This window comes from Shinella sp. M27, from assembly GCF_049199905.1.
Classification (GTDB): domain Bacteria; phylum Pseudomonadota; class Alphaproteobacteria; order Rhizobiales; family Rhizobiaceae; genus Shinella.
Genome location: NZ_JBLZPK010000040.1, coordinates 83,648 through 132,147, shown reverse-complemented (window position 1 = coordinate 132,147; position 48,500 = coordinate 83,648). Strand labels below are relative to the sequence as shown.

The 48,500-nt window shown below is 60.4% G+C and carries 46 protein-coding genes, 1 tRNA gene and 1 pseudogene; 36 read left to right on the top strand and 12 right to left on the bottom strand.

What is annotated here, in order from left to right:
• The first annotated feature begins 72 nt into the window (after positions 1–72).
• From ACOZK4_RS17085 to ACOZK4_RS17065, 5 genes are all read left to right on the top strand, one after another.
• A tRNA-Met gene (locus ACOZK4_RS17085) sits at positions 73–149 on the top strand.
• Between the two features lie 174 nt (positions 150–323).
• Positions 324–638 carry a hypothetical protein gene (locus ACOZK4_RS17080; protein ID WP_421592918.1) on the top strand — a complete coding sequence of 105 codons (315 nt, stop codon included), beginning with the start codon at positions 324–326 and terminating at the stop codon, positions 636–638.
• Positions 639–765: 127 nt separating this feature from the next.
• Positions 766–1,041 (top strand): type II toxin-antitoxin system ParD family antitoxin, encoded by a 276-nt coding sequence (locus tag ACOZK4_RS17075; RefSeq protein ID WP_421592917.1) that lies wholly within the window; start codon positions 766–768, stop codon positions 1,039–1,041.
• Entirely contained in the window at positions 1,038–1,340 is a 303-nt protein-coding gene (locus ACOZK4_RS17070; protein WP_421592916.1) for a type II toxin-antitoxin system RelE/ParE family toxin, read from the top strand. Before ACOZK4_RS17075 ends, ACOZK4_RS17070 begins: the two co-directional genes overlap by 4 nt.
• A 249-nt stretch (positions 1,341–1,589) precedes the next feature.
• Positions 1,590–3,554, top strand: coding sequence for a restriction endonuclease (locus tag ACOZK4_RS17065; protein ID WP_421592915.1), 1,965 nt, complete (start codon positions 1,590–1,592; stop codon positions 3,552–3,554).
• A gap of 242 nt (positions 3,555–3,796) precedes the next feature.
• On the opposite strand, the gene ACOZK4_RS17060 is transcribed toward ACOZK4_RS17065, so the two are convergent.
• From ACOZK4_RS17060 to ACOZK4_RS17045, 4 genes are all read right to left on the bottom strand, one after another.
• Positions 3,797–4,732: an aldose 1-epimerase gene (locus tag ACOZK4_RS17060; protein ID WP_421592914.1), complete on the bottom strand. Its 936-nt coding sequence runs from the start codon at positions 4,730–4,732 to the stop codon at positions 3,797–3,799.
• A 4-nt stretch (positions 4,733–4,736) separates the two neighbouring features.
• Positions 4,737–5,687 (bottom strand): L-arabinose ABC transporter permease AraH, encoded by a 951-nt coding sequence (araH, locus tag ACOZK4_RS17055; protein WP_313523336.1) that lies wholly within the window; start codon positions 5,685–5,687, stop codon positions 4,737–4,739.
• Positions 5,684–7,216 carry an L-arabinose ABC transporter ATP-binding protein AraG gene (araG, locus tag ACOZK4_RS17050; RefSeq protein WP_421592913.1) on the bottom strand — a complete coding sequence of 511 codons (1,533 nt, stop codon included), beginning with the start codon at positions 7,214–7,216 and terminating at the stop codon, positions 5,684–5,686. The genes araH and araG overlap by 4 nt, the downstream gene beginning before the upstream one ends.
• A gap of 66 nt (positions 7,217–7,282) precedes the next feature.
• Positions 7,283–8,266, bottom strand: a complete 984-nt coding sequence (locus ACOZK4_RS17045) for an arabinose ABC transporter substrate-binding protein (RefSeq protein ID WP_313523340.1) — start codon at positions 8,264–8,266, stop codon at positions 7,283–7,285.
• A 185-nt stretch (positions 8,267–8,451) separates the two neighbouring features.
• On the opposite strand from ACOZK4_RS17045, the gene ACOZK4_RS17040 reads away from it, so the two are divergent.
• From ACOZK4_RS17040 to ACOZK4_RS17015, 6 genes are all read left to right on the top strand, one after another.
• A complete protein-coding gene (locus tag ACOZK4_RS17040) occupies positions 8,452–9,207 on the top strand; it encodes a FadR/GntR family transcriptional regulator (RefSeq protein WP_421592912.1) in 756 nt (251 codons plus the stop codon).
• 34 nt (positions 9,208–9,241) lie between these two features.
• The gene (gene dgoD / locus ACOZK4_RS17035) at positions 9,242–10,390 is read left to right on the top strand and encodes a galactonate dehydratase (protein WP_421592911.1); all 1,149 of its coding nucleotides are present in this window, start codon (positions 9,242–9,244) and stop codon (positions 10,388–10,390) included.
• Between the two features lie 11 nt (positions 10,391–10,401).
• Complete coding sequence (locus ACOZK4_RS17030; RefSeq protein ID WP_421592910.1) at positions 10,402–11,178, top strand: SDR family oxidoreductase; 777 nt, start codon at positions 10,402–10,404, stop codon at positions 11,176–11,178.
• A 149-nt stretch (positions 11,179–11,327) separates the two neighbouring features.
• Positions 11,328–13,043 (top strand): IlvD/Edd family dehydratase, encoded by a 1,716-nt coding sequence (locus ACOZK4_RS17025; protein ID WP_421592909.1) that lies wholly within the window; start codon positions 11,328–11,330, stop codon positions 13,041–13,043.
• Positions 13,044–13,053: 10 nt separating this feature from the next.
• Positions 13,054–13,959 carry a dihydrodipicolinate synthase family protein gene (locus ACOZK4_RS17020; RefSeq protein ID WP_421592908.1) on the top strand — a complete coding sequence of 302 codons (906 nt, stop codon included), beginning with the start codon at positions 13,054–13,056 and terminating at the stop codon, positions 13,957–13,959.
• Positions 13,960–14,000: 41 nt separating this feature from the next.
• Positions 14,001–14,705 (top strand): FadR/GntR family transcriptional regulator, encoded by a 705-nt coding sequence (locus ACOZK4_RS17015; protein WP_313523352.1) that lies wholly within the window; start codon positions 14,001–14,003, stop codon positions 14,703–14,705.
• A gap of 37 nt (positions 14,706–14,742) precedes the next feature.
• Here the strand turns inward: ACOZK4_RS17015 and ACOZK4_RS17010 are convergent, their stop codons facing one another.
• Both ACOZK4_RS17010 and ACOZK4_RS17005 read right to left on the bottom strand, forming a co-directional pair.
• Positions 14,743–14,922 carry an AraC family transcriptional regulator gene (locus ACOZK4_RS17010; protein WP_421592907.1) on the bottom strand — a complete coding sequence of 60 codons (180 nt, stop codon included), beginning with the start codon at positions 14,920–14,922 and terminating at the stop codon, positions 14,743–14,745.
• 49 nt (positions 14,923–14,971) lie between these two features.
• Positions 14,972–16,012 carry a phosphatidylglycerol lysyltransferase domain-containing protein gene (locus ACOZK4_RS17005; RefSeq protein WP_421592906.1) on the bottom strand — a complete coding sequence of 347 codons (1,041 nt, stop codon included), beginning with the start codon at positions 16,010–16,012 and terminating at the stop codon, positions 14,972–14,974.
• A gap of 134 nt (positions 16,013–16,146) precedes the next feature.
• Between ACOZK4_RS17005 and ACOZK4_RS17000 the strand changes: the two genes are divergently transcribed.
• Entirely contained in the window at positions 16,147–17,304 is a 1,158-nt protein-coding gene (locus ACOZK4_RS17000) for a flavin-containing monooxygenase (protein ID WP_421592905.1), read from the top strand.
• 41 nt (positions 17,305–17,345) lie between these two features.
• Here the strand turns inward: ACOZK4_RS17000 and ACOZK4_RS16995 are convergent, their stop codons facing one another.
• The gene (locus ACOZK4_RS16995; RefSeq protein WP_421592904.1) at positions 17,346–18,362 is read right to left on the bottom strand and encodes an AraC family transcriptional regulator; all 1,017 of its coding nucleotides are present in this window, start codon (positions 18,360–18,362) and stop codon (positions 17,346–17,348) included.
• Positions 18,363–18,503: 141 nt separating this feature from the next.
• Between ACOZK4_RS16995 and ACOZK4_RS16990 the strand changes: the two genes are divergently transcribed.
• From ACOZK4_RS16990 to ACOZK4_RS16970, 5 genes are read left to right on the top strand one after another with little or no spacing between them, the layout of a single operon-like run.
• The gene (locus ACOZK4_RS16990; protein ID WP_313523360.1) at positions 18,504–19,364 is read left to right on the top strand and encodes a sugar phosphate isomerase/epimerase family protein; all 861 of its coding nucleotides are present in this window, start codon (positions 18,504–18,506) and stop codon (positions 19,362–19,364) included.
• Entirely contained in the window at positions 19,361–20,878 is a 1,518-nt protein-coding gene (locus ACOZK4_RS16985) for a sugar ABC transporter ATP-binding protein (protein ID WP_421592903.1), read from the top strand. The genes ACOZK4_RS16990 and ACOZK4_RS16985 overlap by 4 nt, the downstream gene beginning before the upstream one ends.
• The gene (locus ACOZK4_RS16980; RefSeq protein WP_421592902.1) at positions 20,875–21,843 is read left to right on the top strand and encodes an ABC transporter permease; all 969 of its coding nucleotides are present in this window, start codon (positions 20,875–20,877) and stop codon (positions 21,841–21,843) included. Before ACOZK4_RS16985 ends, ACOZK4_RS16980 begins: the two co-directional genes overlap by 4 nt.
• Positions 21,840–22,823, top strand: a complete 984-nt coding sequence (locus ACOZK4_RS16975) for an ABC transporter permease (protein WP_421592901.1) — start codon at positions 21,840–21,842, stop codon at positions 22,821–22,823. The genes ACOZK4_RS16980 and ACOZK4_RS16975 overlap by 4 nt, the downstream gene beginning before the upstream one ends.
• Before the next feature lie 54 nt (positions 22,824–22,877).
• Positions 22,878–24,005, top strand: a complete 1,128-nt coding sequence (locus tag ACOZK4_RS16970; RefSeq protein WP_313523368.1) for an ABC transporter substrate-binding protein — start codon at positions 22,878–22,880, stop codon at positions 24,003–24,005.
• Positions 24,006–24,195: 190 nt separating this feature from the next.
• Here ACOZK4_RS16970 and ACOZK4_RS16965 read toward each other — a convergent pair whose 3' ends face one another.
• Together ACOZK4_RS16965 and ACOZK4_RS16960 are read right to left on the bottom strand one after the other, a co-directional pair.
• Entirely contained in the window at positions 24,196–24,777 is a 582-nt protein-coding gene (locus ACOZK4_RS16965; protein WP_421592900.1) for a HutD family protein, read from the bottom strand.
• A gap of 125 nt (positions 24,778–24,902) precedes the next feature.
• A complete protein-coding gene (locus ACOZK4_RS16960; RefSeq protein WP_421592899.1) occupies positions 24,903–26,111 on the bottom strand; it encodes a hydantoinase/carbamoylase family amidase in 1,209 nt (402 codons plus the stop codon).
• A 144-nt stretch (positions 26,112–26,255) separates the two neighbouring features.
• On the opposite strand from ACOZK4_RS16960, the gene ACOZK4_RS16955 reads away from it, so the two are divergent.
• The 6 genes from ACOZK4_RS16955 (at position 26,256) to ACOZK4_RS16930 (ending at position 31,890) form a co-directional block, all read left to right on the top strand.
• Positions 26,256–27,164: a LysR family transcriptional regulator gene (locus ACOZK4_RS16955; protein WP_313523373.1), complete on the top strand. Its 909-nt coding sequence runs from the start codon at positions 26,256–26,258 to the stop codon at positions 27,162–27,164.
• Between the two features lie 129 nt (positions 27,165–27,293).
• Entirely contained in the window at positions 27,294–28,304 is a 1,011-nt protein-coding gene (locus ACOZK4_RS16950) for a hypothetical protein (RefSeq protein ID WP_421592898.1), read from the top strand.
• A gap of 64 nt (positions 28,305–28,368) precedes the next feature.
• Entirely contained in the window at positions 28,369–29,268 is a 900-nt protein-coding gene (locus tag ACOZK4_RS16945) for an ABC transporter substrate-binding protein (protein WP_421592897.1), read from the top strand.
• A complete protein-coding gene (locus ACOZK4_RS16940) occupies positions 29,268–30,152 on the top strand; it encodes an amino acid ABC transporter permease (RefSeq protein ID WP_421592896.1) in 885 nt (294 codons plus the stop codon). The genes ACOZK4_RS16945 and ACOZK4_RS16940 overlap by 1 nt, the downstream gene beginning before the upstream one ends.
• Positions 30,149–30,928 (top strand): amino acid ABC transporter ATP-binding protein, encoded by a 780-nt coding sequence (locus ACOZK4_RS16935; RefSeq protein ID WP_421592895.1) that lies wholly within the window; start codon positions 30,149–30,151, stop codon positions 30,926–30,928. Before ACOZK4_RS16940 ends, ACOZK4_RS16935 begins: the two co-directional genes overlap by 4 nt.
• A gap of 17 nt (positions 30,929–30,945) precedes the next feature.
• Positions 30,946–31,890, top strand: coding sequence for an arginase family protein (locus ACOZK4_RS16930; RefSeq protein WP_313523382.1), 945 nt, complete (start codon positions 30,946–30,948; stop codon positions 31,888–31,890).
• On the opposite strand, the pseudogene ACOZK4_RS16925 reads toward ACOZK4_RS16930, so the two are convergent.
• From ACOZK4_RS16925 to ACOZK4_RS16915, 3 genes and pseudogenes are all read right to left on the bottom strand, one after another.
• Positions 31,782–32,357: pseudogene (locus ACOZK4_RS16925) on the bottom strand (GlpM family protein); the annotation flags it as partial. The gene ACOZK4_RS16930 and the pseudogene ACOZK4_RS16925 overlap by 109 nt on opposite strands.
• A 28-nt stretch (positions 32,358–32,385) precedes the next feature.
• A complete protein-coding gene (locus ACOZK4_RS16920; RefSeq protein ID WP_421592894.1) occupies positions 32,386–34,095 on the bottom strand; it encodes an IlvD/Edd family dehydratase in 1,710 nt (569 codons plus the stop codon).
• A 41-nt stretch (positions 34,096–34,136) separates the two neighbouring features.
• Positions 34,137–34,754 carry a GntR family transcriptional regulator gene (locus ACOZK4_RS16915; protein WP_421592921.1) on the bottom strand — a complete coding sequence of 206 codons (618 nt, stop codon included), beginning with the start codon at positions 34,752–34,754 and terminating at the stop codon, positions 34,137–34,139.
• Between ACOZK4_RS16915 and ACOZK4_RS16910 the strand changes: the two genes are divergently transcribed.
• The 13 genes from ACOZK4_RS16910 to ACOZK4_RS16850 all read left to right on the top strand — a co-directional run bounded on the left by ACOZK4_RS16910 (position 34,659) and on the right by ACOZK4_RS16850 (position 48,492).
• Positions 34,659–34,976, top strand: coding sequence for a hypothetical protein (locus ACOZK4_RS16910; RefSeq protein ID WP_421592922.1), 318 nt, complete (start codon positions 34,659–34,661; stop codon positions 34,974–34,976). The genes ACOZK4_RS16915 and ACOZK4_RS16910 overlap by 96 nt on opposite strands.
• 65 nt (positions 34,977–35,041) lie before the next feature.
• Positions 35,042–36,016, top strand: coding sequence for a cyclase family protein (locus tag ACOZK4_RS16905; protein WP_421592893.1), 975 nt, complete (start codon positions 35,042–35,044; stop codon positions 36,014–36,016).
• A 65-nt stretch (positions 36,017–36,081) separates the two neighbouring features.
• On the top strand, positions 36,082–37,011 hold the full coding sequence (locus ACOZK4_RS16900) for an NAD-dependent epimerase/dehydratase family protein (RefSeq protein WP_421592892.1): 930 nt from the start codon (positions 36,082–36,084) through the stop codon (positions 37,009–37,011).
• Between the two features lie 3 nt (positions 37,012–37,014).
• On the top strand, positions 37,015–37,773 hold the full coding sequence (locus ACOZK4_RS16895; RefSeq protein ID WP_421592891.1) for an SDR family NAD(P)-dependent oxidoreductase: 759 nt from the start codon (positions 37,015–37,017) through the stop codon (positions 37,771–37,773).
• 27 nt (positions 37,774–37,800) lie between these two features.
• Positions 37,801–39,270: a TCP-1/cpn60 chaperonin family protein gene (locus tag ACOZK4_RS16890; protein WP_421592890.1), complete on the top strand. Its 1,470-nt coding sequence runs from the start codon at positions 37,801–37,803 to the stop codon at positions 39,268–39,270.
• A gap of 47 nt (positions 39,271–39,317) precedes the next feature.
• Positions 39,318–40,406, top strand: coding sequence for an ABC transporter ATP-binding protein (locus ACOZK4_RS16885; protein ID WP_421592889.1), 1,089 nt, complete (start codon positions 39,318–39,320; stop codon positions 40,404–40,406).
• A 53-nt stretch (positions 40,407–40,459) separates the two neighbouring features.
• Positions 40,460–41,662: a twin-arginine translocation signal domain-containing protein gene (locus ACOZK4_RS16880; RefSeq protein WP_313523396.1), complete on the top strand. Its 1,203-nt coding sequence runs from the start codon at positions 40,460–40,462 to the stop codon at positions 41,660–41,662.
• Between the two features lie 61 nt (positions 41,663–41,723).
• Positions 41,724–42,626 carry an ABC transporter permease gene (locus tag ACOZK4_RS16875; RefSeq protein ID WP_421592888.1) on the top strand — a complete coding sequence of 301 codons (903 nt, stop codon included), beginning with the start codon at positions 41,724–41,726 and terminating at the stop codon, positions 42,624–42,626.
• A gap of 158 nt (positions 42,627–42,784) precedes the next feature.
• Positions 42,785–43,480: an ABC transporter permease gene (locus ACOZK4_RS16870; protein ID WP_421592887.1), complete on the top strand. Its 696-nt coding sequence runs from the start codon at positions 42,785–42,787 to the stop codon at positions 43,478–43,480.
• A gap of 30 nt (positions 43,481–43,510) precedes the next feature.
• Positions 43,511–44,335 carry a carbon-nitrogen hydrolase family protein gene (locus ACOZK4_RS16865; RefSeq protein ID WP_421592886.1) on the top strand — a complete coding sequence of 275 codons (825 nt, stop codon included), beginning with the start codon at positions 43,511–43,513 and terminating at the stop codon, positions 44,333–44,335.
• A gap of 53 nt (positions 44,336–44,388) precedes the next feature.
• The gene (locus tag ACOZK4_RS16860) at positions 44,389–45,540 is read left to right on the top strand and encodes a mandelate racemase/muconate lactonizing enzyme family protein (protein WP_421592885.1); all 1,152 of its coding nucleotides are present in this window, start codon (positions 44,389–44,391) and stop codon (positions 45,538–45,540) included.
• A gap of 47 nt (positions 45,541–45,587) precedes the next feature.
• Complete coding sequence (locus tag ACOZK4_RS16855; RefSeq protein WP_421592884.1) at positions 45,588–46,016, top strand: hypothetical protein; 429 nt, start codon at positions 45,588–45,590, stop codon at positions 46,014–46,016.
• Between the two features lie 55 nt (positions 46,017–46,071).
• Positions 46,072–48,492 (top strand): TonB-dependent receptor domain-containing protein, encoded by a 2,421-nt coding sequence (locus tag ACOZK4_RS16850; RefSeq protein WP_421592883.1) that lies wholly within the window; start codon positions 46,072–46,074, stop codon positions 48,490–48,492.
• Positions 48,493–48,500 lie beyond the last annotated feature (8 nt).

Here is a 48,500-nt window from a genome sequence, read left to right as displayed (position 1 = left end):
CGGACCGGAAATACGATCTTTGCCGTCGGCAAAAATCGGTCGGTATTTTGCCTTACGGCAAAAACCGGATGGCGCGGGGTGGAGCAGCCCGGTAGCTCGTCAGGCTCATAACCTGAAGGCCGCAGGTTCAAATCCTGCCCCCGCAACCAGCGCTTCTTGGCAACTTTGGCTAGAAGCGAAGCCCGGCGAACTCGCCCTCCCGCAACCAGCGCCTCAGAGATTTTCCCTGAAGTGTAGTCGCGCTTGGTGCGGTTTCCCGCAACCATCGCCATAGATGACAGAAACGCGCCATTCGTGGCGCTTTTTGCGTTTCCGGCGGACGCGTGGAAATCATCCGTCTGCTGCACAGGTTGATGTTTAGACAAGTCACCCGCAATGGACTTCCGGTCCCGTTTGGTGGCGATCGACAGGATACCTGCCAGATCGCCTATGAGGTCAACCGTCAGGCGGTCGCCTGTTTCGGTCGGCGTCAATACAATCCGATCGATCAACGATCGCAAAATGGTAGCCGCTTCCGTGCGGCTTTCGTTCGAATGCAACGAGGCAAGAAGATTTCGAATCTCAAGCTGATAGCGGTTGGCCATATTCGGATGGAACGAACCGTTTCCTCCTTCACGTCCACCAGAAGGCGCTGGTGACCTTAGGGGCCGCCTACGCGCAATCACCCCGGAACATTGGCCGGAGGGGCGGAATTCCAGGCCTCGATAAAACTTGAACCTAGTGAGTAGGAAATGGTAGTATTGAGTAGTAGGAGAGGAAACTGCCATGCAAACCGAAAAACTCAGTATCAGCCTTCCGACCGACATGGCACGCATGGTGCGCCGTCAAGTCGAAGAGGGCGGCTACGCGTCTAATAGCGAGGTGATCCGCGATGCCTTGCGCATGTGGCAGCAGCGCGAACAAGAGCGCGGTCATCGTCTTAACGCCATTCGCGCAAGCCTTGATGCTGCCGCCGCCGATCCGGTGCGTCACAGCGCTGATAAGGTCAGCGGGCATTTTGACCGCCTTCTCAGCGAGGCGGAGAAGACAGCCAAATCGTGAGCCGCGAACTCGTCTTTACCCCGGCGGCGCTCGCCGATCTTGAAGAGATATTCTGGTTTATCGCTGCCGATAATCCGCGCCGAGCGCGCAGCTACGTGGCCGAGATCGAACAGGCCTGCCGCAATGTTTGCGAAACACCCTACATGGGCGTGAAGCGCCCAGACCTTCGACCCGAGCTATATATCTTTCCGCTCTGGCGACGGATCGTGATTGCTTATGAGCTGCCCGACGACCGTGTCGATGTCTTGCGCATTTTCTCGGGCGGACAGGATTATGAAACGATTATGGCACGGGATTAGCTGGGCTAATTTTATATGCTTTAAACGGGTCAAACTCTTCGAGCGATATAGGTAGAAGAAACCATTCACGCAGACAACGAGTTAGAGGAGGCGATATCCGCTATTCAGAAATCCATCGTCAGTTGGGCCATAAAACATGATTTGTGGCATGACTGCGGATTTCAGACTTACGCCGATCGTGTAAATAGCGAACCGGGTGAACCACCTGTTGTTACTATCCTGTATTTCGATGGTGATCTTGGCAGAGCGTTGGACGGGGATTTCGAGAATCTTGACACGGAGTTTTTCGAGCTACTTGAACAGCAAGGATATTGGTATGAACGCAACGACGGTGTCAGCGCATATATATATCCTATTGACGACAGTCCGTTATTTAAGCCGTTTCTAGATTACGCGCATTGGCAGTGGGTGTGCAGTTTGGTCCAGCCCGATATTACCGACGTGCACAAGGAATTATATTCATACTTCGCCAGACGTCCCGATGACTTGCGTAACCTGAAATGGCGCGAGTTTGAGACGCTCATCTTCAGGATTTTCGAGAGCCAGGGATTTACATGCGAACTCGGACCCGGTTCCAACGATGGGGGTATTGATGTCCGCATGCTCCAGCGCGATCCTCTTGACGACATTCTCACGCTTGTTCAGGTAAAGAAATACGCGGCAGGGCGAAAAATTGACCAGTCAGCCGTCGCCGCTCTTCATGGTGTCGCGGACGTTGAGAATGCACAGCGGAGCATCTTTGTAACTACCTCGGAATATCTTCCCTCTGCGCGAAAGTTTGCCGGACGCACATCGATACCGATGACACTCGCTACCTCGCAAGACGTTCGAGATTGGTGCAAAACCGCGACAGATGGAATCGTGCGAGATAAGTCAAAGCTGGTAACGCCGTCCGCGTTGTCGAGCTGTCTTCAATCCCTCCTGCCCAAAGACCCACGAATCATCCATGCTCACACGGGCTATTCGATGATATTGAACCAATTCGCCCTGATATTGAAGGAGACCAAGTACGCTGCGTTGATTATGGCGCTTCCATCGCGAACGATTTCAGATGATGGTTACGGACAAACGGGATTTGAAATACCCGATATAGGACCTGAGTGCCTGACGAGGCTCAACGCCGAAACTGTCTTTCGCGCCAAACGGCAAGTTCATGATGGTCGAGTGTCTTATTGGAACGGCCGAGAGCTTTATAGCGCTTGGAATGGTGAAGCAGCCCACTTCTCCTTCATGTCTAACATCCTTGGCATTGATCCCCGTCCACCGGGAAATAGGATAGACCTCGCCTTTGATATCGACCGCGACGTGGCCCCGGCGATCACCCTGCGCCAGGTAAAAGCCACGCATTTCCAGAGAATGCTGAAATGCCTTGAGAGAATCCGAGGTGCCCCAGCAATCTTGAAAAGTCTTCTTAACGGCAGTCGGGTCACGCTGAGCGCGAAGATCCGGAAGAACATCGCCGTGGACGCCCATGTGACGCTCACCGATGTCACCTCCGCCTATGCGGTGCTGGCGCTGATGGGACCGAAGTCGCGCGATATTCTCGCTCGCCTCACCTCCACCGACCTGTCCAATGAAGGTTTCCCCTTCGCTACGATCCGCGAGATCGATGTCGGTTATGCCACGGCCTATGCGAACCGCATGACCTATGTCGGCGAACTCGGCTGGGAACTGATCATGCCGACGGAATTCGCCGTCGGCGTCTATGAGGCACTGCACGAGGCCGGTCGCGATTTCGGGCTTCTGGATTGCGGCTACTACGCGCTGGAGGCGCTGCGGCTGGAAGAGGGTTATCGCGCCTGGAGCCGCGAATTGACGCCGGATGTAACCCCCTACGAGGCGGGGCTTGGCTTTGCGGTGTCACTCGACAAGCCGGGCGGCTTCATCGGTCGGGAGGCCCTTGCTGCCGCGAAGGCGAAGGGCGCGCTGTCCAGGCGGGTCGTTCAGTTTACCGTGGAGGATTCCGAGCCCATGCTCGGGGGCGGTGAACTGATCCTTTGCGATGGAACGCCCGTCGGCGAAGTCCGTTCGGCCGCCTATGGCCACACGCTTGGCTGTTCCGTCGCAATGGCGCTGATCGACAATCCCGCTGGTGTGGATAGGGCATTCCTAGAGACGGGCCGCTTCGAGGTCGAGCTGGCGGGCGATCGCTTCGCCGTGATGGCGCATCTCGCGCCTGCGTACGACCCCAAGGGCCTAGGGGTAAAGGCATAACCGAACATCACCGCGCCGCGCCTAGCCAACCTTCTGCGCGGCGGCGCCTAAATTGCAGAGCTGAAGCGATTGGCTTGTCAGGACGTGCGCCGGATACTTCTCAGCGCTCGTGCCACGCATTTGCGCCGGCATGGTCGAGGGACAGAGTTCCGGCGCAATAGGTCGGCGTGCGTTTGCAATTGTCCACCAGGTCAGCGGCCGTTTCGTATCTACAAATGACCCTAGGGGACTAGGGTTGAAGTCTAGCAGCGATGCCCATCCCCCGGCGTTCTTTTATCAGCGCTGGAATGAGTCTGGTATGTCCCATTGCGCTTTGGTCTCAGGGTCATTGTCCCGCGAAGTTGCGCATGAGAAGGCAGAGCAACAAGACCGCCGCCATCTTGATCGCGATGCGCATTCGGCCGGTGGCTCATCGGTTCGAAACAGAAGAAATTATCTGAAGCGGACGGCGAGTAGAGGACGAAATGGCGAAAGGCTTCGTCCGCGGTCACGGAGAGGGCAATGCCCGTTTCCGGCCATTCGATCCGCGCCTGCCCGTTCCAGCCGTCGAACGCGTTGTTCAGCCAGCGATCCGGCAAAGCCGCACCGGTCGAAAAGTCGAGATCATCGGGTATCGGGCCGGCCGTTCCCGGCAAGTGGTTTTCCCGCTCCGGCCAATAGCGCAGCGCCTGCGTGAAGAGGCGTGTTGCCGGCGTTCTCGGAAAATAAGGGTGAAAGCCGAGGCCATAGGGCAACGTCTCCGCTGCCCTGTTGATGACGCTGAGCGAGAGGGTCAGCCTGTCGTCATCGAGACTGATGGTTTCGGTTGCTTCATAGGCGAAAGGGGAGGCGCCGCTTGCCTCGTGCCGGCAGTTGAAAACGATACCGTCCGGCTCGTGCCGCGCGATCGTCCAGCGCTGAAGCCAGCCGTCACCGTGCAAAATGAGCGGGTCGGCGGTGTTTGATGTCAGCGTGTAGTCCATTTCCCCGAAGCGGAAACTATTGCCTTCGATGCGGTTGCCGAAGGGAACGAGGGGAAAACAGGCTTCCGCACCCAGCACCTGCGATGCCAGTCCCGGAGAGCGTGTCGGCGCTAGAATGGAAATGCCGTGCCAATGCGCCGAGAGGATGGCGCCGCCGAGCGGGCTCACATCGACCGCGAGCGCGTTCCTTTCGAGGCGGATGACATTCCCGGCCATGGCGTCAGCTGCGCCGGCCGGCGGCGGCCGAACGCAGGTTGTCGAGCAGCACGGCGAGCAGCAGGATCAGACCGCGCACGACATATTGGTAAAAGGCCTGGATATTCAGCAGGTTCATGACATTTTCGGCGATGCCCATGATCAGCACGCCGACAATGACGCCCATCATCGCCGCCCGTCCGCCGGCAAGCGAGACGCCGCCCAGTACGCAAGCCGAGATGACCGAGAGCTCGAGGCCCGTCGCGGCATTCGGTTGGCCCGACGTGATGCGCGAGGCGAGCAGTACGCCGGCGACGGCGCAGACGAGGCCCTGGAGCGCAAAAATCCAGATGCGCATATTCGAGACGTTGACGCCGGCAAGGCGCGAAGCCTCGGGATTGCCGCCGATCGCCAGCGTGTTTTTGCCGAAGACCGTGCGGTTCAGCACGAAGCCGAAGATGATGAAGAAGACGGCCATGACCCAGATCGGCGTGGGGATGCCAAGGAATTTCGACAGTGCGAGCTGATAGAAGCCGGGATCGTTGATGCCGACGGCGCGGCCATCCGAGGCGATCAGCGCAAAGCCGCGCACGATCTGCATGGTGGCAAGCGTGGTGATCAGCGCATTGATGCGGAATCGGGCGATGACCACGCCGTTGATGAGGCCAACGGCGCCGCCACACAGAAGGGCCGCGATGAGGCCGATGACGATCGAGCCCGAGGCATTCGAGGCCATGACGGCGATCATGCCGGAAAAGGCGACGGTGGAGCCTACCGAGAGGTCGAAATCGCGTGAGGCGAGGCAGAACATCATCGTGCAGGCGACGATGCCGATCGTAACGACCGATTGCAGCAGGCCGAGCATGTTGCGCTCGGTGAGGAAATTCGGAACCGTGAGCGCGACGATCGCAAAGGCGACGGCGAAGATGACGACGAGGCCTTGCTCGCCGAGGAGGAGTTTTTTCAAGGACGTCATCGCGACTGGACCTGCTGGTTGGGGAGTTCGCTGGCGTTTGCCACATCGGGAAGGGCTGCGGCGAGGATGCGGCGCTCGTCGAAATCGGCGCGTTCGATGTCGGCGGCCACCTTGCCCTGGCACATGACCAGGATGCGGTCGGTGATGCCCATGACCTCGGGCAATTCGCTCGATATGACGACGATCGCCATGCCCTGGCCGGCGAGCTCATAGAGAAGTTCGTAGATTTCCGACTTGGCGCCGACATCGATGCCGCGCGTCGGCTCGTCTATGATGAGGACCTTTACTCCCTGCTCGGAGAGCCAGCGGCCGAGAATGACCTTCTGCTGGTTGCCGCCGGAGAGATTGACGATGTCCTGCTTGCGCGATGGCGTGCGCACGCGCAGTTTCGCAATAAAGCGCTCGGCAAGCTCGGCTTCCTTCTTCGGCTGCAGAATACCGAAGGGAGAGAAGTGGCGGCGCGAGGAGATTGCCATGTTCTCCTCGATGTTGCGCCCCTGCACGATGCCGTCGAATTTGCGGTCTTCCGGGCATAACACGATGCCGGAACGGATGGAGTGCGGCGGACTGTCGGCAGCAACCACTTTGCCATCCACGCTGACGATGCCGTGCGAGCGGTTGTCCGCGCCGTAGACAAGGCGCGCCATCTCGCTGCGGCCGGCGCCGATGAGGCCGAAGAAGCCGAGGATTTCACCCTGGCGCACGGAGAAGCTGATCGGCATTCGCAGCTTGCGGCCGCCGAGGTCCTTGACCTCCAGCCTGATAGCGCCGCGTTCCCGCGGGCGAAAACCCCAGATGTTGGAAATCTCGCGGCCGACCATTTCGGCGATGATCTGATCGCGCGTGACGTCGGCGATAGCGGGATGATGGGCGGCAAGCTTGCCGTCGCGCAGCACGGTGAGGCTGTCGCACAGACGAAAAATCTCGTCGAGGCGATGCGAGACGTAGAGGATCACCTTGCCCTGCGCGCGCAGACGGTCGATCAGCGCAAAAAGGATTTCGCTTTCGCGCGAGGAGAGCGAGGAGGTCGGTTCGTCGAGCGCGATGACGCGCGCATCGGCCATCACGGCCTTGGCGATCTCGACCATCTGGCGTTCGCCGATCGAGAGCGACGCCACCTTTGCGGCCGGGTCGATATCGATGCCGATCTCCGCAAGTTTTTCCTTCACGACGCCGAGGAGGTGTTTACGGTCGATGACCCCGGCTTTGCCCGGAAAACGGCCGAGCCAGAGGTTTTCGGCGACGGTCAGCTCCGGCACGAGCTGAAGCTCCTGATGGATGACGATGACACCTGCTTCGAAGGCATCGCGCACGGAGCGGTAATGCTGCGTCTTGCCGTCGATGACGATTTCGCCCGTGTCGGCGGACTGATCGCCGGAAAGAATGCGGATGAGGGTCGATTTGCCGGCGCCGTTTTCGCCCATCAGGCCGTGCACGGCGCCCTTGCGCACCGAAAAGGAAACGTCGGCGAGCGCCTGCACGCCGGGATATCCCTTGGATATCGCGTTGAATTCGAGAAATTCCGTCATGTCAGCACCCCGGAAGAGGCCCGGCGACTGGATGCCGCCGGGCTGACACCATTCGTGGAAGAATGATTATTCGATGCCGAGGTCCTTGCGAACCGTTTCGTAGTTGTCACGAAGGGCAACCTGGCCGGCGGTCAGGATGAGTTTTTCAGGTTCCTTGCCGTTGGCCACCCAGTCATACATGTTGAGCGCGGTCTCATAGCCATGGCGCTTGGGCGAGATGATCACGGTGCCGAAGAAGCCGGTTGCTGTGGGCTTCTTGAACTCGTTGATCGCCGAATCCGCGCCACCGATGCCCACGCCGATCATGCTGTCGGCAGCGATGCCGACGCTTTCGGTCGCACGCACCGCACCGAGCACGGCTTCGTCGTTCAGGCCGACAGCGACCCAATGCTTGATGCCGGCATTTTTGTTGAGGACAACGGTTGCGGCATTGAGCGCTGCTTCCGTGTCGGTCTTCGCCTGCGGGGCGTCAAAGATATTGGCTTCGGGGAAGCCTGCGGCCTTCAGCACTGAGAGTGCGCCCTCGACGCGGTCGACTGCCGTCGGAAGCTGGTCGTAAGAGACGCGGATTGCGCCGACGTCCTTCATGTCCCAGCCGCGCTTCTTGATCTCGTCGACGATCGTCTGGCCGACGGCCTCACCGATCTTGGTGGCCGAGATGCCCATATGCGGCACGTCTTCGATCGGGCTGCCATCGGCATTCACCAAGCGGTCGTCGACGGTCATCAGCTTGAGATCGTTGGCGGCAGCCTTGGCGACGATACCGGGGCCGAGCTTGACATCCGGCGTGCAGATGATGAAGCCCTGCGCGCCCTGTGCGCCGAGGTTGTCGATGGCCGACTGAACCTTCTCGCCGTCTTCAGCGCCGATCTTAACCAGGGTAAAACCCTTTTCCTTGGCGGCGACTTCGGCGAACTTCCATTCATCCTGGAACCACGGCTCTTCCGCCTGCTTCACGATGAAGCCGATCTTCACGTCGGCGGCGAAGGCGGAGGTCGCAGCGAATACGGCGACGGTGCCAGCCAGGATGGCTGCTTTGATAAAGCCCATTGTCTCTCTCCCATAGTGACTGCGCTTGCAGTGCATTTGGTTTATGGTCTTTCATCATATTCGTCAATTGTCTTTGTATGATGAATTGAATATTGATGTATGATAGTTGTATTGAGCCGACGCAAAACCGGTCGTCGCCATCGCGGACGAAACCGGCTATGCATCGCGGACGGAATGGGTGGAGAATGACCGTGCAGGAACAGGATTTGCTCGCAGGCGAGGGGGGCGTACGGCGTCCCCGTGTCCAGAAGAACGTGACGCGCACGATCGCCACCGATATCTGCGCCGACGTTTTCCCTGCCGGCGCATTCCTGCCGACGGAGGCGGAACTGTGCCTTCGCTATGGTGTCAGCCGCACGGTCATCCGGGAATCGCTGAAGATACTCGAATCCAAGGGGCTGGTGCGGGGACGCTCGCGCGTCGGCACGGTCATCTGCCCGAAGGAGGAGTGGAACATCCTCGACCAGCAGGTGCTGGAATGGATAGGTCCGCGCATTTTCGAGCTCGACCTTCTGACCTGCGTTCTAGACGCACGCCGTGCCATCGAGCCGTTCGCGGCAGAATTTGCCGCTGAACGGGCGACGGTGCAGGAGGTTGCGGAGATAGAACGCGCTTGGGAAAACATGCGGGATGCGGAAGGTGACCTCGAAACCTTCACGAAAGCGGACGTCGCGTTTCACGCAGGCCTGCTGAAGGCCAGCCACAATCAGGTTTTCATGCAGCTCGCCAGCATCATTCAGGCCGCGCTGGAGTTTTCCCTCCATGCCTCCAACGAGGCGGCGGATGCGCGCGGCGAGGCGGTGGAAATCCACAGGCGTCTCGTCGAGGCACTGCGCATGCGCGACAAGGAGGCTGCGCGCGAGTGTTCACGGCGCATGCTCGATGTCGCCGCGCGCGATCTGGCGCTCGCCATCCGGAAACATCCGCCCGCCGGCGAATGATCGCGCCCCTTACCCTTCCAAGACGAGTATCATTATGAAGATAACGAAGCTGACTACCTATATCGTGCCGCCGCGCTGGCTGTTCCTGAAGGTGGAGACGGACGAGGGCATCATCGGCTGGGGTGAGCCGGTGGTGGAAGGCCGTGCGTTGACGGTGCAGGCCGCCGTGGAGGAACTGTCGGACTACCTCATTGGCAAGGATCCGCTTCTGATCGAAGACCATTGGCAGGTCATGTACCGCGGCGGTTTCTACCGCGGTGGTGCGGTGCACATGTCAGCACTCGCCGGTATCGACCAGGCGCTCTGGGACATCAAGGGCAAGGCCTACGGCCAACCCATCCATGCCCTGCTGGGCGGCCAGGTGCGCGACAAGATCAAAGTCTACAGTTGGATCGGTGGCGATCGTCCTGCCGACGTCGCCAATAATGCCCGCGAGGTGGTTGCGCGCGGCTTCAAGGCGATCAAGCTGAACGGCTGCGAGGAAATGCAGATCGTCGACACCTGGGACAAGGTGGAGAAGGCCGTCGAAACCATTGCGACCATCCGCGAGGCCGTCGGCCCCTATATCGGTATTGGTGTCGATTTCCACGGCCGCGTGCACCGGCCGATGGCCAAGGTGCTCGCCAAGGAGCTTGAACAGTTCAAGCTGCTCTTCATCGAAGAGCCGGTGCTCTCAGAAAACCGCGAGGCGCTGAAGGAGATCGCCAACCATTGCTCGACGCCGATTGCGCTCGGCGAACGGCTCTATTCGCGCTGGGACTTCAAGTCGGTCCTATCAGACGGCTATGTCGATATCATCCAGCCCGACCTGTCGCATGCCGGCGGCATCACGGAATGCCGCAAAATCGCGGCTATGGCGGAAGCCTATGACGTGGCGCTGGCCCCGCATTGCCCGCTCGGGCCGATCGCGCTTGCCGCCTGCCTGCAGGTCGATGCCGTCTCCTACAATGCCTTCATCCAGGAGCAGAGCCTCGGCATCCACTATAACAAGGGCAACGACATCCTCGACTACATCTCCAACAAGGAGGTCTTCCACTATGCGGATGGTTTTGTCTCGATCCCGCAAGGGCCGGGCCTCGGCATCGAGGTGGATGAGCAATACGTGATCGAGCGCGCCAAGGAAGGCCACCGCTGGCGCAACCCGGTCTGGCGCCATGAAGATGGCAGCGTGGCCGAGTGGTGAGGAGAGCGGATATGGCCGGACGTCTTGAAGGAAAGCGCGTCGTCGTTACGGGTGCGGCGCAGGGCATCGGCCTTGCCATTGCCGAGGTCTTTCTTCGCGAGGGGGCGAGCCTTTTCCTGATCGATCGCGATGGCGGCCTGCTTGCGGCCGAAGTGGAACGGCTTCAGGCGACCGGCGGACGGGTTGCCCATGCGTCGGCGGACATAACGGACGCGGATGCAATCGAGCGCGCCGTCGCTGCTGCGACCGAAGAGATCGGCCGGCCGAACGCGCTCGTCAACAATGCCGGCGTCAATGTGTTCTTCGAGCCGCTGAAACTGTCCGATGCCGACTGGCAGCGCTGCTTCGACATCAACCTCAAGGGGGCCTGGAATTGCAGCAAGGCCGTGCTGCCGGGCATGATCGAGCACGGCGGCGGCGTCATTCTCAACATCGCCTCGACGCATGCCTTCACCATCATCCCGCACACCTTTCCCTACCCCGTCGCCAAACACGCACTGCTTGGCATGACCAAGGCGCTCGGCCTGGAATATGCCGGACAGGGGGTCCGCGTGAATGCGCTGGCGCCGGGTTATGTGCGCACCCAAAAGGCCGTCGAATACTGGAACAGTTTTCCCGATCCCGTTGCGGCTGAAGCGGCGACGATGAAGCTGCATCCCGGCGGCCGCATCGCGACGTCGGAGGAGATCGCAAAGGCCGCCCTCTTCATGATTTCCGACGAATGCCCCTTCATGAACGCCACCTGCCTGACGGTTGACGGCGGCCTGAGCGTCCTGCACCATCCCTGAACCCCCCATCTTTTCAAACCATCCAACCTATCCAAACCTCCGGCGCACCTTCGCCGGAGGTTTTTCTTTGCTCGTCCTTCGCTTGACCAATAATAACTCCGATTATATGAGAAGAATGAATTCGGCACTCACTAAGACGAGGAGGGGATATGTCCCGGAAATTGCGGTCGCAGCACTGGTTCGGCGGGATGGACAAGGATACGTTCATCCACCGGAGCTGGATGAAGAACAACGGACTGCCGGACGACGCCTTCGACGGACGGCCGGTCATCGGCATCTGCAACACCTTCTCCGAACTGACGCCCTGCAACGCGCATTTCCGCGGGCTGGTCGAGCACATCAAGGCGGGCGTGCTGGAGGCGGGCGGGCTGCCCTTGGAATTCCCGGTCTTCTCCTGCGGCGAATCGAACCTGCGCCCGACCGCGATGCTGTTCCGTAACCTCGCCTCGATGGATGTCGAGGAGGCGATCCGCGGCAATCCGATGGACGGCGTCGTGCTGATGGCGGGCTGCGATAAGACCACGCCGTCGCTGGTCATGGGCGCCGCCTCCAGCGACCTGCCCTCCATTGTCATTTCCGGTGGGCCGATGCTGAACGGCCGCCTGAAGGGCCGCACGATCGGCTCCGGCACCGATGTCTGGAAATTCTCCGAAGATGTGCGTGCCGGCGTCATGTCGCAGAAGGACTTTCAGGCCGCCGAAAGCGCAATGTCGCGCTCGCCCGGCCATTGCATGACCATGGGCACAGCCTCAACCATGGCCTCGATGGTGGAAGCGCTCGGCCTGGCGCTACCAGGCAACGCCGCCTATCCCGCCGTCGATGCCCACCGGGCGCGACTGGCGCGGCTCACCGGGCGCCGGATCGTGGAAATGGTCGCCGAAGACCTGCGCCCGTCGCAAATCCTGACGCGGAAGGCCTTTGCCAATGCCATTCGCGTCAATGGCGCGATCGGTGGCTCGACCAATGCCGTCGTTCATCTGCTGGCGATCGCCGGTCGGGTCGGCACCGAACTGACGCTCGACGACTGGGACAATTTTGGTCGCGACGTGCCGACGATCCTCAACCTGATGCCGTCGGGCGCCTTTCTGATGGAGGACTTCTGTTATGCTGGCGGGCTTCCCGTCGTCATGAAGGAGATCGCCGACCTGCTGCATCTCGATGCCCTAACGGTGACGGGACAAAGCGTCGGCGCGAATATCGAGGGCGTCGAGAACTACAATGCCGACGTCATCCTGCCGCGCGACAAGGCCTTGACCACAAGCGGCGGCATTGCCGTGCTGCGCGGCAATCTCGCGCCTGGCGGTGCCATCATCAAACCCTCCGCCGCGACACCGGCATTGATGCAGCACCGCGGCCGCGCCGTCGTCTTCGAGACGATCGATCACTATAAGGCGCGCATTGACGATCCCGCGCTCGATATCGACGAGGCCTCGATCATGGTGCTGAAGAACTGCGGTCCAAAGGGCTATCCCGGCATGGCTGAGGTCGGCAACATGGCGCTGCCGCAGAAGCTGCTGAAGCAGGGCGTCCGCGACATGGTGCGCATCTCGGATGCCCGCATGTCCGGCACGGCCTTTGGCACTGTGGTGCTGCACACGGCGCCCGAGGCCGCCGTAGGAGGAACGCTGGCTTTGGTTGAGGATGGCGATTGGATCGAGCTCGACGTCACAGGCCGCAGGCTTCATCTCGATGTCGACGAGGCCGAACTCGCCCGGCGGCGGGCGGCCTGGGCTGCGCCGGTGCCGGCGATGGTCGGCGGGTACCAAGGTCTCTATATCGAGCGCGTTATGCAGGCCGATACGGGGGCCGACCTCGATTTTCTCGTCGGCAGCCGCGGCCACGCGGTTCCGCGCGAGAGCCATTAAGGAGGGGATCGTGAAGGATTTTCGGGTCGAAGACCTCCACGGCATTCACGCCATCCTTTACGCGCTCTTCAATGAGCGGGAACAACTCGACCGTGCAGCAATGCGCCGGCAGGTTGATATTTGTTTGGCGAGCGGCGTGCATGGCATGGCTGCCCTCGGTCTGGCCACGGAGGCCGCCAAGCTCGATGAGGTCGAGCGCATGGCGATTATGGACTGGGTGGTGGAGGATACGGCTGGCCGGGTTCCTGTCGCACTGACGATCTTTGGCGCATCGGTCGAGGAGCAGGTGCGGCAGGTGCGCCATGCGACGGTGGTCGGTGCCGACTGGCTCATCCTTCAGCCGCCGATGGTCGGCGCCTATTCCGCCGCCGAATACATCCGCTTTTTCGGCCGCGTTGCCGAGAGCACGGACCTGCCGCTAGCCATCCAGAATGCGCCGGCGCTGATGGGCCGCGGGCTGACGGCCGCCGACATCCGCGATCTCGTGCGCCAGCATCCGAATATCCGCCTGGTGAAAGGTGAGGGGCCTGTCGTCGACATCGCTCATCTCATCGAGGTAACGGAAGGCCAACTGCCCGTGTTCAACGGCCGCGCAGGGCTGGAACTGCTGGAAAACCTTCGCATCGGCTGCCGCGGCCTGATCCTTGCACCCGATTCCATCGATTATGCGGTACGCGCCTACGAATTCTTCTGCGATGGCTGGGACGAACATGCTGAGGAGGAATATCGGCGCATGCTGCCCGGCGTCGTCTTCACCATGCAGGGCATCGAGAACCTCATCTGCTATGGCAAGCGCCTGTTCGGTGCGCGTGCGGGCATCGAGGTTCATGACCGCGCACCCGCCATGCGCCCAACCGTGATAGGCGTGGAAATGACCCGGCGCTATGCTGCCGCACTGGGTGGCTTCCCCGAGTAAGGCGGAGCGTCTATGTACGGGAAGACGCAAGGGAGGGATGTATGAAGCCAATCGCTCGAGAAGACCGTGGCCTGCCGGCCCGGATCGCAGGCGATATCGGCCGGCGCATCACGCTGGGCAATTTGAAGGTCGGCGAAATTCTGCCGCGGGAGGCCGACATGCTAGCGACACTCGGCGTCAGCCGCACGACGCTGCGCGAGGCGTTGAAAATCCTCTCGACCAAGGGCTTTATCGAAGCAAAGCCGCGGCTCGGCACGCGCGTGCGGGCGGCAGAGCACTGGAATACGCTCGATCCGGTCGTGCTGTCTTGGCAAGGCGATGCGGAGGACCAGGATTCGCTGGCCGAGGAACTTTTCGAAATCCGCCTTTCCATCGAGCCGCTTGCTGCGCGGCTTGCTGCGCGGCGCGGGTCGGCCGCACAACACGCGGCGATCCGTGCGGCATTCCTGCGCATGGCGGAAGAGCAGGCGGGCATCGACGCGGCGATTGAAGCAGACATCGATTTCCACCTTCAGATTTTTCAAGCTGCCGGCAACCGTTTCCTGCTGCCGGTCTCCTCGGTAATACGGGCTGCCCTGTCGATCAGTATTCCGAAGACGATGGCTGCCTCCGGTGGCTTCGGCCAGTCGCTCGCCCAGCACGGGGCGATCCTTGAGGCCATCGAACAGCGCGACGAGGAGGCCGCCTTCGCTGCTGCGACCACGCTCATCTCATCGACCTACCAGCGGAATTTTGCAAACGGTTGATGAGTTATGTTGTCGCCTTTGGTTGTATCCGTGGCGTTTAAATTCGGGAAAAGCCGAAGAGTTTCTTGTAGCAGGTTGCAAAATACCGGCTGGAGGAGAAGCCGCATTTATACGCGATGTTGGTGACTGTCTGCCGCCGCCTGGTCCGCGGTTCTATTGCTTTGAAGAGCCGGATCGTTTCCATTGCCGTTGCCCATTGCGAATCCTGTTCGGTCATGGGTGATAGCCTGATCAAATCTGGGACGCCCCTGAACCGGGCGGGCCGCTCAGAGTGTCTTTAGCAGACGCAATAATGCGAGCATTTCGAGCGGACTACCGCGTTTGAAGGCAATATATGTGGCGAGTTCCTCGCCATGGAAGCGCCGCTTGAATGCCGCCTGACCCTGAAGGTTGAAAATCCTCTCGTTGATATGTCTGGATTTGTAGGCACGTTCGAAAAAGCGACGCCAAATCCCGCTTTCGCGGAAGCCGCTCGACGCCAGTGCCGCCAGAGGCGAAAGACCAAGCGTGACGAGAGCACGCCCTTCTTCCCTGAACCTGTCCGCTGCAAACTTCGTCAGGCCCACTTCTGCGTGGGGTGTCGTACCCGTCAGTTTTCGCTTGAACACGGACGTGTAGCCGATGACGTGTCCATCCCGGAATATCGGATCGAAATCAAGAATAGCGACGGCGTCCCCGCTCGGTCCGATTATCAGGAAGCGTCGCATGTAGGACGAAAGTTCAGGTACGAACGGACGGTTCAGGAACCGCATCTCACGGCGGCTGACAATTCTCCCATTACGCCAGTTCGTCGAAATCTGCCGCACTTGGTCAGCATCAGCAATCGTCCCGTCGCACTCCAAGATCCGGTAGCGATTTTTCAGAAGCCATTTCTCGGAGTACCGGACGGTCTCGTTCCTTTTGCCCGCGAACGAATGACTATCCAAAGACAGCGTCGTATCTACCCCCATTTGGTTTATACGATATCCAAGTCCTGCAAGTATGGTCGCCGTCTCATGGCCGATCTGAACGAAGCACGGACGGTTCGCTGAGGCAACGAAGCGAGCAATGTAGTCGGCCTTCGATGCGGCGCTGGCAACCGGGTCGCCCAGCGCAAAGGTGTGGCCCATCTTCGTGGCAAATGCGATATAGCCGTTGGCGTCGCCGAAATAGCGTAGGTCAGCCTGCACGACGGTTGAGTATGCCAGCGAGAAGTCCCCATACTGCTGGCAGAGTTGAAGTTTTGCGTTTAGATCGGGTTCGAACACCGGAATTTGCGGAAGACGCGCATCCAGCAGTGCGTCCAGCAATTTCCTGAAGCTAGGCATCTGCGGCTCCCGTGTCCTGCATGATTCCGCCCTGTTCTGCATAAGCCTCTTCGACAGTGGACAATAGGTCCGGCGCGCTTAGGTTCCGTATTGACAGCCTAGAGGCAGATTTCAGTTTTCGCGATTGGTCAGTGATGGAACCCGAAGATACAATTCATGATGTCATCGTGATCGGATCGGGACTTGCCGGACTGACCGCGGCCCACGCTTTGAAGCGACACCGGATCGGCGTGCTTTTGCTGGAGAAAGACCGCGATGTCGGAGCGTCCTGGGCGCGCCGACATCCGCAGTTGATCCTGAACACCCATCGTGCGTTATCCTCACTGCCGGGTCTTAAGTATCCGGCGGGAACAGGTGCGTTCCCCAAGCGCGACAGTGTGGTTTCGCATCTGCAGGCGTTTCAGCGACAACACGGCTTTGCAATCGAGTTTGGGGTCGAGGCGCGATTTGTGAGGCAGACCGAAGGTCTCTTCGCAATCGAGACCAGCGCGGGGCTTCGGCGAGCACGGTATCTGATCGTTGCAACGGGTCGGGATGCGGTGCCGCGCAAGCCGCGTTGGCACGGACTGGAGACCTTTACAGGCAGGATCGTGCAGGCTGCCGACTTTGGCGATGCGCAAGACTATGCCGGGACGTCCGTTCTCGTCATCGGAGGCGGGAATTCGGGCTTCGACCTTCTCAATCATCTCAGTCGGGTGGATACAACGCAAGTTTGGTTTTCGCTCCGGCGCTTTCCCGGCGTCCTGCCGAGGCGGTTCGGGCGCCTCGCGGTGCACCGCCTTTCCCCATTGATGGCGCTGCTGCCACCGTCCATCGTCGACCGCCTTATCGGATGGACACAAAGACGCGCGTTTGGAGATCTCTCGAAGTACGGTTTCCCATCTGGCCCCTCAGATGCAGCGACCCGGCTATCCAAGGAAAACGTCGCGATTGCGGTTGATGACGGAGCGATCGCGGCCGTCAAACGCGGCCGAATATCAGTCGTTCCCGAGGTTATGGCCTTCGGCGGATCGGTTGTGACGCTGCGTGACGGGCGTCAGCTCGCGCCCGACGTCGTTTTGCTCGCTCTTGGATACACCTCATCTTTGGGGGACCTGTTGGGCGATCTGGATGTGCTCGACAAACACGGCTTTCCCACCGGCCATGGCAAGCAAATCAACAATCCCGTGCCGGGTCTCTGGTTTGTCGGAATGAGGCCCAGCCTGACGAGTTATTTTTGGGAGGCGAAGCGAGAATCGCGTTCCATTGCCCGCTCTATTGCGGCCAAGCTCTCGAAAATCCGCCGAGATTAGATATAGCGTTGCCTCAAGTCTCTCTTCCGTCGTCGCCTTATTTATTTGTAGCTGCTTGGGGAGTGCCCATAGCGTTTCTTGAAGGCGTTTGAGAAGTATTGGCTCGAATTGAAGCCACAACTCAATGCGATCTCCGTGACGCTAGTGCTGCGTGGTTCCTGGAGGAGGCGTGATGCCTGCTCCAGGCGCAGATATTGGAGATATTGGCGAGGCGCCATGTTGGTGAGCTTCTTGCAGTAATCGGAAAAGCGTGTGCGCGAGAGCCCGCACTCCTCGGCCATACCTTCGAGTGACCAATCTTCTTCGAGAGCGTAGGCGAGCCGGCGCAGGAAGATTGCGACGGTGTGTTGCGAGGTTGAGAGATCCGGGTCGAGTGTCGGTGCCTGCTCACTCATTCGGTCGATTAGGCTGAGCATTATTGCGTTGATCGCCACCTTCAGACGGGTTTCGCCATCCTCGGGGCTGCGATCGAGCAGGATTGGCGGGATGGCCTCAAAGGTGCGGCAAAGTTCGGTTCCGCCGTCCCACACCGGCTGATTGTTCTGTGTGAGAATATCGTCGAGCCGTTCGGCCTCGTCCGGCGAGAACACGAGCCAATCCGGCCAGTCCGGTGTTTCGCTGGGCCGGCGCAGGCCCGCATCGAGAATGATCCACAGAAGTCGGCTAGGGCCGACATTGGGATTGCCGATGGCGTGCAGTTGCCAAGGCCGGATGACGATGAACTGGCCTTGTTTAAGTGCATACGTCTGGTCGTCCACCGCCAGATCGAGGCTGCCGCGTGCGAGATAGGCGATCTTGAAGCCTTCGTTGCAGTGCCGGCCGAGCCCCCAGGACTGGATGTGGCGCGCATCCCAGAAGCCGACAGTGCGGATGCCCGGCAGGCGCTCGCCGAGCGAAATGCCGGGATAGCTGCCGCGCGTCCAAGCGTGAAGCTCGACCTCGCCCTGACGGGCGGCAACCTGCAATTCCTTGCAGTTGTCGGCATACATGACCGAGTCGGGCTGACGGAAGACCGAGGGCCGGCAATTGACCGGAGAAATCACCGCATGTCTGTTCACGTTGCGCCTCCCAACACAAAATGACTTAAGAAATTTACCACTGTTGTCATCCGCAAGAATTGCCGAGTCAAGCCTGCCATTGTGCTTTCGTCGCGGATGGCCTGAAGGAGACTGGCCGGCGCGGCGAAGGGGAGGACACACGTGAAAATCGCATTCAACCTGCTCGTCATCGGCGCAGACATCGGCCTGCAGCATGCGCGCCAGCTCGAGCGGCTGAAGGCACTTGGCTATGACGCGGTGGAGATTCCCGTCTTTTCCGGCAGCGAACAGCGCTACGCGGCGCTAGGCCGGCTGCTTGGCGATATTGGTCTCGTCGCCGGAGCCGCCGCCGTCGCGACGTCGGAGTCCAACCCAGTAAGTCCAGATGCGTCCGTGCGCGCAAAGGCGCGTGATCATCACCGCTGGATTGTTGACTGTACGGCAGCGATGGGTGGCGAGATCATCGCTGGTCCCATCCATTCGCCCGTTGGTGTCTTCACCGGCTTCGGGCCGACGCCCGATGAATTCGATCGCTGCGTCGAGGCGATGCGCGCGATGGCCGACTATGCGGCGCCCGCGGGTATTCGCATTTCGGCGGAGGCCGTCAACCGTTTCGAATGCTACGTGATGTCGACCATTGCCCAGGCATCGGCGATCCACCGCGCCGTCAATCATCCCAATTATGGCTATATGTTCGACACGTTCCACGCCAATATCGAGGAAAAGGATCCGCCGGCGACCTATGAGCGCTACCACGACGAAATAAACCATTTCCATGTCTCCGAAAACGATCGCGGTGTTCCGGGTTCCGGTCATGTGCCGTTTGCAGCGCATTTCGATGCCCTGCGCCGCTGTGGCTACGACGGCTGGCTGACGGTCGAGTCCTTCGGTCGCGCCCTGCCGGAGCTTGCCGGTGCGACGCGCGTCTGGCGTGACCTGTTCGACGATCTCGACGGCCTCTTTGCTGAAAGCGTCGCGTTCATCCGCCGGGAATGGGCGGCTGCGGGAGAGCGGCTCGCATGACGGCCGTTCCCGCTCTCAGCATGACCGGAATCAGTAAGGCTTTTCCGGGTGTCCGTGCGCTCGACGGCGTCGATTTCGAATGCCTGCCGGGCGAAATTCACGCCATCTGCGGCGAAAACGGCGCCGGAAAGTCGACGCTGATGAAAATCCTCGGTGGCAGTTACAGGCAGGATGCCGGCATCATCCATCTCGCCGGAAAGGCGGTGCAGTTCACGCATCCGCGGCAGGCGACGGAAGCGGGTATCGCCATCATCCACCAAGAGCTCAGCCTTTTGCCGCACCGGACGGTTGCCGAAAACATTTTCATGGGACGGGAGATCTCCCGGCGCGGCATCCTGGACAAGGCGGCAATGCGGGAGAGGGCGGCTGAGCTTCTCCGCCGCATCGGCGCGGCGATCGATCCACAGGCGCTGGTTTCCTCGCTTTCCATCGCTTTGCAGCAATTGGTCGAGATCGCTAAGGCGCTCCTTCTCGATGCGCGCATCCTTGTCATGGACGAACCCACGGCCGCCCTCGACGAACGCGATAGCCGGACGCTGCTCAAGCTCGTCGATGGCCTTCGCGGGGAGGGCGTTTCGATCGTCTATATTTCGCATCGCATGCCAGAGGTCACGGCGATCGCCGACCGCATCACCATTCTCAAGGATGGCCGGAAGATCTGGACGCGGCCGCGCGATGCCGCCCCCATCAGCGAGATTGTGCGAGCCATGGTCGGTCGCGATCTCAAGGATTTCTATCCGGCTGTACCGGTATCTCCTCCCGGCGAAGTTCTCCTCGCCATAGAAGGCGGTGCGAATGCCGGCTTGCGCGATGTTACCTTCGATGTACGTGCCGGCGAGATCGTCGGCGTGGCGGGGCTTGAGGATTCTGGCAAGGGTGCGCTGGCGCAGGCGCTCGTCGGTGATGTTCCCCTCACGAGCGGCACGCTCACCCTGCGCGGCCGTCGGGTTGCGGTTCGCACACCGCGGCAGGCCACGGCGGCTCGCATCGGCTACCTGCCGGGCGACAGAAAGCGCGAGGGGTTGGTGCTGCGCCAGTCTGTCCGCGATAATGCGCTCCTGACGCTGCGTTCCATGGCCGGCGTTTTCACACGGCCACAACGTGGCGCGCTCGCACATGACGCTGTAGACGAAAGGCTGCGTGCTATGGATGTGCGCGCTGCGGATTTCGGCCAGGAGATAGGGACACTCTCCGGTGGCAACCAGCAGAAGGCCATCATCGTGCGCTGGTTGGCGCAGGCGTCCGATATCCTCGTCTTCGTCGAGCCGACGCGCGGCATCGACATCGCGGCCAAGGCCGCGATCTACGAGACAATGCGCGCTTTCACCAATTCCGGTCGGGGCATCGTCGTCGTCTCCTCGGACATGCCGGAACTGATCGGTATCGCCGACCGTGTGCTGGTCATGCACCAGGGACGCATATCCGGCGTTGTGCCGCGCGGCGCGAGCGAGGAGGACATCATGCATTTAGCGCTCGGCCTTGCGCATGCGCCGTCCGGGGAGAGTAAGGCATGACGAGTGATAGTGTGAAGCCGAAGCCCGGCCTGTCCGTCGCCGTCTTGCTTACAGGACTCTCCATTGGATTTTTCGTCGTCGTGGCGCTCGCCACCGGCGAGACCTCACAGCTGAGCGCGCAAGGCCTGACCGGTCTGCTTCAGCGCATGATCGCGCTCGGGCTCGTTGCGATCGGCCAGACCTTCGTTATCCTTGTCGGTTCGATCGATCTTTCGGTCGCCGCGCTTATCAGCGCTGTCGCCGTCCTCGCTTCGCACGTCATGCAGGGCGATCCGGTCATGATGCTGCCGGCTGTTCTACTCTGCCTTGGCCTTTGTATTGCGGTTGGCTTCGTCAATGGCGCGCTGGTCGCCTATGGCGGCATCAACCCGCTCATCGCGACGCTCGGCACAGGGCTCATCATCCAGGGCGTGCTTGCCGCCTCGTTCAGCACGCTTCAGGGTTCTGTGGCGCGGGAGTTTCAGGTCATTGCCTATGGTGGCGTTCTGGGCTTGCCCTATTCTCTGCTGCTTCTCGCCACGCTGTCACTTGTCGCCGCTTTCGTACTCGACCGTACGCTGTTCGGCGCGCGTATCTATGCGGTCGGCGGCAACCCCGACGGCGCGCGACTTGCCGGTATCCGCACGGAGCGGGTCATTCTATCGACCCATATGGTCGCAAGCCTCTTTGCCGGCGCGTCAGGGCTTTATCTCGCCGCTCGGCTGCAATCCGGCACGCCATGGATCGGCCGTGACGGTATCTACGACCTCGAATCCATCGCCGTCACCGTCATCGGTGGCACGATCCTTGCCGGTGGGAAGGGCGGCGTTGCGGGCACGCTTGCCGGCGTCCTGCTCTTTGCCAGCCTTGATGCGGGTTTCAATATGCTCGGCATCGACGCCTTCCTGAAGCAGGTGCTGCGCGGGGCCATCGTGATCGCCGCCGTTGCCGTTCATGCCGTTCGCGCAAAGGGACATGTTGCATGACGACCGTTCCGCAGACCTCTTCGCTCCAGCGCCGTCCCGCACGCATCGCCATCAATGCTGGCCTCGTGATCTTCGTTGCGCTCTATGCCGCCATCGCTTTCCTCCAGCCGAACTATCTGGAGCCGGGCCTATTCATGAACTTCCTGCGGCGGGCGGCACCGCTTGTCATCCTTGCCTGCGGGCAGCTCTATGTCATCTTGACCGGGGGCTTCGATCTTTCGATGGGAGCGGTCGCGACGTTCGTGGTGTTGGCGGCATCGATTCTCGTCAACGGCGATCCGGATGTGACCTGGGCGGTCATCGGCGCACTTTATGCCATGGGCATCGCCGTGGGCCTTGTGAACGGCCTCGTCGTCGCCTTCCTTAAGGTGCCCTCGATCATCGGCACGCTTGGCACGATGCTGCTCGTTAACGGGCTGGCGCTCGCCTGGTCGGGCGGCGCAGCACGTGGCGACCTGCCGGACAATTTCCGCAATCTCGGACGGCTCGTATGGCGCGATGTGCCCGTTATAGGCACGCTGCCGCTTGCAGCTCTCGTTCTCGCCGGCGTCGTGGCGCTCGCCTGGTTCGGCCTGAATGGTACGGTCTATGGCAAGCGAGCGCTCGCCGTAGGTGACAATCCACGGGCGGCTGAGCTTGCCGGAACGCCTGTCGCGGCGACACGTATCTTAGCCTTCGTAGTCTCTGCCATCTGTGCCGTGACGGCAGGTATTGTTCTGGGCGGCTTTTCGGGCGTCTCCGTCAATGCGGGCGAGGGGCTGGAACTGCAGGCGATTGCTGCCTGTGTCATCGGAGGCGCGCAGCTCCTGGGCGGGCGCGGCTCCATTTGGAGCGCGGTCTTCGGGGCGCTTAGTCTCTTCGCGCTGTTCACCTTGCTCAATCTCTTGGGTTTGCCTCAGGCGCTGCGCGACAGCATTCAGGGCCTGATCCTGATCGCTGCGGTTGGCGCCAGCATGTGGAGGACCCGCCGGCGGACCTGAACCCGACATTCATATCAACCGCCGGCGCGGCCGGCTTTCTGGAGGAGGAAGACAATGACACTGAGGACACTACTGGCCACGACCGTGGCGCTCACATTTGCCGGTCAGGCGCTGGCACAGGATTTCAACGATCCGGCCGAATTCAAGAAGCAGCGCGAGCAGCTTTCCATGAAGCCGCAGGGACCGGAAGGCCAGCCCTGGGCGCAACATCTCGGCGACGGCATGGTCAATACGGCGAAATACAAAAAAGACGGGCAGGTCACGCTCTGCTTTTCCAATGCCGGCGTCTTCAACCCCTGGCGCGTGGTCGGCCTCAACAACCTCAATGCAGAGGCCGAACTGCACAAGGATCGCCTGAAGGAACTGATCGTCGTTGATGCCGAGGGCAAGGACGACAAACAGATCTCCGACATCGAGGCGCTCGTCAGTGGCGGCAAGTGCGATGCGCTCATCGTCTCGCCCAACACGACGGCGGCACTGACCCCGGCTGTCGAGGCCGCCTGCGCCAAGCTTCCGGTGGTCGTCTTCGATCGCGGGGTAAATACCAGCTGCCCCATAACCTACATTCACCCGGTCGGCGGCTATGGCTTCGGCATCACCTCGGGTGAGTTCATTGCCAGCAAGTTGAAGAAAGGCGATAACGTGCTCGCGCTGCGCATTATGCCCGGCGTTGATGTATTGGAAACCCGCTATTCGGCGGCTAAAAACATCTTCGACGAGGCTGGCATCAACGTTGTCGGCTCGGAATTCACCGGCAGCGATCGGGCGAAGACCAAGTCCGTCGTCGAGGACTACATCAACCGCGGTACGAAGATTGATGCCGTCTGGATGGATGCCGGTGATACGGCAACGGCGGCACTGGAGGCCTTTGAGGATGCTGGCCTTCCTTATCCGGTCATCAGCGGTGAGGACCAGCAGGACTTTCTTCGCAAATGGCAGTCGGAAAAGCTGACGGCGATCGGCCCGTCCTATCCGACCTACCAGTGGCGCACGGCCGTCATTGCCGCTCTTGACGTGCTCGATGGCAAGGAGGTTCCCGGCCCGGAATGGGTCCTGCCGCAGCCCGCGATCACGGAGGATGTGCTGACCAAATATATCGACGAACGCATGCCCCCGCTGCACTATAGCCTTTGCGGCTGCCAGGAGCTGCCGGGGTATCCTGAGCGCTGGGGTGGCAAGTAATAGAAACGGCACAACAAGAAGGGGGCGGTGCAAGCCCCCTTCTCAGTCGTGGCACGTCGGTCGACCGACATTCCGATTCAGCCAAGACTAACCCACGCCTAACGTCGGTGACCACATGGCCAGTCTCTGCTGTTCGGACCGTCGGCGGAAGAGACGTGACGTTAGCCGTATCCGCAGTGAACGCTACGCGTCACAGATACTCGATATCGCCAACAATGCAGATTGCGTGGCCGATCGATTTAACACTGCAGGTTTGGCCGCTGAGTTCATTAATGATCACCGTGTCACCGGTATGAAGCTGCGCTTCGAATGCTTCGCATAAGACCTTGGCCTGTCCCTCCTGAATGTGAACGAGCAGGCTACCGCTTGCGCTAATTTCTCGACCCAGAGCAGGAACTTCCCATCGCGCGAGCGTGTGGTGAACTACCCCTCGCTTGGAAAGAACGTTGAAATCTTGCACTCTCTCGCCACCGATGGCCGTACCGATGATCTTTTCCTCTCCTGCAAATACCAATGGCTCGCTATCCTTGGAAAGCACGGTTTCGCGATGTGTCGACTTGAGCAAGAGCCTTCCGGCGGTGACAAGAAGCGAGCGATCCACGCCAGGATAGGAGGAGAAGGGGACTGTCCCGGACATCTCGGCAGTCGCAATCAACACGTCGAACTCACCCGCGGCTTGCCTTGACCACATCGCGATGTTCCGCCCGACGCCCATGCCATTCTTCCAAGGTGTCGGTGTCGTCTCGGCATGCCTGATGAGCGTTATGTCCACAGCGGTTTCCTCTGCGTTCCAAGCGGCATCGTCGGTGCTTCAAGGCGTGTGCGCCGATATCTGCGGCTTTCGGCACGCTTCTGCCTGTTGATTTACGGGCGCCGGCTCCGTGGCGCTGGCGGTTCTCATCCCAAACGCGCGACCACTTCGCACAGCACCTCCGCGCCCAATGCGAGGTCGCTCCTATCGGTGTCTTCCGCGAAATTGTGACTGATGCCGCCCTTGGAAGGCACGAACAGCATGGCCATGGGTAAGACGTGCGATACATTCGCCGCATCGTGGAGCGCGCCGGACGGCATTCGGCGCCAAAGGCCCGGAGCCAGATGCTCGGCCGCTTTAGCCATGGCCTCCACCAATGTTGCGTGCGCTTGGGTCGGTGCGATCAGATCGCAGCCGAACCCCTTCCATTCGAGACCAAGACTGTCGGCTGTCTCACGCGCGGTCGCATAGATAATCTCCGCCATCCGGTCGAGCCGTGCCTCATCAGCGTCCCGCCATTGGATCGTGAAATCCGCGCGACCCGGAACGATCGAATTGGCGTTGGGATAAAGATCGACATGCCCGACCGTCCATACGGTTGCCGATGTGGCCACTTCAGCCAGCCGGTCGTTCACGAGGGAAACGAAACGATTCAAGCCTTGGAAGGCGTCGCGGCGCAAGTGCATCGGCGTCGTGCCGGCATGGTTTTGCTCTCCCAGGAAGCTCATTTTTTCGGTTCGGATGCCGACGATATTCTCCACAACGCCAATGCGCTCTCCTGTCGCATCCAGCACAGGCCCTTGTTCGATATGAATCTCCAGGAAGGCCGAGAACCGGTCCGTGGAAACTTCCCGTGGCGCCGGCAGGCCTGCACGGTTCAGCCGGGCCTGCCCAAGGCGTAGTCCGGTGCTGTCGCAACACTCATCGGCTTCTTCCAGCGACATCAGGTCTGCCCAGACTCGGCTGCCTGGGAGGGTCGAAAAACGCCCCTCCTCGTCCTGGAAGGACACGCAGGCAACCGGAGGACCGCCTTGCTCCAGACTGGCGCGAGCAATCTCAAGCCCGACGATGACCCCATAGGCCCCGTCCAGCCAGCCGCCTTCAGGCTGGGTATCGGAATGCGAGCCAACCAGAATGGATTTTCCGCTTCCTGGCGGCACGCCGAAGACGTTTCCTATGGCGTCAACGAAGACCTCCAGCCCCGCTTGCTCCATGCGTTCAGCCAGCCATATCCGCGCCAATCGGTCGGTTTCGGAATAGGCCGGGCGGATGACGCCGGTTTTCACCGCGCCGATCCTGCGCAGCGCGTCCAGATCCGCCAGCATGCGCTCGGTGTTTATTCTGAACCTGGACATCATCGCTCCGACCCTCTCGAGGAATCCGCAGCCCTCTCCTCGAAGCGCTGCAAACCTTCAAGCTCCAACCTAGCCGTCGGGATGTTGCGGAGAAAGCTGCAAGATGGTTAGTTCACTTGTTGTTTTGCGCAAGTGAGAGTTCGATTGGCCCGCTTCCTGACTTCCAGTTACGATGTACGTCACCTTCGTACCTTTCTTGCCGTCGTCGAGCATGGTGGTTTGTCTTCCGCCGCCTATCGTCTTGGCGTAAGCCTTTCCAGCGTCAGCCGAGACCTGGCCGCGTTTGAAACGCGGCTTGGCCTTGAACTGTGTCGACGCGGCCGCTCCGGCTTTTCGCTCACGCCGCAGGGCGAGGACGTTTACCAGGCGGCGATTGGCCTGCGGTCGGCGCTACAATCTTTCGAGGAAACCGTGGAGAACACACGTCAGGCCCTTGGCGGCACCTTGATGCTGGGCACGATCGACAGCGTGATCACCAATCCAAACGCGGGAATTGTGGCGGCGCTGGCGAGGATGCATCGCTTGTTCCCCGACATGCAGGTCAGCGTCAGCATGCATACGGTGTCGATAATCGACATGTATGTGCGCGACAGCAAGCTGGATGTCGGGATCACCGGTCAGCCTGAAGGGTTGGGTCAGCTGGTCTACGAACCGGCTTTTGTGGAGACCCATCAACTCTACATCGCCCGCCATTCCCCCTATTTTGATCTCGCTCTCGAAATCGACGACAAACCCCAGGGACATGCGCAGCAACGCGTACCTTACATCGCACGGGATTACCGCACGGATATTTTCAAGCCATTTGAACGAGAGTATCCGCTGCAGGTCGTCGCCCGTGGCAGTACACTTGAAGCCATTCTGGCTTCGGTGCTTGCCGGCGTCGGTTGCGCGTTGTTGCCTTCGCACCTCGTGCTGAGCGCTGGCGGCGGCCATCTTGTTGAAATCAGGACACGGCATACGCCCATCGACGTCCAGTTCCACTTCGCCTATCGACGCGATGCGGCCAAGCGCCGCGCGATCCGGGCGATGCTAGACTGTTTCCGCAAACGATAGCGATCCCTCCCACATTTGTTGGACCTGCTCATCACTTGCAATTTTCGCAAGTGTGATTTCACCCTTTGAGCTGTTGCCAAGCTCAATTCCAGTGAACGTTTAAGAGCCTTGCAACATATGGAGGAATGCATGGTTGTTTCGACCACGGCGCCCGCGGACTCATTCCTGGATCAGATCTATGTCGAATCCGAATGGGCGCCGCTCAAGGAATGCGTCTATGGATCGCCTGATACATGGGTGCTGCCAGTCTTCCTCAGCGATGTGAAGCTACGCGCTCAGGGCGAGTTCGGCGAGTTCTGGGCAAAGAACCAGGGTCGGAACGTCAAGGAGGCATCGCCCGAGCTGTTTGCTGAATTCAACAGCCAGATCAACGGTGCGATCGGTATTCTGGAAAGGCACGGCGTAAAGGTCCATGTGGCCGGCGAGATCAGCGCGAACAACCGTAAGTATCCGCGCGGGCAGGACCATGGCGTTTCAACGCCGTGGATGCGCGATCCCTTCGTGACAATCGGCAACAACGTCATCGAACTCGCCCCGCGCAGCTTTTTCCACCGCCGTCAGCGCTTTGCAATCCGCGAAATCCTCGCCAGCACCATGGATCGCGGCGCACGTTATTTCTCCCAACCCGACAGCGGGGCTGACGACTATAATGACGGCCCGGGCTGGGGCTATCTGGAAGGCGGTGACGTCTTCGTGCTCGGCAAGAACATCCTGGTGGGGAATTCAGGCGGCTGTAGCAACCCCGAAGGCGCGCGTTGGCTGCAGCACATGCTTGGGCCGGACTATCGGGTCCAGACGGTCAAAATCGATCCGATGTTCCCGCATCTCGATTGCGTGTTGATGACGCCGCGAGAAGGGGTTGCCGTCGCCTGCATGGAGGCGCTTCCCGAAGGGCTGCCAGCCTTCATGAAGGACTGGGATATCTTTGCGGTTCCGAAGAGCCTCGCCAAGGGCCATATGGGCTGCAACAATCTCGTGCTCGATGACCAAACCGTCGTGGTTCCCTCGGAAGAGGCCCTGGATTCGGTGGCAGAAGCGCTTTCAGCCCGCAAGTTCGATGTCATTCGCATTCCCTATCGCGTGCCCTGCATGGCCGGTGGTTCTTTCCGCTGCGCCCATCAACCGCTCATCCGCGTCTGAAGCAGCGGGATAACCGCGGCGCCATCGGGCGCCGCTGCTCAACGCCACTCAAATATACAAAACGATGGGACCTGGTTCGCCAAGCCTACAACAAGAGGAGAACATCATGCGGAAATTTGCGGCTATCCTGCCTGCCATCGCTGTACTGTCGTGTGCAGTATTTGCCTCGGGCAGCCTTGCGGCGCCGAACGAAAAGCTTCCCGAGCCGATAAAGGCGTCAGGTGTTCTAGTGCTCGGCACGACATCTAGCATCGGCTTACCCTGGACCGGCATCAAGGAAGGCACCAGCGACGTCTATGTTGGCGTCGAGCCCGACCTCGCCGCCGAGATCGCCAAGCGTTTGGGCCTGAAGCTCGAAGTGAACAATCTCGGCTTCGACTCCCTCATCCCGAGCCTTGAAGCCAACCGTATCAACATCATCATGTCCGACATGCTGGACACTCCGGTCCGCCAGAAGAAGGTCGATTTCGTCGACCACATCATGGGTGGCTCTGCCATGATGCAGAAAACCGGCTCCGACAAGAAGATCGCTTCCCTTGATGACGTATGCGGCCTCAAGGCGTCGGCATTGCGTGGTTCCATGGAATCGCTGTCTATCGCCAAGCAATCGGAAAAGTGCGTCGCCGAAGGCAAGCCTGCCATCGAAGCCCAGCTCTTCCCGGACACCGGTGCGCAGATCACGGCCCTTTCAAGCAATCGCACCGATGTTGCGATGAGCGACCTCATCTATGTCGGCATGCTTGCCAAGAAACAGCCCGAACAGTTCACGATGGTCGGCGAGCCGTTCAACTTCGGCCCATGCGGCATCGCAGTGCCGAAGGATTCGCCCCTTGGTCCGCTGATCGCTGAAACGCTCGACTCGATGATTGCCGATGGCACCTATGCCGAGATCATGGAGCACAATGGCTTCGTCCCACAGTCCTACGTCACGAAGGCCGTAATAAACGGTGGTGAAGACAAATAATGGTCGGAATCGGCAAACAGGCAGGGCTGCCGTCCGTTCTCACGGACGAGCAGCTCGCATCTGCGCAGTTGCTGCCGCGCAAGCAACCGTGGACATGGGTTGCGGCCGTGGCCGTCGCGCTGGTGCTCGCAAATGCGCTTTATTCGATTGTCACCAATCGGGGTTTTGGATGGCCTGTCGTCAGCGAATATTTCTTCTCGCCGCAGGTGATGGCCGGTCTCTTCACCACGCTGATGCTCACAGCGATCTCGATGACGCTCGCGCTGTTGCTCGGCATCATCGTCGCGGTTGCCGCCGCCAGCCGCAATCCGGTGCTGTCATCGGTTGCCAGGGGCTACATCTGGATCTTTCGCGCCATTCCGCTGCTGGTCCAGATCATCTTCTGGTACAATCTGGCGGCGCTCTATCCTAAACTCGGTTTCGGCATCCCTTTCCTGCCGCCGATCGTCGAATTCGATACCAACAGCGTGATCACCGCTATCAGCGCGGCAATTGTCGCGATGTCCCTCAACGAAGGTGCCTACATGGCCGAGATTGTCCGTTCGGGCCTCAACTCGGTGGATTCAGGGCAACGTGAGGCTGCCCGTGCGCTTGGCATGTCCTCCTTGGACTCCTTCAGACGCATCGTAATGCCACAGGCGATGCGCGTCATAATTCCTCCCACCGGCAACGAGACGCTGTCCATGTTGAAGTACACGTCGCTGGTAAGCGTGATCGCATTGCCGGACTTGCTTTATTCAACGCAGCTCATCTCCTCGCGCACCTTCGAAGTCATCCCCATGCTTCTTGTCGCCAGCTTATGGTACCTGTTGGTCAGTACCCTCTTGATGGTGATACAATCCGGCATCGAGCGCCACTTCGGTAAATCGGTGGTGCGCCCATGAGCGGCTCTGCGGTAAATCCGATCCGCGCGCGCGGCATTCGAAAATCATTCGGCGCGTTGGAAGTCCTGAAAGGCGTCGATCTCGATCTGGCCATGGGTGAAGTGCTGTGCATCCTGGGGCCTTCGGGCTCTGGAAAGAGTACGCTGCTGCGCTGCATCAACCATCTCGAACGACCAAACGGCGGCATGATCGAGCTGAACGGCGTGCCGGTAGGCTATCGTCTGTCGGGCACGACGTTCCGCGAGCTGCCCGAGCGCGAAATACAAAAGCAGCGCGCCGCCATGGGCATGGTGTTCCAGCGCTTCAATTTGTTCCCGCATCTAACGGCGCGCCAGAACATCATGGAAGCGCCGCGGCGGGTTCTCGGTCTGTCTGCCGCCGAGGCATCGCAGCGCGCGGAGCGCCTGATGAAGCAGGTCGGCCTTGCCGATAAGATCGACACCTATCCCGGCGCGCTTTCCGGCGGTCAGCAACAGCGCGTTGCGATTGCCAGGGCGCTCGCAATGGAGCCGGCGGTCATGCTTTTCGACGAGCCCACATCGGCGCTCGATCCTGAACTGGTGGGCGAGGTTCTCGACGTGATGCGAGCGCTGGCTGACTCGCACGCCATGTCGATGATCGTTGTGACCCATGAGATCGGCTTTGCCCGCAGCGTCGCCGACCGCGTTATGTTCATGGACGGTGGCGTCGTGGTGGAACAAGGCAAGCCGAAGGATGTGCTGGTAAATCCGGAACAAGAACGTACCCGCGCCTTCCTGCGCAGAATTCTCGAATAGATCTTTGGAGTACAAGCATGCTCTCTCCTTCCCTTCCGACCTTCCTCGGCGCTGAAAGCAGCATCGATCCCACTGGTGTCAAAACGCCCTACGCCTTTCTCGGCATACCTTACGGCCCTTCGTATGAGGCCTGGGAGTTGTCTGCGGCGGCCGGCGGCGCGGACAAGGTGCGTGCCGCAGCAGTGGCACATGCCTATACCCGTTTCCTCACGCACTGGAATTTCGACATCGGCGAACCGCAGTTCGAGGACGGCAAGCCGAACGTGACCGACCTCGGCAACATTGCCGGAAATGTGCGGGATCCGGAATGCATCGTGGATGATGCCGCCGCCGTCCTCGGTCCACTCGTCAAGGCGGGCGTGGTTCCCGTCGTAATCGGCGGCATGGATTCTGTGCCTCCGATGCTCGTCGCGCCCTTCGAGGGTCAAGAGGACATCAATGTCCTTCAGATCGACGCGCATATCGACTTTCGCGACGAGATCAATGGTCGTCGGGATGGCTTTTCCAGCCCGATGCGGCGTCTCCGCGACTATGCCTGCGTGCGCGATCTCGTGCAGGTCGGTGCGCGCTCGATCGGCAGCGCCCGTCGGCAGGAGGTCGAAGCTGCACTCAAGGCGGGCAATCGTATCGTCACGGCCTGGGACGTTCATGAGAATGGATCAAAATGGGTCGCTGAATCGCTCGATCTTTCCCGACGGTGGGTTGTCTCGCTCGATTGCGACGGAATGGATCCGTCCGTGGCACCAGGTGTCGGTGCGATAGAGCCTGGCGGATTGACGTTCATGCAAACTGCCATCCTGCTGAACCACCTCGCCCGGAACAACCGTTTGGCAGGCATCGTCTTCACGGAATATCAGCCGGCCCGGGACGTGGGCGATGCAACGGCGCACGTGATTGCGCGCTTAATCCTTAACATTCTTGGTCTGCAACGCGATCCGCAAGCAATTGCGGTGCAGAGGTAACAGCCACGCCGCTCGGGTACGCTAACATATCCGGCGGGGTTTACGGCAATAGTCGAGAACCCGCCGAACGATGTTGCCCCCAGACTTCCTGAAGTGTTCTGCCGTTGGTTGCGGGCCTGTTCGTGGCCGTCAAGGCTGTGAACAATACGGGTTTGATCGAGACAAAATCGCCGGCACTGTGCTGACCTGCCATCAAGGCAGAGATCATCCATACGCAAATACCCAGGACGACGGAGACTGGAGCCGGAAAACACGGCAATACCGAGGTAGCACGTCGTGACGAACGCGAGATAAGCGGGAAGCGTTTTTGCGCTGGCGACGCACGTTTCCCGGAAGGCTTCGGTCTCGTTCTTAGCGCCGACGATCATCAAGGCAGTTAAGCCGAAAAGCGGGAACAGCGGCAGGATCCCCGGCAGCGTGTTCCCGCATTCGGCAGCCAGCGCAATGACCGCCGTCATCGCGCCGCCAAGCGGGCTTTTTCAGAGAATATCCACGCTACGGGTCCGACGGCTCTGCGACAAGGAAGGCGAAGTCGCATCCCTGTTCCGCCTGCAGGACCTCCTGGCCGTAGAGACGAGCGTAACCACGCTTGGGGAGAGGAGGGGTTTGCCCCGGCGTGCGCTGGGCAAGCACGTCTGCATCGACGAGAAGATCGACGCGGCGCTCCTTGACGGAAATCCTTATGCGGTCTCCCGTCCTTACGAGCCCGAGAGGGCCGCCCGAGGCGGCGTCGGGGCTTACATGCAGGACGATGGTGCCATAGGCCGTGCCGCTCATGCGTGCATCGGAAATGCGCAGCATGTCCTTTACGCCCTTGCGAGCAAGTTTTGTCGGGATCGGCAGATAGCCGGCTTCAGGCATGCAGGATGCGCTCTTCGGCCCGGCATTCTGCAGGACCATGATGTCGTCCTCGTTGATGTCGAGGTCGGGATCATCGACGCGGGCTGCCATATCCTCGATGCTCGTGAAGACCACCGCGCGGCCCTCGTATTCGAACAGGCGCGGATCGGCGGCCGCGCGCTTCAGGATAGCTCCGTTCGGAGCAAGGGAGCCGAAAAGCGCGACAAGGCCACCTTCGGGCTGCAGCGGCGCGGATACGGCATGGATGATCTTGCGGTCGATATAGGGCTGCGGCGCCTCGAGGCGTTCACCGAGGGTTTCGCCCGATACGGTCATGCAGTCGAGATGAAGCAGATCCTTCAGCTCCCGCATGACGGCGCCAATGCCGCCTGCCGCATGGAGGTCCTCCATATAGTAGCTGCCGGTGGGCTTGAGATCGACGAGAACGGGGGTCGTGTCGGAGAGCTCGTTAAGTCGTTGCAGGTCGACCTTGATGCCCGCCCGCCCGGCAATCGCCGTAAGATGAATGATCGCGTTGGTCGATCCGCCGATGGCGAGCAGAACGCGAAGGGCGTTCTCCACGGACTGTCCGGTGATGATCCGATCCGGGGTCAGCTTGTCGTGGGCAAGCCGCATGGCGGCTACGCCGCTTGCCTCGGCTGCCCGCAGCCGATCCGCATGCACGGCTGGGATTGCGGCCGTGCCCGGCAGCATGATGCCGAGCGCTTCGGCGATCGCCGCCATCGTGCTGGCCGTTCCCATCACCGCGCAAGTGCCGGCGGTCGTCGACAGGCTTCCCTCGACTTCCTGGATGCTTTCACTGTCGAGCTCGCCGGCGCGGTATTTTGCCCAGAAACGCCGACAATCCGTACAGGCGCCAAGACGTTCACCGCGCCACCGGCCCGTCATCATCGGGCCGGTGACGAGTTGAATGGCTGGAATATTGGCCGAGACGGCGCCCATGAGCTGTGCCGGAACAGTCTTGTCGCAGCCGCCGATCAGGACGACAGCATCCATCGGCTGGCCCTTCAGCATCTCCTCGGTATCCATGGACATGAGGTTGCGGAAGAAGAGGCTGGTCGGCTTCAAGAAAACCTCGCCGAGCGAGACCGTCGGAAACTCGAGCGGCAGGCCGCCGGCCGCGATGACCCCACGCTTGACCGCAGCAATCAGCTCCGGAACCAGACGGTGACAGTTGTTGAATTCGCTGTATGTCCCCGCGATGCCTACTACGGGGCGTGCGAGCATCTCCGTGGAATATCCCATGGATCGTGCGAACGACATTCGGAGATAACGCGCGAAATCGAAATCGCCATAATTGGTGAGGCCGCGCGAAATCCCGACCGGCTCTTGCTTGTCCGTCATAAAATGCTCCGAAAATGTAGTTGGTGAGAAAGACCGGCGGGCTAGCCGACGATCTTTCCGAAGGCTCGCAGATAGGCCATTTTCGACGCCGGAAGATGTTGCCGGCACAATGCCACCAGCGCGTCGCCATCCCCGCGCTCCAGCGCGGCGATCATCTGGTGATGTTCCTTGCGAGCCTTGTCACGCTCGGCTTTGTCGGCAAGCACGAGAAAGCGGATTCCGTGGGCACGCTGCGAGTAGGTTTCGATCGCGCTGGCGAGATAGTGGTTGCGGCAAAGCCCGAAAAGCTTGCGATGGAATTCGTGATTGTGTCGGAAGACGCCGACTAGGTCGTCCGTGTCGACTGCCGCATCGTGGTGTGCTTGGATGGCCTTGAGTTCATTGATATGTGTTTCCTCGACTGGAAACACGATCTGCGCAGCAGCGGTGGATTCCAGCAGTTCGCGAACCGCATAAAGCTGCTCGACGTCGGAAGCCGAAAACGCCCGGATCATCGCGCCACGGTTCGGAAAGCGCTCGATCAGGCCCATTTTGTCGAGCTCCGCCAGCGCGAGTCGCAGGGAATGGCGCGAGACGGAAAACCGTTCGGCAAGCTCTTCCTCGATGAGGCGTTCGCGCGGATGAAGCCGGCCGAGAACGATATCTTCCTCAAGAGCCATCACGACCGCAGCGACAGGGTCCTGGCGTACGGCTTTCGCCTCGGATTCGCCGGACGGCAGTTCCTTCATGTCTTTCTGGACCCTCATGTTTCCTCCCCTGTCCAAAGCCGCATTCATCCTTATCTGAAATTGACCATACATACAGGCGACAAGATTGTCGACAAAAATGTTGTTTATTTTGTTGACGCCGAAATATCGTTGGTGCTATCGATGGCGTCATAAGCAAACGGCAATCCGGCTTCAGGCTTGGAAAATGCCGCGGGAACTCGAAAAAGCGAGGGTGTGCCATGTGCTCCGAATGTCTGGTCACGGAAGCGATTAAGGACAAGATCGCAGCCCATGGTGCGGCGTTCCGCAAGGCGACGGCCAGTCCCTTTGGTGCCGATGACGAGATCGGCATGCTCAATCTCGTCACTGGCGAGACCCGCAAGGCGATCATGGACCGTGCGGATCCGACACGAATGTACGACCTGTCGGTCGATAATTTCATCGGCATGCCGGGATGGTTCGGTGCCGAGGATCAGCCCTATCAGATATGGATGACGCATACGCCGCGCGGTGAAAAGGTCGACGACATCATGAATGTCGGCCCGGCGGCTAATGACCTGGTATCCTATTCCGGCGATGCGATCTCGATGTACACCCATACGGGAACGCACATCGACGCCTTCAATCACTTTGGTTACGACGGCAAGATCTTCAATGGTTTCTCCGTCGACGAGCACCTAGGCAGCCGTGCCTGGCGCAAGGCCGGCGCGGACAAGCATCCGCCGATCATCGCGCGCGGCATCATGCTCGACGTTGCCGCCCTTCATGGCGTGGACGTGCTTCCGCCAAGCTACGGTATCGGCGAGGCAGACCTGCGCGGATGTCTGAAGCATCAGGGCACCAAGCTGATGGTCGGCGATGTCGTTCTGATCCGCACGGGTCGCATGCGGCTCTGGCCGGATCGATCGACCTACCTACCGAACCCTCCGGGCCTCAATCGCGAAGGCGCAGAGTTCCTGGCCAAGGCCGGAGCGATCATCATCGGCGCCGACAATCATTGCCTCGAGCAGGCGCCGTCGGCGGATGCGGAAAACTGGCAGGTTGTGCATACCTATCTTCTGGCTGAGGCCGGCGTTCCGATCCTTGAGATCGTGAACCTGGAAGAGCTTGCGGAAGACGGCGTGTATGAATTCGCCTTCTTCGGTGCCTGCATCAAGCTGCGCGGGGCAACCGGCGCGCCGATGCGTCCGGTGGCGATGCGGCTCAAGAAGTAAGCTTTTTCCTCACGGCTTTCACGAGGGTGCGCATGGTGTCATGCGTGCCGACGGCGGAGTATGACATGGTGGCAAGAACCCATTTTATCACAGGCGCAGCCGGACTGGTCGGGCAGGCGGTGGCTGAAAAGCTCGTCACGCGCGGCGACCGCGTCATCGCCATCGACAGGAATTCGGCCCTTCTTCCCTTCGGCAATGTCATCGCCTGCGATCTCAAGGATATCCATCGACTTTACGCGTTGGCCGAAGGCGCCGATCTGGATTCGGTCATCCATTGTGGCGCCTATTCCGGCCCGATGGTCGCGCGCGACAACCCCTATGACCTCGTTGCGGTCAATGTCATGGGAACGGCAAATGTGCTGGAACTGGCCCGGATTTCCAGGGTGCGCCGTTTCATCAACTGTTCGTCCGTCAGCGTTTACGGCTCGACGGCGAAGGGGCCGGTAAAGGAGGATGTGCATCTAGCGCCCTCCACGGTCTACGGCGCTACCAAGCTTGCAGCCGAAGCGCTTGTGACGGCATTTGCGCGCGAGCATGGTGTGGATGCCGCATCGTTCCGTCTTTCCTGGGTGTATGGCCCCAACCGGAGCACGCCCTGTCTTCTCGGACGGATGCTGCGGGACGCCCTGTCTGGCAAGGCGACAGAACTGCCGTGGGGAAGCGATTTCTACCGCCAGTATATTCACGCGGATGATGCCGCGGACGGCTTGATTGCAGGCCTCGATACGAAAGAGCTCTCGACGCGCGTCTTCAACCTGACGGGCGCAAATTATCAGACGCTGGGAGAGACGGCAGCTCTCGTTCGACAGATCCTGCCGCAGGCGCAGATATCTCTGGGCGATGGGCGCGATCCGGGTGACGACGCCCAGCACGAATTCGACATTTCGGCGGCAACGGAAGAATTGGGATATCGGCCTTCCGTCTCCCTGGAGCAGGGAATTCGCCGCTTCGTCGCTTCAATCAACCGTGAAAACGGCAATTCTAAAGGAGTTTGAGCGATGCTGGATGTTTTCAGCCTGGAGGGGCGCGCGGCCCTGGTGACCGGCGGCAGCCGCGGGATCGGAGCCGGCATCGTGAAGCTCTTTCTCGAAGCCGGTGCGCGTGTCGCATTCTGCCATTACCGTGACGGGGCCGAGGCCGAGCGACTGGCCGATGGTCTGAAGAGCGCGGGACATGCCGTTGATTTCATCGAATGCGACGTCGGCGACGCTGCCGACGTTGAAAGGCTTCGCGATTTTGCCATTGAGAAACTCGGCCATGTCGATATCGTCGTCAATTCTGCCGGCATCAGCGGCGACCGGCCGTTTGCCGAGGTCGAGGTCGCAGATTTCGATCGCATGATCGACGTCAACCTGCGCGGCACCTTCATCGTTACCCAGGCGTTTTTCCAGCAGATGGTCGAGCGTGGCCACGGCCGCATCATCAATTTCGCCTCGCAGCTGGCCTATAAGGGTGCTCCTGCCATGGCGCATTACTGCGCGTCCAAAGGTGGTGTCGTCGGGTTCACTCGGGCGCTCGCCTATGACGGCGCTCCGTTTGGTGTGACTGTCAACGCGATCGCGCCCGGGCCGATCGAAACCGCGCAGCTTGCCGGCATGACGGAAGACTGGCGGGCGATGAAACACGCGGAACTTCCGATCCGCCGTTTTGGCACGGTGGAGGAAATTGCACCGACGGCGCTGCTCCTTGCCTCGAAAGCGGGCTCCTACTTCGTCGGCCAAACGCTGTCGCCGAATGGCGGCGACGTGATGCTTTAGCCAACGGGCTTCCGGAGCGAGGCGATCATGGTTACCACGCGCTTGCATTTTGCCGATGATGCCAGACGCAGGATCGTGCGGGGCGCCACGCAGGTCGCCCGGCTTGTCGAGTTGACGCTGGGACCGGCCGCACGAACCGTGCTCATCGAAAGGGCTCCGGCCGGACCGCTTGTCGGCTCCAGTGGTTATGATGTGGCGCTTCATGTCGAACTTGTCTGTCCGGTTGAGCAGATCGGTGCGCAGGCGATGCGCAATGTCGCCTGGGAGGTGAGCGACCGGTGGGGCGATGGCACGGCAACCGTGGTTTGCCTCGCGGCGGCGTTGCTGCAGTCGCTCGACCGGGCGGAGACGAGAGGGTGTGAGCGGCGCGCCCTTGCGGAGGCGCTCGACGCTGAGATTGACGAGGTGGTTGCGGCACTGACCCGATCCGCGACGCCCGTGATGGAGGATGACGATCTTCGCCGTGTCATAGAAACCGCAGCGGGCGGTCCTGATCTGTCGCCGCTTCTTTTCGAGGCAGCGCTGCGCGCCGGGCCGCAAGGTTACGTCGATGTCGTGCCGGCAGCCGAAAGCGATGCGCTCGAGGTTGTTCAAGGCCTCGCTTTTGATGGTGGCTGGTTGAGCCCGAGCTTTGCCGCTTCCGGCGCGGATAGGATCGTCCTTGAAAATACCTATGTGGTGGCATTCGACGGAGCCGTTCAGTCGATCGACGAGATCGGGCCCATGCTGGACGTCTTCGTTCGCATGGATCAGCCGTTGCTTTTCGTCGCGACGTCCTTCTCGGAGGACGCGAAAGAAAGACTTGGCTCGCTGGTTCGAAGGACCGGAGCGAAAATAGCAGCCATGCGCGCGCCGGGAGAGGGCGACTGGAGACGTTTTCATCTCGGCGATATCGCGGCTGCGACAGGCGCGACGCTCTTCGGCGACGAAGGGGGATATTCGCTACGGACCGTCCGGCCCGAGCTGATTGGTCGCGCGAAAAAAGTGGAACTGACGGCGAAGGAAAGCCGCTTCTATGGGGGCGCAGGCGGTTTGCCTGAACTGGACTTTCGCAAGGCGCAAATCCGCGGCGATATCGCCCGCTCGCGTTACCTCTCGCTCGATCGTGAGCGACATGAGAAGCGCCTCGCCCTGTTCTTCTCCGGTATCGTGACGCTTTCGCTCGGTGGGCGTACGGAGCCGGAAAGGGCATTGCGCATTGGGTCGGCACAACGGGCCGTGCAGGCAATAAGGGCTGCCCGCCAGTCCGGCAGCATCGCCGGCGGTGGTCTAGCGCTGCGGGATGCAGGCCGCGCACTTGGAAATGGAAGTATCACAGGGCGAGCGTTCGAGGCACCGTTCCGCGCGCTTTCGGTCAATGGCGCCACTGACGCGACAGTCTCGCCGCGTGACCCCTGCAATCTGGTGATCGACGTGGTGCGCCGCGCCGCGGCAACTGCGGCATCCCTCGTGAGTACGAATGTGGCGATCACGCACCCGCGTCGGCTTGCGAACTGACAAGCGGGCAAAATCAAGAAGGCAATCTGATGTCAAAGGAAGATACCATGGCCGAGATGTTGCGTTCCCCGCGATCGAATATGCTCGAGGTGCTCGGCGCGACGCTCTACTACGGCAGCGTCAAGGCCCTGGATAACGTGTCGGTGGTGGCCGGCGAGGGTGAGTTCCTGACGATCCTCGGCGAAAGTGGTTCCGGGAAGACGACACTGCTCAAGATCATCTCGGGGCTGGAGCAGCCTTCCGAGGCGGAGGCGTTACGCATCGGTGGCCAGGACGTGCGTGCACTTGGCGCATCCGATCGCAACTGCACCACCGTGTTCCAGCACTATGCCCTGTTTCCCCACATGTCGGTTCGCGAAAATGTCGAATACGGTTTGAAGGTGCGTGGAATCTCGCGGGATGCCCGCAAGAAGCAGGCGATGGACGCGCTTGAAATGGTGCGCCTGGCCCATAAGTCGGAACGCCGGATCACGCAGCTAAGCGGCGGCGAGCGCCAGCGCATCGCTCTCGCCCGCGCCTTCATCACCAAGCCGGCCATTCTGCTGCTCGACGAACCGCTTGGCGCGCTGGACGAGAAACTTCGCGTGGACATGCAGGAAGAGCTGATCGCTATCCAGCGCAATCTCGGCATCACTTTCGTCTACATCACGCACAGCCAGGAAGAGGCGTTGACGATGAGCGACCGCATCCTGTTGATGCGCAATGGCCGGATCGCCCAGGAGGGCGCGCCGACCGACCTGTTCGACCGGCCTAACAGCGGCTTTACTGCCCGTTTCATGGGCGTGGACAATGTTTTCGAAGGCGTGATCACCGCGATCGAAGGCTCGGCGGTTTCGTTGTCTGTCAGCGGTCAGCTACTCACGGGACAATGGTCGGGAACGTCGGCGCCCGTTGCCGGCCAGAAGGCTGTTCTCGGCGTTCGGGCCGAGAGGGTCAGGCTCGACCCGCAGGATGGACTGGAAAACGTGCTGGACGCAACAATCCAGAACTCGGTCTACAAGGGCAAATATCTCGATATCGCATTCGAAACGCCCATCGGTCCGGCCCGTGCCCGACTGTGGGATTCCGAACAGCCGCCCGGCGGTGTCCGGAAGATCGGCTGGGCGAAGTCTGCCTGCACGGTCATGGATCCGTGATCCGGCCCGCAACATCGCTTCACGCTTCACGATAACCAAAAAAGGAGAGCAGCATGTCAGTTCATCAGCAGCATACCGGCGGAGACATTAGTCGCCGTTCGTTCCTGAAATCCACGGCAGCCGTCGGTGTGGCGATCGCAGCGGGTGGCGTCTTCAAATCGGCTGCGTTTGCGCAGGACGAAGTCCTTCTGAAGGCTTACGGCGTTACGACGGCGCAGATGGGCGATCCCTCGCTCCTGACCAAGGCAACCGGCGTCAAGCTCGAATTCACGGGCACCGATGCCGATATCGGCGTCTTTATGCGCGACGTCATGGCCAACAATATCGGCGAGACGCATGACATCCTCATCTTTGACAACGGGACGCAGAACATTCTCGGCCCCAACGGTTTTTACGCTGAGATCGACACCACCGACCCGGAACTGAACCTCTGGGACCGTACACCCGATTTCTGGAAGAAATCCGACATCTCAATGTTTGACGGCAAGGTCTACGGTGCGCCGATCCTTGGCAACTGCGATACCTTCGCCTATTTCCCGGAGGTTATCGGCGCCAATCCGAACGGTGAGGACGAAATTCCCTATGCGGTGCTCTACGAAGACGACCGCACCCGTGGCCGCGTGGCGCTCGACCGCGTCCTGTCGCAAGCCATGGCCTGCATGGCCAACTTCCTGAAGATCAACGGGCGTCTCCAGATCGGCGATCCGGCCAACCTGACGCCCGAGGAAGCCAAGGCGGTCGTCGATTATGCCATCGAGCGCAAGCGGGCGGGACAATTCCGCACGTTCCATAACTCCTTCGAGGAGCAGGTGCAGCTGATCCAGAATCGCGAAGTCGACGTGCTCGAGTGCTGGGAGCCGGCGGTCAAGGAGGCGGAGAAGACGATGGGCGAGAAGGCACCAATCTACGCTTTTGCCGTCGAAGGCGGCAAAAAGTGGGGACACGGCGCCTATGTTCCGGCTCAGGCGATCGAGCGAGGCAATAAGGACGCCATCTACAAGGTGCTCAACTATTTCCTCGGCGGCGAGTTCCGCGCCATCCAGGCACGGGACCGTGGCTATGCCGGCCCGAACATGGATCTTGGCGTCGAGTATGCCAAGCAGGCCGGCTGGGATCAGGCGCAGATCGACGCGCTTCAGGCGACCGACAAGAAGATCGAGCGCAAGATGTCCAACCCCAACGCCTTCTGGAGCAAGCCGACGGCTGAGAATGCCGACGTGATGGAACAGGAATGGCAGCGCTTCCTCAGTGCTTGATACGGTCAAAAGACGATCCCGCCGGTTGCCCGGCGGGATCGGCAGAAAGGAGAGGGACGGAATGACGATGTTTTCGAATCAAAGGAAACTGGCGCTGCCAAAAACGGCCACGGGCTGGTTCACGCTGGTCTTTCTGAGCGGCTGGGTCGGCATAGTTCTCGTACCGTTGCTAATCATTTCCGTGTTCAGCTTCTTCTCCATCAAGCAATATCAGATGGTCTTCGAGCCGACGCTCGCGACCTGGACCGGTCTTTTCGAATCCGGACGCTGGACCGTGGTCGCACGCACGCTTCAGTTCGCCGTGACGGTGACGATCATAGAGCTTCTGCTTGCCTTCCCCTTCGCGCTCTGGCTCGCCAAGGGCTGCCGGTCCGACCGGGTGAGGGCGCTGATCATCACGCTTCTGACGATACCCTTCTTTCTGGACTCATCCTCGCGCATCATCGTCTGGCGCTCGATCCTCGGCACGAATGGCGTGATCAACACATTGCTGATGAATGCAGGCCTGATCGACCAGCCGATCACCTGGCTGCTCTATTCGGGCTTTGCCGTGCATTTCGGCATGATCGGCAGCTACTTTCCCTCCGCGGTATTCCCGATCTTTTTGACCATCTCGTTGATCGATGACGATCTCATCAAGGCGAGCGCAGACCTGGGCGCCAGCGCCCGGCAGACGCTCTTAAACATCATTCTGCCGCTCGCAATGCCCGGCATCATCGGCGGCGCCATATTTACCGTCGTCCCCCTGATGGCCGCCTGGGTAGAGCCGCAATTGCTTGGCGGCGGGCAGGTCAATCTGCTTGGCCAGTCCATCCAGAGTGCGCTTTCCAACCTGAATTATCCGGTTGCGGCGGCCCTCTCTACCATCGTCATCGTCATTCTTGTCCTGTTGCTATCCGTCCTGACGCTCAGCCTCAAAGGCAGGATGAACACGGCATCCATTTTCCAGAACCACGGTCATTGAGGGGCACGTCCATGTCAGCAATCGTCCATGACCAAGCCGCCTCCGGCATAAGGTTTTCAAGGCGAGGCAACTCTGCCAAAGCGTGGAGCCCCATTGCAAGGCTGTGCGGCTTCTTCGCCCTTGCGCTTATATACATTCCAGTTGTCTGGCTGGGGATCATGTCCATTAGCGCCGAGCCGCTTTCGGGCCGGCCCTATCCGCTGACCTTCAATCACTACGAACTGCTGTTTGCCAATACCAACTGGCATGCGCCGTTCCTCAACAGCGTCCTGCTCGGTACGGCGGTTTCGGTTGCCTGCATGATTTGTGGGACCTTCGTGGCACGGTCGATCGTCGCGCTGGCGCGGCCGGGGCCGGTCGTCATGATGGCGGTGTTGCCGCTTTTCGTTCCAGGGCTGACGATCGGCGCGGCGCTCTTCGTGCTGTTGCGCACGGTTCTGGACCTGCGGCTCGGGTTTTGGTCGCTGTTCATCGCGCACATGGTGTGGGCGTTTCCATTCGCGCTGCTTCTCATCCTGATCGTCATGCTACGCTTCGACCGGCGACTGATACAGGCAGCCGAAGATCTCGGTGCCAAGCCCTTCCGCCGCTTCATGGATATCGAACTGCCGCTTCTGATGCCGGGCATTTCCGGTGCCGGCATCTTCAGTTTCCTCTTGTCCTTCAACGAATTGCTGCGTTCGACTTTCCTGCGCGGAACGGAAACCACGATGCCGATCTACAATTGGGCGATGGCATCGGCCCAGCAGTCGCAGGTACCGATCGTCTTTTCCCTCTCCACCCTCATTCTGCTGGTCACACTTCCAACGATGGCAGCGATTTTCATCTTCCTCTTCGCTCGCCCGAAGTCCTGACCACCACTTGGAACATTGAAAGGAAATTCGATGACTGAGAGCGCATATGTGGCCGTCGCCCAAGTGCCCGCCGTTCTGGGTGATGTCGCCCACAATCTCGCCGCCATGGGCGGTTGGATGAAGCAGGCCACCGAAAAAGGGGCCAAGCTTCTGGTCTTCCCGGAATGCTATCTCTCCGGATACATGTTCGAGAGCCGCGACGACGCCTATGCAAGCGCCATCGAGCAGGGCGGGCTGGAGCTCGAACAGGTGCGTCTGCTCTGCGCGGAGCATTCGCTGGAAGTCGTCGTCGGGTTCCTGGAGCGGGTTGGGCCGAAGCTGTATAACGTCGCAGCGGTCATCGGTCCCAATGGCGTGACCGGCATCCACCGAAAGCGTCACCTGCCTTTCCTAGGCGCAGATCGCTTCGTGGATGAGCCTGAAGGCATCGACGTTTCGGTTTTCGACACAGCAGTGGGCAAGGTCGGCGTGGCGATATGCTATGAGATTCGCTTCCCGGAGATCTCGCGGACGTTGGCGCTGGCGGGCGCCGATTTCATCGCATTGCCGACGAACTGGCCGGTTCAGTCCGTCCTTCTCGCCGACTACTTCACGCGCGTACGCGCCGCCGAGAATTTCGTCTTCTTCCTCGTCGCCAACCGCGCGGACAGCGAAGGCGATGCCGATTTCCTCGGCAAGAGCCAGATCATCGACCCGCTCGGCAATGTCATCGTCAACGCGGGAACAGATGATGGCATCTTGGTGGCGGCCGCCGATGTTGACCGCGCTCGCAACAAGACGATCGCGTTCAAGGCTGGCGAGTTCGAACTGTCACCCTGGAAGGACCGCCGGCCGGCCACGTACAGGCTCGATTGAGCTGCCCGGCTATGCCGCGCCCGCTGTGCCTTTGGAAATGAGGGAATTTTAAGATGAAAATCAAGATGATCGAGGCGCGCGCCGTCAGCGTGCCGGTTGCCAAGCCTACCCGTATCGCCAAACGGTTGCTCGACAAGCGCGATTATCTCGTCGTGGAAATTGCCGCGGATGGCAGCGAAGCGAAGGGCTTCGGATATATCTATGCTGGTACGCGCGGTGGTGCGGTCGCGGCGCAAGTCGTTGCCGATCTCCTCACGCCGGTGCTCGCCGGTGCCGATGCCGACGATATCTGGGGCCTTTGGGACCGCCTGTATCAGGAAACGCTGCTGACCGGCCGCCAAGGCATCGTCCTACGCGCAATTTCAGCGGTCGACATGGCGTTGTGGGACCTCGCGGCAAAGCGCAGGAACATGCCGCTTGCCGTCATGCTTGGCGGCACGGTCCGTCCGGTACCAGCCTATGCGTCTGGCGGCTATTATCGCCCGGACGACGGTCCGTGGGCAGAGGCGGTTCATCGCGAAATCCGCCTCAATATCGCGCATGGCTTTTCCGATCACAAGATCAAGGTCGGCGGTCTCTCGATCAAGGAAGATGCCGACCGCGTGAGAGCGGCGATTGATGCCATGGACGGGCAGGGCCGCCTGGCGCTCGACGCAAACAATGCTTACCGCGACTACAACGAGGCTCTTCTGGCCGCGCGTGCTTTCGAGAAGGCAGCCGGGGACGCAGGTCTCTGGTGGTTCGAGGAGCCTCTTTCTCCCGATGACTATGCCGGCCATGCGGAATTGGCACGCAGGCTGGAGACACCGGTGGCTACCGGTGAAATCCACCAGACGCGCCACGAATTCCGAAGGCTCATCGAATCGCGATCAGCTGATATCCTGCAGCCGGATGTGGGTGTTCTCGGTGGCGTGAGCGAATGGATCCGAGTGACGCGTGCTGCCGAAAGCTTTGGCATCTCTATTGCACCGCATTGGCATGCTAACGCGCATGCACAACTCGCCGCGGCGACACCTAACTGCATCGCGGTCGAACATTTCCTGCTTGAGAAGGACATTTATAATTTCGAGCATCTTGTCTCACCAGAAACGCGTCAGGTCTATAAAGATGGACAACTGATCCTCACCGATCGTGCGGGCTGGGGGTTCCAGTTTGATAGGGCGGCGCTGGATGAATTCACTGTTGAGCATTTTATGTCTAGCTGAAATATCAGCAAACTCATTTCCTGGGAGCAGACGCTCGGCTGGGGTGGATGTTTCCTGCTGATGGCGGCGGTGCTCGGCTGCTGCCTGGTGCAAATGCTGTTCTTTATGGCTGGATTTGGCGTTTTTGGGCACAGCCTGTCATGGCGAGCTGGGCGGGACTGATGATGATCGTGCCGTCCGGGATCGGCATGATCTTCGACATTCTCAGCCCGCTGCTGGTGGATGTCGGATGGTCTTTCGATGTTGTCGGCTTCACGCATCGCGAGCGCGGTTTGCTATTCGATGCTTGTGACCATTGCCGCGGGCCAGGAGTTCCCTGCCGGCTTGCTGGTGATCTGTCGTTTTCACCAGGTGCCGGGCGCGCCGGCCTTGACCAGGCTCCTGCGTCGAACCGGACTGACGGTTTCAAAAAACATCGAGCGGACAAGAGTCCCAAATCGAAAAACCCAATCGTCAAAGCCAGTGAGTGGGTGTGATCCGCTCCATTGGTGGACTGCGGCGCCTTGAACGCCGCATGGATTGGGGGTTTTCATGAATACGAGTTTTTCCGCCAAGGCGATGCTCCTGGCCGGGACTACCGCTCTTGCGTTCGGCACTGCGGCGCCGGCCGTTGCACAGGCACCGGCACAATCGCAGTCCGCGGCGCGGTCCATCGTTGTGCCGAGCGGTCCGCTTACCCCGGCGCTCAACAGCCTGGCCGCTCAGACGGGCCTCCAGATCCTCTATGACGCATCGCTGGCAAACGGAAAATCGACGGCGGGTGCGCGTGGCAGCCTGACGCCCGAGCAGGCGCTGAAGGTCGTGCTGGCCGGCACCGGTGTCGATGCACGGTTTGCCGGCAGCAATCATGTGACGCTAAGCGTCGATCCGGCGGAAACCGGCGCCACGACCGGTGGGATCGGCGAGGGTGCGACCATGCTGGAAGCGATCACGCTTTACGGCGCACGCGAGGCGACGACGCTCAACGATACGACCGCAAGCGTTGGTATCGTCGATGCCCGGGCAATCCAGAACGGCCAGATCCGGCATACGCAGGACGCCTATCGCCGTCTTGCCAACGTGCTGGACAGCGCCACGGTCAATTCCGGCTTCGTCATCCGCGGCATGAGCTCGGAAGGCTTCGTTCCGGGCGGTGCGCCGGTCGGCTCGCTCTATGTCGATGGCATCCTCCAGACCCGTTATAACTCGCGCTTCGGCGCCCGAAACCTCTGGGACGTCGAGCAAGTCGAGGTGTATCGCGGCCCGCAGTCGACGCTTTCCGGCCGTGCAGCCATGTCGGGTGCGGTCTATATCAAATCGAAGGACCCGACCTTCGACAAGGAGGTGGAGCTTTCCAGCACCGTCGGCAGCAACAATCTCGTCGGCGGCGCATTCGTCGTGAACACCCCGCTGGCCGAGGACCAGATTGCGCTGCGCATTGCCGGCGCATTCGAGCGGTCCCGCTCCGATGTCAGCTACTCGAATTTCAGCCACTATGCCGGTTATGACGATCTGACCACGGATATCAGCGGCACCATCAGGGCCAAGGTGCTGTTCACGCCGTCCGAAATGCCGGAGACGCGCGCAGTCGCGACCTATTCCTATTCTAAGGACCGTCCAAACGACCGCTTGGTCGGGCTTTACGACGGGCGGGGCGATTTCAACAACAATCCTGACACCTATACCGAGTATCGTTGGACCGAGGTCCACAATCTCGGCCTCGAATTGATGCATGATTTTTCCGATGCGCTGCGCTTCACCTCGCAGACGGGATTCCAGTACGGTATCAACAAACGGCGCTCCGTCGATGCTGATACGCCCGGTTATGTGACGGGCATCTGGGGTACGGACAACGATTCCATCATCACCCAGGAGCTGCGCCTCAATTACGAGGCCGACCGCTGGAAATGGGTCGCCGGCGTCTTCGGCAGCCATCAGGTCTTCGATGGCGCATCGCGTTTCATCGCGGAGCCCTATCCGGATTTCATGCCGGGCGTGATCTATCAGCTTGATGACGACCAGAATCGCAGGACCACGAATCTCGCGGTATTCGGCGAGGCGACCTATGAGTTCGCGCCCACATGGTTTGCGACCGTCGGCGGGCGCCTCGACTACCTCAAGGAAAAGAACACCGAACTGAACTCGATGGTTCTCCACGGTATGGACCCGGTCTGGTCACCGCCGAACGGCACATCGTCATTTAACGAAGTGAACTTCGTGCCGAAAGTCGGTCTGGTGAAGGCGTTCGGCGACAATCATAAGGTGGGTGTCACCTATTCGCAGGGTTTCCGCTCGGGCGGCTCTTACGTCAACCGAAGCCGGGCACCGGTCTATACGATCGATACCTACGATCCGGAATACTCACAGAGCTACGAGCTGTCCTACAAGGGTATGCTGCTGGATGATCGTCTCACGCTGAATGCCAACCTCTTCTATACGAAGTATACGGATCAACAGGTCGAAATACGGCCACGCTCGGACATTCCCGGCTACCGCGTGACGGAAAACGCTGCATCCTCCCGCGCCTGGGGGTTCGAAATCGAGCCGACCTATCAGATCACCGATCAATTTTCAGCATTTGCGTCAATCGGTTATCTGAATACCAAATTCCTCGAATGGAATCACGGTGGCCTCGGCGATCAGGCCGGCAAATCATTCCCGGAAGCGCCGGAATGGACCGTCGGTTTCGGTGGCCGATATGAGTTCGAGAACGGCGTCTATGTCGGCGCGGATGCCAAATACACCACGGACTACAATTCGCGCTTCGGCACGAAGGGCATGTACGCAATCGACTCTCGTTTCCTCGTGAACGCGCAGGCCGGGTTCAAGAAGGACAACTGGGAGATTACCGCCTTCGCGGAAAATCTCACGGACGAGAAATACTTCACCATCGTCGATCCGGACGCCGCCTTACCCTTCGGCCAGGCCGGCGCACGGCGGTCGTTCGGGCTTAATGTCCGCGCCAAGTTCTGATCGGGTTG

What these genes read in the sequence shown, in the direction of transcription:
- ACOZK4_RS17075 (WP_421592917.1), top strand. Translation starts at nt 766, where the DNA reads ATGCAAACCGAAAAACTCAGTATCAGCCTTCCGACCGACATGGCACGC.
- ACOZK4_RS17060 (WP_421592914.1), bottom strand. Translation starts at nt 4,732, where the DNA reads ATGGCCGGGAATGTCATCCGCCTCGAAAGGAACGCGCTCGCGGTCGAT.
- araH (WP_313523336.1), bottom strand. Translation starts at nt 5,687, where the DNA reads ATGACGTCCTTGAAAAAACTCCTCCTCGGCGAGCAAGGCCTCGTCGTC.
- araG (WP_421592913.1), bottom strand. Translation starts at nt 7,216, where the DNA reads ATGACGGAATTTCTCGAATTCAACGCGATATCCAAGGGATATCCCGGC.
- ACOZK4_RS17045 (WP_313523340.1), bottom strand. Translation starts at nt 8,266, where the DNA reads ATGGGCTTTATCAAAGCAGCCATCCTGGCTGGCACCGTCGCCGTATTC.
- ACOZK4_RS17040 (WP_421592912.1), top strand. Translation starts at nt 8,452, where the DNA reads ATGACCGTGCAGGAACAGGATTTGCTCGCAGGCGAGGGGGGCGTACGG.
- dgoD (WP_421592911.1), top strand. Translation starts at nt 9,242, where the DNA reads ATGAAGATAACGAAGCTGACTACCTATATCGTGCCGCCGCGCTGGCTG.
- ACOZK4_RS17030 (WP_421592910.1), top strand. Translation starts at nt 10,402, where the DNA reads ATGGCCGGACGTCTTGAAGGAAAGCGCGTCGTCGTTACGGGTGCGGCG.
- ACOZK4_RS17025 (WP_421592909.1), top strand. Translation starts at nt 11,328, where the DNA reads ATGTCCCGGAAATTGCGGTCGCAGCACTGGTTCGGCGGGATGGACAAG.
- ACOZK4_RS17015 (WP_313523352.1), top strand. Translation starts at nt 14,001, where the DNA reads ATGAAGCCAATCGCTCGAGAAGACCGTGGCCTGCCGGCCCGGATCGCA.
- ACOZK4_RS17010 (WP_421592907.1), bottom strand. Translation starts at nt 14,922, where the DNA reads ATGACCGAACAGGATTCGCAATGGGCAACGGCAATGGAAACGATCCGG.
- ACOZK4_RS17005 (WP_421592906.1), bottom strand. Translation starts at nt 16,012, where the DNA reads ATGCCTAGCTTCAGGAAATTGCTGGACGCACTGCTGGATGCGCGTCTT.
- ACOZK4_RS17000 (WP_421592905.1), top strand. Translation starts at nt 16,147, where the DNA reads ATGGAACCCGAAGATACAATTCATGATGTCATCGTGATCGGATCGGGA.
- ACOZK4_RS16985 (WP_421592903.1), top strand. Translation starts at nt 19,361, where the DNA reads ATGACGGCCGTTCCCGCTCTCAGCATGACCGGAATCAGTAAGGCTTTT.
- ACOZK4_RS16980 (WP_421592902.1), top strand. Translation starts at nt 20,875, where the DNA reads ATGACGAGTGATAGTGTGAAGCCGAAGCCCGGCCTGTCCGTCGCCGTC.
- ACOZK4_RS16975 (WP_421592901.1), top strand. Translation starts at nt 21,840, where the DNA reads ATGACGACCGTTCCGCAGACCTCTTCGCTCCAGCGCCGTCCCGCACGC.
- ACOZK4_RS16970 (WP_313523368.1), top strand. Translation starts at nt 22,878, where the DNA reads ATGACACTGAGGACACTACTGGCCACGACCGTGGCGCTCACATTTGCC.
- ACOZK4_RS16960 (WP_421592899.1), bottom strand. Translation starts at nt 26,111, where the DNA reads ATGTCCAGGTTCAGAATAAACACCGAGCGCATGCTGGCGGATCTGGAC.
- ACOZK4_RS16950 (WP_421592898.1), top strand. Translation starts at nt 27,294, where the DNA reads ATGGTTGTTTCGACCACGGCGCCCGCGGACTCATTCCTGGATCAGATC.
- ACOZK4_RS16945 (WP_421592897.1), top strand. Translation starts at nt 28,369, where the DNA reads ATGGGACCTGGTTCGCCAAGCCTACAACAAGAGGAGAACATCATGCGG.
- ACOZK4_RS16940 (WP_421592896.1), top strand. Translation starts at nt 29,268, where the DNA reads ATGGTCGGAATCGGCAAACAGGCAGGGCTGCCGTCCGTTCTCACGGAC.
- ACOZK4_RS16935 (WP_421592895.1), top strand. Translation starts at nt 30,149, where the DNA reads ATGAGCGGCTCTGCGGTAAATCCGATCCGCGCGCGCGGCATTCGAAAA.
- ACOZK4_RS16930 (WP_313523382.1), top strand. Translation starts at nt 30,946, where the DNA reads ATGCTCTCTCCTTCCCTTCCGACCTTCCTCGGCGCTGAAAGCAGCATC.
- ACOZK4_RS16920 (WP_421592894.1), bottom strand. Translation starts at nt 34,095, where the DNA reads ATGACGGACAAGCAAGAGCCGGTCGGGATTTCGCGCGGCCTCACCAAT.
- ACOZK4_RS16910 (WP_421592922.1), top strand. Translation starts at nt 34,659, where the DNA reads ATGGCGCGAGACGGAAAACCGTTCGGCAAGCTCTTCCTCGATGAGGCG.
- ACOZK4_RS16915 (WP_421592921.1), bottom strand. Translation starts at nt 34,754, where the DNA reads ATGGCTCTTGAGGAAGATATCGTTCTCGGCCGGCTTCATCCGCGCGAA.
- ACOZK4_RS16905 (WP_421592893.1), top strand. Translation starts at nt 35,042, where the DNA reads ATGTGCTCCGAATGTCTGGTCACGGAAGCGATTAAGGACAAGATCGCA.
- ACOZK4_RS16900 (WP_421592892.1), top strand. Translation starts at nt 36,082, where the DNA reads ATGGTGGCAAGAACCCATTTTATCACAGGCGCAGCCGGACTGGTCGGG.
- ACOZK4_RS16895 (WP_421592891.1), top strand. Translation starts at nt 37,015, where the DNA reads ATGCTGGATGTTTTCAGCCTGGAGGGGCGCGCGGCCCTGGTGACCGGC.
- ACOZK4_RS16890 (WP_421592890.1), top strand. Translation starts at nt 37,801, where the DNA reads ATGGTTACCACGCGCTTGCATTTTGCCGATGATGCCAGACGCAGGATC.
- ACOZK4_RS16885 (WP_421592889.1), top strand. Translation starts at nt 39,318, where the DNA reads ATGGCCGAGATGTTGCGTTCCCCGCGATCGAATATGCTCGAGGTGCTC.
- ACOZK4_RS16880 (WP_313523396.1), top strand. Translation starts at nt 40,460, where the DNA reads ATGTCAGTTCATCAGCAGCATACCGGCGGAGACATTAGTCGCCGTTCG.
- ACOZK4_RS16875 (WP_421592888.1), top strand. Translation starts at nt 41,724, where the DNA reads ATGACGATGTTTTCGAATCAAAGGAAACTGGCGCTGCCAAAAACGGCC.
- ACOZK4_RS16870 (WP_421592887.1), top strand. Translation starts at nt 42,785, where the DNA reads ATGTCCATTAGCGCCGAGCCGCTTTCGGGCCGGCCCTATCCGCTGACC.
- ACOZK4_RS16865 (WP_421592886.1), top strand. Translation starts at nt 43,511, where the DNA reads ATGACTGAGAGCGCATATGTGGCCGTCGCCCAAGTGCCCGCCGTTCTG.
- ACOZK4_RS16860 (WP_421592885.1), top strand. Translation starts at nt 44,389, where the DNA reads ATGAAAATCAAGATGATCGAGGCGCGCGCCGTCAGCGTGCCGGTTGCC.
- ACOZK4_RS16855 (WP_421592884.1), top strand. Translation starts at nt 45,588, where the DNA reads ATGTTTCCTGCTGATGGCGGCGGTGCTCGGCTGCTGCCTGGTGCAAAT.
- ACOZK4_RS16850 (WP_421592883.1), top strand. Translation starts at nt 46,072, where the DNA reads ATGAATACGAGTTTTTCCGCCAAGGCGATGCTCCTGGCCGGGACTACC.